Here is a 57,671-nt window from a genome sequence, read left to right as displayed (position 1 = left end):
TTCACCAGTATATTAATCCTGGACAAGCTATCGATCCCGAAGCTATTGCGGTGCACGGTATTACCGATGAGCGCGTCGCGCATGAGCCGCGGTTCCACCAAGTTGCCCAGCAATTTATTGAGTTTATTGACGGTGCTGAAATTGTCGCCCATAACGCAAACTTCGACGTGAGCTTTATGGACCATGAGTTTTCATTACTGCAACCCCAAGGTCCGAAAACGGCCAGTATTTGTGACATTCTCGATACCTTAGAAATTGCCAAGTTTTTACACCCAGGGCAGAAAAATAACCTCGATGCCCTGTGTAAACGCTACGGTATAGATAACTCCCGCCGTCAGTACCATGGCGCATTATTGGATGCCGAGATCCTCGCCGACGTCTACTTAACCATGACGGGTGGTCAAACTAAATTCAATTTATCAAACGAAGAAGTCGGGCAGGAAGCGGGCGGGATCCAAAGATTCGATCCTAATTCACTTAATCTTAAAGTGATCAGCGCTTCGGCCGATGAACTAGTCATGCATGAACAACGCCTTGATTTAGTCGCAAAATCAGGAAAATGCCTCTGGAGAGGATAGATAATCTGTTATGACCATATCGCTCCACACAACCCTGTTCAAGATTGGTTTACTGCTAAGCACTCTATTCGCCAGCGCCGTTATATGGGCGGTGGATAAGCCTGAGCCTGTTGCTAACGCGAATATTTCCACTAACGTGCAGACACCCACAGTAAAAGTGGTGTCATTAGATACCGCGTCGGAGCTTAAAAATCGCTTTAGGATCGACCATATGGTCAGCAGCATGACCCTATTGGTGGAGCGTGAATATGGGTCTGCACCCGTGGTGGTAGTGCTTCCCGATGGCAGTAAGTGGTACGCCAGTCGTCACCCCGAAACCGTAAAATGGGTTGACGGTATTACCGGTGACATGATTTACATTGAATCGCCACAACCAGGGCCTTGGCAGTTGGTCGGCAAGGTCGTACCTGGCTCTAAGATCAAGAAAGTCTCTAAGCTTGAAATCGAAGTTCAGCCGTTGCCACAACCGCTCTTCCAGGGAGAACAGGTCAAAATTGTTGCCAAGCTAATGGGAGATGCTGAGCGCGTCCGTATGCCAGGCTTAGATTATCTGGTTGAGTGGACGGCACATTTTGTGAGTAAGCATAGGGCGGGGGATGAAAACTTTGCCGCGGGCGATATCATTGCTGGTTCCTATAAGGACAGTGGCGAAAAGCTCGATGAAACGCCCGATGATGGGCTATTTACCAGTGACATTAATCTTAGACAGCCCTGGGGTGAATATGATTTTGTGGTTCAAGCGCGTAATAACGTGTTTGAGCGGCAAATCTCTTTTCCTTTTTCCTTATCTGCGCGTCCGATAAATGCAGAGGTTATTACCCCAGAAGATCCCTTGACGGGCCAATGGAAAATCATGCTGCATGTAGATAGTACAGTGTTGCAGCTAGCTGAAACCCATTTTTCATTTGAATTGGTCGGCCCTGCTGGGCTACAACTGCCTGTTGTGCTTAATGGACTAACAGAACCCGACACTGAGTTGATATTACCACCCGTTTCTGAGTTTGGCAGTTATCGCATTAAGGGTTTTGCAGCGACAACAACGCACACTGGTCGTGAAATTGTGCTCGATTTGCCTGAACTCTTTTTTAACCTCGTACAACCGCCTGAGCCCCCGCCCAGTCCTGAGGTGTTAGCGGCCATTGCCGCCCAAAAAGCCGCAGAAGAAGAGGCGCTGGCGAAACAAGATGCCATGTTCTGGATCATTAGCATCAATGCGGTGTTATTGATTTTAGGGGTGTTAGGTTTAATTGTATGGCGTAAGCGTCAGAGCCTTGCTCAAGCATTAGCCGCTGCGGAGCAACGTCTGTTGGATGAAGCCGCGGAAAATAAACCCGCAGCACTTTCCCACGATGAAATCGACCTGACTATGCCCGATGAAACCGATAATGATCGATAAAACAGAGCATGACCTTTGAGAGTTTAAGGGGCTTAATAGCAAGTTATTTGAATGAATATGAAGATATTTTATTCATCAGTCAGTGTTTTTAGATTAGGTTGGCGAAATTTTAACTAAACGATATAGGGGAGTGAAAAAAACGGTTGACGCTAACAAGGCTCGACCGTATTATTCTCCGCAACTTGAGTGGAGCGGTAGTTCAGTTGGTTAGAATACCGGCCTGTCACGCCGGGGGTCGCGGGTTCGAGTCCCGTCCGCTCCGCCAGTCAAGTTATTGAAAGTTAAAATTATAGTGCTCTAGTAGCGGTATAATAAAAGTTTGGAGCGGTAGTTCAGTTGGTTAGAATACCGGCCTGTCACGCCGGGGGTCGCGGGTTCGAGTCCCGTCCGCTCCGCCAACATTCATGAAGCCCATGCTATTAAATAGCATGGACTTTTTGATTTTTCACCAGTTCCTATCTCATTTCTTTCTTCGTGACCGTGACCAAAATGTGACCATTTGATGACCTCTGCTTAATTTTAACCTAGGGTCAATTTAACGTTTTGTCACATAATTGCTGTGTTCAGTCTTTTACTTCCTATGCTTTCTTAATACATCAATTCTTAATTAGGCTTGTCGTGAGTTCAAGACAATATTTAATCTTTACTCGATTGTTCTCCGCTGTGTTTCGAAAACATTACTGATGAACAATGTTGTATTTGCTCTGACATGCCTCATTCTGAGTGACGACCCAACAAAACGGTTTAATATTACGAGCCTAGACGACCAAATTCTTGTCATGATATAAAGTACCCACAAAGTCGATTTAAATTTATATTCTAAATCAAATTGTTAAATAAATTCGCCCCTATTTATATACAGTCAGCACGACTTATTGCGAAAGTCGTCAATAGCAAAATCGATGAGTGCTCTTACTTTTTTAGGTACAAGGTTATGCGATAAATAGACAGCGTAAAGGGGAGATGTTTTCATTGCATAATCGCTAAGCAGTGGCGTTAACATTTTGGATTCAATTTCTGCCTGCAAAACAAAACTTGGGCATAAGGCAATGCCTCGTCCATTAAGTGCCCACTCTTTTGCTATTCTTGCGCTGTTTACCAACAAGTTTCTGCTTGGTGCAAATGTGTATTCTTCAGCATCTTTGTAAAAAGACCAACGTCTTGCATCTCGTCTATTCGTATCGACAATGCAAGTATGCATTTTCAAGTCTGCTGGAGTTTCTGGCGCTTTGTTCTTTGAAAGGTAATCGGCACTAGCAACCAATAAGCTGGTTATTTCTCCAAGTTTACGTGCCTTCAACGTTACTATGTCAGGCTCTCCAACTCTAAATGCTAAATCAAAGCCTTCCTTAGCGAGATCGACATGTTCATCACTCAAACGCAGATCAATTGCAAGCTTAGGATGCAGTGTAGAAAAGCGACTTAAAATATCACTGATAAACATTTCCCCAAATGTCACAGGTGCAGCGATTCTCAAAACGCCTGTTAAGCCTTGAGAATCATCTGATATAGAGCCAAGAAGCTCATCCAGTTCATCGAGTATTGCGGGGGCCTTTGCTAGTAACTCTTGTCCACTGGGTGTAACCCCCACTTTTCGTGTCGTCCTTTGTAGTAGCAGTACACCTAACTTTTCTTCAAGTTGAGCAACATATTTAGACGTTAACCGATTTGAGATACCTAGCTGTTCGGCAGCGTCTGTAAAAGAACCTGTTTGTGCCGTTGCCACGAATGCTTTAAGCCCATCAATAAGATCCATAGATATCTCGATTAAGAACATTTTGTTGGTATTCAATCTACATAATCAACATTGTGTTGTCAAAGATAGAGGTAGATACTTTTTACATGGCAAATGCCAATTAAATTAATTTTTAAATAGTCGGAGAAAAGTCATGAATATCGCAATTATTGGTTCAGGAAATATTGGTTCTGGTTTAGCAAAAACATTTGGTGCAACTTCACATGGTGTCGTCGTTGCATCACGTGATATCGAAGGTGCACGTGGTCTTGCAGAAACATTAATTAAAGAGGGTATTCGCGTTCAAGCGAGTGATATTGCAACAGCAGTGAAGAATGCCGAGATTGTCATGTTAGCCATTCCATACGCTGCCGTAAACGAGTTGGCTTCAGCAGCTGATTTCGGCGGTAAAGTCGTTATTGACGTTACCAACCCTGTTAAAGCGGATTTTTCTGGGATCACAGTAGGTTTTGATTCTTCAGCCGCAGAAGAAATTCAAAAACTAATGCCAAAAGCAAAGGTAGTGAAGGCGTTTAATACTGTTTTTGCTCAAATTTATGACCAAGGTTTAGATTTCAACGGTCGAGCGGTGCCAGCTTTTGTAGCGGCTGATGATGAAGATGCAAAGGGGATAGTCATGAAAGTAGCAAAAGAAGCAGGCTTTGATGCAGTCGACGCTGGGGGGCTTATCAATGCGCGTTACTTAGAGCCTCTTGCATATTTAAATATTCATTTCGGTTACATGGCTGGACAAGGCACTCAGATTGCACCTGCCTGGTTAGCAAGATAATCATAGCCCTAATGGAGGATATAACCATGATTGAATTAAAGACAGCACCCTATGCAGCATTGTTGCTTCGAATCGCCACTGGTGTCTTATTCTTGGCTCATGGCTTAACAAAGGTTTTCGTGTTCACTATACCCGGGACCGTTGCTTACTTTGAAAGTCTTGGCTTTCCGGCAATTTTCGCCTATTTGACGATTTTTGCTGAGTTAGGGGGAGGATTGGCTCTTATTTTAGGTGTTGCAACTAGAGCTGTTTCACTTGTTCTGTTACCTGTATTGCTGGGCGCGGTGTGGGTACATAGCAGCAACGGTTGGATGTTTACTAATCAAGGTGGGGGATGGGAATACCCGCTATTTTGGGCAACAGCACAAGCATCACTCATACTATTGGGCAGCGGTGCGTATGCTCTAAAGCACCCCATGATAAGCAAATTGCTAGGAAAGTATGCATGACTAAGGTAGGTGCTGCGTAAGGTAGCACCTCTTTATATTTGATTAATCAAAGTAGGTACCTAATGAGCCTTACATCTTCTCTTCAAGCGCTAAAATCTCGCTTTAAATTATCTGAAAGAATGCCTACCTTATTTTTGGGGCATGGTAGTCCAATGAACGCAATTGAACATAATCAATACAGCCAGAGTTGGAAAGACTTAGGACGTTCGCTACCTAAACCTCAGGCAATATTAGTCATTTCAGCCCACTGGATGACAAATGGGACAACGCTTGTTGATGTGTCCGCGGTACCTAGGACAATTCATGACTTTTATGGATTTCCAGAACAACTTAATAACAAACAATATCCAGCTAATGGGCATCCTGGCTTAGCAAAAGAAGTTGCAGCAATGTTAGCAACTTTCAATGTTAACACCGATGAGAGTTGGGGCCTTGATCATGGAGCTTGGTCTGTTTTGGATTCACTTTTTTCCAGATGCGGACGTGCCCGTTTTTCAGCTATCGATAGATTTAACCAAAGATTTGCAATGGCACTTTGACATCGGCAAAGAGCTATCTCAATTACGTGACAGAGGAGTGCTCATTCTAGGTTCTGGCAATATTGTTCATAACTTACGAGCCTTAAGGTTTGATGGCAAAGTACATGATTGGGCAATTGAGTTTGATGATTTCGTAAAACAAAAACTGGACGTAAGAAACTTTAGTCCACTTATTGATACCCACTCAATGGATCGGCTCATGAACATATCAAACCCGACACTAGAGCATTACATTCCCGCCATCACTATTGCTGGTACATCAAATAGTAAAGATGAACTTTTCTATACGACTGAAGGTATAGATCTGGGTTCACTCTCTATGCGCTCATTCATTTTTCACAGCGCATAGAATATGTCGGGATTAATAACGTGAGTGGTAAATAAACTGAAGGATTTGAAATTATTGTTGCAATATCAGATCTCGGCTATCCAGTCTGCAAATGCGCGCACGGCGGGAGAAAGGAATCGCTGATGCGGATAAAGCAAATTTATAGGTACTGAAGGGGGTTGCCAGTCTTTAAGGACTTCGATTAGCCTTCCTTCCTGCAAGTGCTCTGACACAACCCTTTCAGCAAGTTGACCCAGTCCATAGCCCTCTAGACACATTTTGATATACAGCCCCGTTTCATTCACCGCTACTGCACCGCTGACTGGTACGGTGAGGGGCTCTGTGCCTCTAACAAAACGCATTTCGTTCGCATGCCTAGTTTGGTTTGAAAAATAGTGGATTGCCTTATGCTCGGACAGTTCTTCAGGCGATTGCGGAACACCGTTTTGCCTAAGATATTCAGGTGATGCACAGGTTACCCAGCGAAACCTGCCCAATGGTCGGGCAACCAGAGTGGAATTATTAAGTTCTCCCAATCTGATCACGCAGTCTACACCCTCTTGAACGAGATCGATCTGCCGATCGTTCACACCTATCATCAGGTAGATATCCGGGTATCGCTCATGAAATTCTTTTAATTTGGGCATGACAATGAAATGGGCAATCCCACTGGGCATATCAACCCGCAAACGACCTTGTGGTCGTCTAACAGCATCTGTCAAGCTGGATTCTGCATGCTCGATTAATGAGAGTATTTCCTGACACTGTGCAAGATACTGTAAACCTTCAGGGGTGAGGCTCACCCGCCGAGTGGTCCGGTTCAGCAGGCGCACCTGTAAGTATTTCTCCAGATTTTTAATGGTGCTAGTGACTGTTGATGAGGGCAGTGAAAGCGTTTGCGCCGCGCGCACGAAACTTTCCGCTTCAGCAACCCGCATAAAGATTTGCATAGCCTGAATACGATCCATTGTCCTTCTTCCTAGCCGATAAATCTGCTTAACATCATTATTCGTAGATTATGAATTATGAAAACACTTTAAGCATCTTTTTCGTGTTAATAGCGTGGTGTACTGTTTTTGCTGTCGATTAAGCAATAAACAATGATCCCGTTAGAGGCAGTAAATTTATGAGTAACATTCTTATTATCAATGGTGCCAAACGTTTTGAATTTGCCAAAGGAGAGTTAAACACGCTCTATGTCAACACAGCACGAGAGGTTTTAAGCAAGCTTGGGCATACAGTATCGGTTACAAACGCTGACAGTGATTTTGATCCTAATAGCGAGATAGCAAAAATCCTTAACAACGATGTATTGATTTATCAGATGCCAGGATGGTGGATGGGTGAACCATGGACAGTAAAAAAATGGATCGATGAGGTGTTCACCGCAGGTCATGGTGCACTGTACGAAAGTGATGGTCGTACACGCGCGGATGCGTCCAAAAAATATGGTTCAGGCGGCCTTCTTCAGGATAAAAAATACATGCTCTCTCTGACATGGAATGCACCCTTAGAAGCATTTAATGATCCGGAACAATTCTTTGAAGGTCAGGGCGTAGACGGGGTATACCTACATTTTCATAAAGCCAATCAGTTTTTGGGGATGGAAGCACTGAGCACCTTTATCACAAATGATGTGGTCAAAGCGCCGGATGTTGAAAATGAAATCAAGCGTTTCAGCGATCATCTTAAAGCTATCTTTTCTTAAGTCGTTATAAAAGAAACCCCTCTTTAGGGCTGTCTGCATAGCCTTTGAAAAACCCTATTCATCAGCGATTCTTACGCCTCGCAGGGTATCCACCCAGCGGGTGAGCAACAAGTGCGAGCTCATTTCATTATTCGAAAATTATGAATAGTAAAAACACTTTCAGTGTCTTTTTCACATTAATGCAGTGGCGTACCTTTATTGCTATTGATTAAGTACGAGGTATTGATATGACCGATTACGTAAGAAATATTGTAAAGAATCAGAATGAAAATCTCTCTGCCATCCTAATTCGTGGCGCAACGATTCTTAGCATGGATGAGAACGTCGGTAACATCGAACGCGGAGATATTCTTATCCGTGGCTCAACTATTACCGCCGTGGGTCAGAACCTGGATGCACAGGGGGCCCATGTTATTGATGCCTCCAACATGATTGCCATGCCCGGGATGGTGGATTCTCATCGCCACGCATGGGAAGGGCAACTGCGCCGCATCAACCCCAATGCGACCTGCTTAGACGACTACAGCAACGCCACCCACTTCTCGTTCGCCAAATACTATCGTCCTGCCGATATCTATATCGGTAACCTGTTGACTGCACTAGGAGCGATAGATGCGGGCATCACCACAGTTATCGATAATTCCCATAATAGCCGCACCGCAGCGCACTCGGACGCCGCCGTCGAGGCGCTGCTGGATGCGGGTATTCGCGCCATTCATGCCTCCGGCGCACCGGTATCCGGCGAATGGGACAAGGCCCACTGGCCGGGTAACTGGCAGCGCCTGCAGGAAAAGTATTTCAACAACAATCCTGACAGCCTTGTGTCTCTTGCGGTCATGGCCCAACTGGAGCCTGAGCTGTGGGCCGAGGCCCGCAGGTTGGGCCTGCCGATCGTCACCGAATTCTTTGGCTCTCTGATGGCATCTGAACTGGAGTCGCTGCATCGGCACGGCCTTCTCGGCCCGGACAATATTTTCAATCACTGCACGGCGCTGCCTGATGCAGGATGGAAGATCCTGCGGGAAGCGGGCGTGCGGGTAAACGTCTGCCCGCGCTCAGATGCGCACTACGGCATCGAAGACGGCATGTTTGCCATGCAGGCTGCGCACCGCCATGGCATCAACCCCGGCCTCAGCGTCGACAATGAAACCTCTTACAGCACTGACATGTTTATGGAAATGCGCGTGGCCTTTTACCTGCAGCGGGTGATGGGCATGCATCAGCAGCACAGCTGCGATTGTGCAGATTCCCTGACAACGCTTCCGGCGGCGCAGCTGCTCAAAGCGGCAACCGTCGATGGTGCTGCCTGCGCAGGGTTGCAGGACAAGATTGGCAGCCTGACACCTGGCAAACAGGCCGACCTGATCCTGATTAACGCCGGCGACATCAACCTCTACCCGTCCGGCAATGCCTTTGGCACTGTGGTGCATGCGACAGAGCGCAGCAACATCGATACCGTCATGATTGGCGGGCGCATCGTCAAGCAGGGCGGCAAGGTGCTGGGCGTGGACAGCACGCGTCTTCGCGCCGCCATCGATGAATCGCGAAAGCATCTGTTTGCCGCCGCCGGATATGGGCCTGACATGTTTGCTGACGCCTTCCTGCCGCTGGCGCAGGCACACTCACAGGAATGAAATCCATGAGCACGATATATTACCTGATCGCCTTTGCCGCAGGTCTCGGGATCACCCTGCAGACGACGCTGAACAGCCAGCTGGCACGAGGATTGGGCGGAGACTCGGTCACCGCCGCGCTGTTTTCCTTCGCGGCCGGGGCATTCAGCCTGGGGATTTACTCGCTGCTGCGCGGGGGATTATTCACCTCGCTTGCGGCTATTCCATCGCAACCGCTTTGGAGTCTGGCGGGCGGTCTGATCGGTGCCTGTGCGCTGTTCAGCTATGTCGTGCTCGCACCGAAGATCGGCTTTTCAGCCCTCCTCGGACTGGCGATTGTCGGGCAGTTACTCTCGTCACAAATGATCGACCATTTTGGTCTATTGGGTGCCATCAAGCGGCCAGTATCATTACTGAAGCTGGGTGGAACGTTTGTCATGCTGGCCGGACTCGTCATCATGCTGTTTGGTGACAAGTTATCTGAGCGCTTTCTGCACTGACAAAGCAGAATTCTGATCCCTTATCTTTACGGACGTCTGCCTTAGGGTGACGTCCTTAAGCATTTCTTAAAAGCGCAACGCGTACTTTCATCCCCCGGAGGATTAACATGTTTTCAATTGCAGCAGATGTCAGGAATACGCTGGGAGAGTGCCCCTTGTGGTGCGAAAAGACACGCAGGCTGTACTGGACGGACATTGAAGGCAGCGAACTGCTCGCCTTTGAGGAAGACAATGACGTCCTGATGCGCTGGTCTCTGCCTGAACGCCTCGGATCATTCGCACTCACCGAAAAGCTAGGGGTTCTGCTGATGGGGCTGGCATCCCGTCTCGGCTTCTATGATCTGAATACTCGCATTTTTACCGAAGTGGTGTCCTCTCCGGGAGCAGCCGGAACGCGAATAGGTGATGGCCGCTGCGATCGCTCAGGCAATTTTGTCTTTGGCACTATGGATGACGGCGACTCAGTACAAACCATCGGCCAATTTCACCGACTTAATGCCGAAACGTTGGAGGTTGAGACGCTGGCACTGCCCGAAGTGGCTATCCCTAATAGCATCTGTTTCAGCCCGGATGGCGGCACTATGTATTACTGCGACTCGATGCAAGGGCGTATTTGCTGCTGCGATTATCCTTCTTTGGGCAATCAACGCATTTTTGTCGCGCTTGAAGGAGAGGGTGCACCGGATGGATCTTGCATTGATGCCAAGGGCTACTTATGGAATGCTGAATGGGGTGGTAGTCGAATTGTGCGCTATAGTCCAACAGGAAAGACTGACTGCATTCTGTCTTCTGCTGCTACTCAGATGACCTGTCCAGTTATCGGGGGTTCTGGGTTAAATACTCTCTATTGTACTAGTGCACGCACAGGGCTTTCTGTGCCGACAGTCGATGACGGTGCACTGTTGAAAGCGACATCAGAAGTATTTGTTGGGTTAAAGGAAAGTCTTTTTGCATCAAAAACTTATTATAGTAGAGTATTAAAGACTTATACTAAGTAATAAAGCATCATACTAGAATGACGGTTAGCTAAAAGCTAACCGTCATTTCAATTTCTAAGATTCCCCGTTCCGTGTTTTTGCTCGTTAGCTTAAGCGAAAATTACCTCACTAGTTGCCCTACAAATTCTCATCTATTTACCCAATGTTTGGTCCTACCGTAAAGCGACTAACAATGTATGAATCCAAGCGTTAAAGTGATTGGATATGCTTATCTAGATGTTGAAGGTATCTAGCCATGTCTTTTTCAATCTGAGGATTCTTCTCTACGTCATTAGCGATGAAAGTAGGCAGGGCGCTTAAACCTAAAAATTGATTCGCTTTATGAAAATGTAGATAAACACCTTCTACACCAACACCATTAAAAAATTGCTCTGGTTCGTTAAATGCTTCTAGAGGCGCATTCCATGTGACAGACAACATGTATTTCTTACCTTGTAAAAGCCCCCCACTGCCATATTTTTTGGTCGTATCAGTACGTGAACGTCCATCACTTGCATAGAGAACACCGTGTCCAGCAGTAAATACTTCATCAATGTATTTTTTAATAGTCCAGGGTTCTCCCATCCACCAACCAGGCATCTGGAAAATGATTACATCGCTATTCGCAATTTTCTGTACTTCCTCGTCAATTGAATAGCCTTTATCGACTATGGTCATCGACACATCATGTCCTTGAGATGCCAGATGATCATATGCAAGAAATGCGAATTTATTATTTAATTCGCCTTTTGATAAAAGAAAGTTCTTTGCGCCATTAATGATTAATATATTACTCATATCGATACATCTTATTGATTATAAAATTAAAATTTATGTGGAGTTTCGGAATTCTCTGCCAGTACTTCAGCAACATGCCTTTAGATATGGCGTCATGCTTCATTCCCCAAACAAGTTCCACATTCCGATAGGAAAATATGCGATAACGTACGGTTAAGGCACTGTTATTCAATTGATTTACCAATTGTCCTTGCGATCCTCTCCGCTACATCATTGCTGCGGAAAGCCTGCACCGATCATGATCAGTGCTTGACTAAGTGTTGACTCAGTTACGGCTAAGCCAAGTAGGTGATACAGCCGCCCATTGGCTCCAAATAACGAGCATTTTCTGTGAGCCCACATCTATAGACTTGAAACCAATATGGGCAACACGCTCACACTATATTTTTGATGGGTTCCTTATCCCCAACATAGAAAACTGGAATACGCAAAGTTTGGACAATGAACTAAAGCCTGCGCGAGAACAGTACTCAATGCCTTTACGACATGCGCGTCAGAAACAGTTTGTTATCTTTTAGCCGCAGAACAACTTTGACCAATAGTTAATCCCCTTTCGCCAGGTGCTAGCGGATTACTAATGCAGATGACTATTTGGCTCTCCAGATAACCTACGGCCTCAAGGCAGAGAGCGGTCTAAGTAACTAGAAGCTAAGATGGTTGTCGAAGAATATTCAGCTACTTCTTTAGCGCAAACTGCTGTTGTTCCTGCATAAATTGTTCAAGTTTTTTGGCTTTGTTTGAGACTCGAGATACAACCCGAACACAATCCCCTCTGGTGGTAAGTTGCTTTACCAGAGCTGCGTCCATAACACCAGCACCGACAAGGCTGATATGTATTGGTAATGTATTGATATTAAACTGTATTTTGTTTGAAATACGACTGGCTTTCTTCAATCATCTATTACGCGGTCCATTCTATTGGTATTGAAAATGTAGATAAATAAGTTATCTTGAGACAAATTGTTTATAAATTCGAGACTATGGACGTTCTACAGGCAATGAAAACTTTTACCGCAGTCGTGGAAGCAGGAAGCTTTGTAGGGGCTATGGACTCTGTTGGACTGTCAAAACCAGCAGTATCACGTCATATAGCCGAGCTTGAACAGCATTTAGGTTCTCGCTTGATCCAGCGCACGACCCGCAGACTTTCTCTAACTCGAGAAGGCCAATCATATTATCAACGCTGTAAGGAAATTTTATCAGCTGTGAGCGAAGCTGAGGCAGAGGTAGGATCTAGCGCTATCGAGGTACAAGGTGAGCTTCGGATTGGCGCACCGCAGACCTTTGGAGCAATGCATCTCGCTGCGTTATGGGGGCGTTTTGCCTCTCTGCATCCTCAAGTGACACTCGACGTGGAATTGTCAGATCGGATTGTTGATGTTGTGGAAGAGAGCTTTGACCTCGTAGTTCGTATTGCTCGTCTCCCTGATTCAAGCTTGATTAGTCGTTTGTTAGCAAAGACTAAAATGGTGCTGTGTTCATCCTCAGAATACTTGAGCAAGCGAGGTACACCGAAGATCCCAGAAGACTTAATGAAGCACGATATTATCTCCTACAGCTATTGGTCATCCGGCAATACTTGGGGTTTTCTTGGGCCTAATGGTGAGGTAACAGTGCATGTTAATTCACGTATTCGCGCTAATAGTGGTGATACGTGTCGTGCCGCAGCGCTTGCGCATCAGGGAATTGTGCTACTTCCTGACTTCTTAATATACGAAGACCTGCGTTCTGGGAAATTAGTAGAGCTAATGCCCGAGTATCGCACAACAGAATTAGGAATCTTTGCCATATACCCGACGCGCAAGCAGCTCCCTCTGAAAGTACGAAAACTTGTTGATTTTCTTGTAGATGAATTTCAAACACCACCATGGAACTGAAGATTCTGGTAGCAATACCATCAGGAGGAGAACCAGATAGCTACACGGTTAAAATTATCTGGGCCCGAACGGAAGATAGGGGGCTTTTAGGCGTCGGGTAACACTTCTCGAGTATGGGCTGTAGAAAAGGAATTTTCTATTGTGGTGTTTCGGTTGATATCCCTTGGCTTTGCTATCAGTTTCCTCCTCGCAGTATATTGTCTGCGAGGCTAATTCAGATCTGACACTTTCAGGCAGAGCATGAAGATCGCGAAGCCCTCACAGGGATTACATCACATCGAAGGCTTGCCTTGCGGCAGGATGCAAGGCGAATTCATGATTGTGCTGGTACTGCAGTATTTAGTGAGCCATCAGAATTCCCTTTCTTGTGAGTGCCAACTCCTCTTACCCCCAAGCGATGGTCGATAATTGAACAGTATAAAGGTCGATTTTCGTGACCGTGACCACCAAGTAGTCGTTAATTGTTATTAATGAATAGCCTTATATTAATGCAATTAACTGCAATAAAATCAATAGACTATATTTTTTAAAAATAATAAACGGACTATAATTCATATCTGCACGGCTTGCCACGCTGGGGGGCGCGGGTTCGAGTCCCATCCCTTAACAGCCTAGTCCAGCATCTATATCTCTCGTTCATGGGCTATCGTTACCACCAACCGAAATACAAAAGCCTCATTAGTTAACTGTCATCCCTCTATAAGCGAGATTTCTGTTCTGGTAATAACGCCGATGCCTATGGTTTATTGTCATGCTATTGCCCTATATTGGGTTACTCACGGTAGAACTTGTTTTACAGTGCATCGACTTTTGCTGCTATTGTTATCGGCAGTTAACATGTTGAGTTAATGGATATCTGATCTTTTCACCTAAAGGATGTTATATGGTAGAACAAATCACTGGAATGTTAGCACTTATTGGGGTGTTATCTCTGTTCTGTCAATGGGTCGGTTGGAAGCTAAGACTACCTGCCATTTTACCTCTGCTGCTCTGTGGACTGACGCTTGGACCTGGGCTTGGGGTTCTCAATCCCGATGCGATATTTGGCAATTTACTCTTTCCCATTATTTCCCTCGGGGTTGCGGTGATTTTGTTTGAGGGCGCCTTGACCCTCAATTTTAAAGAAATCAAAGATCATGGTCGCATGGTGACCCACCTCGTGACCATTGGCACCCTAATCACTTGGGCCTGTATCAGTGTCGCCACCTTTTATTTACTCGAATTTAGTTTGGACATCTCCTTATTGTTTGGTGCATTAGTGGTTGTGACTGGCCCAACTGTGATAGTACCCATGCTGCGAAGTGTGCGGCCTAAGTCGCAACTTGCCAGTATTTTGCGCTGGGAGGGAATAGTGATTGATCCCATAGGCGCATTGCTCGCGGTATTAGTGTTTGAATATATTACGGTATCTGGTGACCCCACCACCCATGTGCTTTATGCTCTAGGCTCTATGCTATCACTTGGCCTAGGGCTGGGCGCGGTATCCGGTTATCTTATAGGTCAAGTATTGCGCCATAACCTTTTACCCCATTATTTGCGTAACACTGCGGTTTTAACTCTGATGCTCGGGATTTTTGTTGGCTCAAATCTCTTGCAGGAAGAGTCGGGATTGCTGACGGTAACTGTCATGGGCATTTGGCTCGCCAATATGCGAGGGGTGGATATTGCTGAAATTCTTGAATTTAAAGAGACACTAACCGTCCTTTTAATTTCTGCCCTGTTTATCTTATTGGCCGCTAGGCTCGACTCCAATGCCATGATGGATTTAGGCTGGGGAGGCGTTGGGGTGTTGGTTGTGACTATGTTAATCGCAAGACCACTGAGTATTTGGGTGTCTGGCATTGGGACATCACTGTCAAGGGCCGATAAGTGGTTTTTATGTTGGATTGCACCGCGGGGGATAGTTGCGGCGGCGGTGTCGTCATTATTCGCGATTAAGTTAGAAGCCAATAGTGTGCAGGGCGCCGATGCGATTGTGCCTCTAGTATTTCTAATTATCATCGGCACTGTGGTTATTCAAAGTTTAACCGCGGGTCGTTGGGCTAAATACCTTGGCGTGAAATCGGGTTCGGCCCAAGGTCTACTCATCTTTGGTGCATCAAAATTTTGCCGTGAACTGGCGAAAATTTTACGTGCTAAGGATGTTAAGGTGCTCCTTGCCGATAATAACTGGGACAATATTCGCCTCGCACGCATGGATAATATTCCGGTGTATTTTGGTAATCCAGCCTCGGAACACGCTGAAACTTATATGGATTTGACCGGGATTGGCCGGGTACTGATCATGTCGCCCTATAAGCAATTAAACCCCTTGGTGACCTTTTATTTTCAAGATGTTATAGGTTCAAAGAAGGTTTTTGGCCTTAACAATGCCGAGCAAGGCAGCGCGCGTCATCAATTGTCTGAGTCCTACAAACAGCGTTTATGCCTCTTTGGTGAGGCGGTTTCCTACGCCAAAATTGCCAGCCAAATGGCGAAAGGGGCACAACTTAAAGTCACTAGCTTAACCGAAAATTTTACCTTCGAGCATTTCCGTAAGCGTTATGGTGAAACGGCTATGCCATTGGTTTATTTAACAAAGGAAGGTAAGGTCGTCATAGTGTCAGCTAATGATACTGTGTTCCCCAATGGCATTGAGCTGATTAGCCTGTTGCCGATTGAAGCCTTAGAAGAAGCCAAAGTGCAGCAAGCAATTGCAGAGCGAGAAGCACAGGAAGCCCAAGAGAAAGCGGTAGCAGAAGCGGCTTTAGCGAAGGCAAAAGCGGAAGAGGATACTGAGCAATTAAGGCTTAAAAAAACAGATGCTAACACTATAATAAATGACGAAATAGACAAGGAGGTGGTAGATAGCGTGATAAAGAGTTAGCTTGAGCATGTAATAGGGTATCACTGCCATGTTTTATCTTGTTAATACGATAAACTCACTCTCATATTCGCAAGTTAAACTGGAGAATACCGATGTTGAAATATTCCACACTCATGTACTTGAGTCTTATGTTCGGACAGGTGCATGCTGCTGATCAATGGCTACTGACAACGGATCTCTGGGGTAATCCTGTATATGGCACACTGACTTTAGAGCGTAACGGTGACAATCTCAGTGGTGATATAGATGGTGACAAGCTGAGTGGACATCGTCAAGGCGAAAGCCTCACATTTGAAAGCATAGATGTGGATGGCGCAGTCTATAACTATAAGGGCAAGATGCAAGACAATACCATCGAAGGTATTGCCGATTTTCCCGATACCAATAATCCGAGTGTTCGGGTGAAACATGCCTTCTCGGCTCGGAAAATAGCCATGCGTCCAGAAGGACAACCGCGGCGTTATGAATTCGTGCCGTCGAACTATTCCAATCTATTTGATCCTCATCGTACACCCGTCCTTACGATTTGGCCCGGTGATACAGTACAAACAAAAACGATTGACTCGGGTGGGGTCGATGAGCACGGTGAGACTAAGGCTCTGTTTGGGAATCCGCAAACTGGCCCTTTCTTCATTGCCACCGCAGCACCAGGGGATACGCTTGTTATACGGATAAATCGCCTTAGGTTGAATCGAGATTATGCTGATAGTTTGGATGCGATTGTAGGACGAGCATTGGGGGCACGTTTTGCAACTCAAGTGGATGAACTTGGAAAGCCTGTGCGCTGGAAATTGGACAGAGAGCGCGGGATGGCGAGTTTGGAAACGCCTACTGAACATTTAAAAGACTACAGGGTTAAAGTCCGACCTATGCTAGGCGGGCTCGCTGTTGCACCTGGTTTTGGCTCTGCGCCCGTATCTACGGGTGATACCGGACGTTTTGGCGGAAACATGGACTTTAACGAAATTATTGAAGGCAATATTGTTTATTTACCCGTGCAACAACCCGGCGCTTTACTCTATCTTGGCGATGCGCATGCGCTACAAGGGGATGGTGAAACCTCGCAGTATGCACTGGAAACCTCTATGGATGTTGAATTCACGGTTGATGTGATCAAGGCTAAATCGGTAGCGATGCCGCGTGTTGAGTCACCGGATCAGATCATGGTCCTAGGTCAGGCGGGATCATTAGATGAGGCATTACGTTCGGCGACGACGGGGCTTATTCAGTGGTTGCAACAAGATTATGGGTTGACGCTGCCAGAATGTGCAATTCTCCTAGGCAGTGCTGCCCATTATTCTATTCCGAATCTCGCGGGGCGCAGTGTTGGTGTTGCCTTGAAGCTGGATAAATCACTTCTTACTATGCCTCGTTTGCAGTAAGTATCGATACGATATGCAGTGTATTTAATCTTGTACGTTTTCAAGCGCAACGGCACATGCCATTACCTTGTTATTTTAGCTCCGCCATACTTGCAGGCATTTGTCGGGTAAAGGATAAGCTAGGTTAATGCTGGAGAGCTTCAGTCATGTGGTGGTAAAGCTTTCTCTGATTGAACTCGTCTCATCTTGAACAGCTGATCTGAAGCCGATAGATTTATTATAAAAAGGAGGCTAATTAGCCTCCTTTTTGGATTTTATCTTGCCGAACAGATTAAGCTGCGCGTTCCTGTGAAGCGGTAGAAACCACTTCTGGACGCAGTTCGGCTGGGTCAAAGTCATCCACATTGATTGACTTCATACGGCCAATTTCTGCTCTTTCAAGTAAGTGCACTTCGGCATCACTCAATACCCCTAGTGCTTTACCCTCAGCGGCGACTTTATCTAACCACATAAATGGCAGACGTTTACCACTGGCTTTGCATACCTTATCGAATAAAGGCTCTGAGGCGAGGATATCTTTAAGAGTTTGCTCTTGAATACCCACAGCATTGTGCTCAGAGTTGGTCCAGAACTGGCCCTTGCCTAAACGGTCACGGCTTTCACAAGGCGTTTGCATGATCTTCGCGACTTTATGATCTAACACATCACTTGGGCGTTTCAGTGGACGACCGAATGGGAACATCACAGCGCGTAATACACCGCCAAGGCCCATAGGGAAGTTATCCAACAAATCGTCTAAAGAAGCTTGTAGCTTGTACAATGCATCTTCAACCGCCCATTGTACTAATGGCAGATCGTCAGTTTGACGGCCTTCATCTTGGTAACGTTTTAAGGTTGCAGAAGCGAGGTACAACTGGCTCAACAGGTCACCTAAACGCGCTGAAATACGTTCTTTACGTTTAAGGTTTCCCCCCAAAGTTGCCATGGCTAAGTCAGATAGCAGGGCAAGGTTGGCACTGAAACGGTTCATATGTTGATAATAACGCTTGGTTTTATCTGAGTAAGGCGCGTTAGAGAAACGGCTTGATGTCAGACCCAACCAGAAGCTACGAACGAAGTTACTGGTGGCAAAACCAATGTGACCGAAGATCGCCGCATCGAAGTTCGCTAAACCTTGGCCTGACTCAGTATCAAACGCTGACTCCATTTCGGCTAACACGTAAGGATGGCAACGGATCGCGCCTTGACCATAGATGATCATCGAACGAGTCAGGATATTTGCGCCTTCTACGGTAATCGCGATTGGCGCAGCTTGGTAGCCACGGCCTAAGTAGTTGTTAGGGCCTAAACACACACCTTTACCACCGTGAATATCCATGGCATCGATAACGCATTTCTGCATCCGATCGGTCAGGTGATATTTCACGATAGCCGAGATAACCGAGGGTTTTTCACCTAAGTCGATACCTGTGGTAGTTAATGACGTCACCGCATCCATCAGGTAGGCGTTACCACCGATGCGTGCCATTGGTTCTTCAATCCCTTCTAACTTACCAATTGGTAGTTTGAATTGGCGACGAATACGCGCATAGGCACCCGTTGCTAGAGCGGCGGTTTTCACTCCACCGGCAGAGTTCGATGGCAGCGTGATACCACGGCCAACAGACAAACATTCCACCAGCATACGCCAACCTTGGCCGGCCATTTTCGGGCCACCGATGATAAAGCTTAAGGGCACGAATACGTCTTTACCGCGGGTAGGACCGTTTTGGAACATGCAGTTCAGCGGGAAGTGACGACGACCCGTTTCAACGCCTTCGACGTCAGTTGGGATCAGCGCGCAGGTAATGCCGAGTTCTTCTTTATCGCCAAGTAGACGTTCTGGATCGCGCAGTTTAAAGGCTAAGCCCAATACTGTCGCAACCGGAGCGAGGGTGATATAACGTTTGTTCCAGGTTAACTTCATCCCCAGAACTTCTTCACCTTCCCATTGGCCTTTACACACGATACCAAAGTCAGGGATAGAACCCGCGTCACTACCAGCCTCTGGGCTAGTTAAAGCGAAACACGGAACTTCTAACCCTTTGGCTAAGCGGGGTAAATAATGGTTTTGTTGCTCTGGCGTGCCGTAATGTTGCAGCAACTCACCAGGGCCTAAAGAGTTAGGGACACCTACAGTCGAAGCTAATTCGCTGCTTAAACCAGCCAGTTTTTGCAACACGCGGGATTGGGCGTAGGCTGAATATTCTAAACCGCCGTATTTTTTCTTGATGATCATGGCGAAGAAGCCGTGATCTTTCAGGTATTGCCATACTTCAGCAGGTAAATCAGCCAGTTGGTGTGATACTTGGTGTTGGTTCACCATACGGCACACTTCTTCGACTGGGCCATCGAGGAAGGCTTGCTCGTCTGCACTTAAACGCGCAACGGGGTAGTTATGGAGTTTTTTCCAGTTAGGATTACCCGCAAACAGATCCGCTTCCCACCAAGTGGTGCCGGCTTCAATCGCTTCTTTTTCGGTAGAAGACATTTCCGGCATGATGCCACGGTATATCTTCATCAGTGGGCGACTGATAACATTTTGTCTAAATGCACTGATGTTCAGTGGCAGCGCGATCACGAGGAAAATGATCCAAGAGATAGGGCCGACAACATCGAGTGTCCATCCTGCTGTCATCACAACAGCGGCTGCAATAGTGGCAGTGAGCAAGGATACCCGAAGGTAAGCTAGGGCTCCTAGCACTAAGATCATGGCGATGATCCAAAGTAGGGTAGTCACTGTAATTCTCCTTAAGTATGACCGAGTGCCAATCACAGGTCATAGCGAGTTTTATTGATAGCGATCACAATTATAGTTTGTGGTCAGACCTGTGTCGCATAAAAGTTAAACCTAAGGCAATTTTAATACAAGCATTTTTCAAACAATTGTTTAAATTTTTTGTCGATTTTGATCATTCCACAAATGTCATCAACTAGTTACAATGCAAAACCGTAGAGAGTTGAGAGAAGATAGGCGAAATATATGTGTGAATTACTGGCGATGAGTGCCAATGTGCCGACCGATATTGTGTTTAGTTTTACGGGATTAGCGCAACGTGGTGGCGTCACTGGGCCCCATGTTGACGGTTGGGGGATCACTTTTTATGAGGGTAAAGGTAGCCGTACTTTTAAGGATGCTTGCCCAAGCAGTGAATCCCATATTGCCAAGCTTATCAAATCTTATCCGATTAAAAGTGAAGTGGTAATCAGCCATATTCGCCAAGCCAATCGCGGTTGTGTATCGCTAGAAAACACTCACCCTTTTACCCGGGAATTATGGGGATGTTATTGGACCTATGCCCACAATGGTCAATTAACGGATTACCAAGCCAAGTTTTCGGTTTCCCGTTATCAACCCGTAGGCGATACCGACAGTGAACTCGCTTTCTGTTGGATTTTAGAGCAGGTTGCCCAAAAGTTTGGCGATGCTAAACCCGAGGATATGCTGGCGGTATTTCGATTTGTCGCAACGCTGGCCGAGCAAATCCGCGCCTTAGGGGTGTTTAACATGATCTTAAGCGATGGTGAGCACTTGATGAGCTATTGCAGTAACAATTTATGTTATATCACTCGCCGTGCGCCTTTTGGCAAAGCAAAACTTATCGACACGGATGTAGTGATTGATTTTGATAAGGAAACAACCCTCCACGATGTAGTGACTGTGATCGCCACTCGGCCATTAACCGAGAACGAAAACTGGCATGTCATGCAGCCGGGTCATTGGACATTATTCCGCTTGGGTGAGCTGTTAATCGATTGCTGATCCTACCTCGGTTTTGACCGTGACGTTTGGCCCTTGTGTTCCATGTGCTAAGCAATCGAGTGATGGCAGAGCCGCATATAAAAATGCAGCATTCTGCCATACACAGATCTAGTAGTTAGCCTTAGGAGTGTCGCTCATTCGTTGAAGCTAGGGTTAATTCTCATCCGTGCCGAGCAGTTTTGCTGTTTTGTTTGATTCGTGCGTGGCTGCCGAAGCGGGTTCGGCAGTGACTTCCTCATAGAAATGATATTTAAGCAGTTTAATATCGAGTTGCTTACTGCCTTTTTCAAAATGTGTTAGGCGCACGGGTAGGTAGGCTAGATCAGGAGCCATCCAAAAGAAGGTTTGGCGCTTTTTATTATCCCTAACCACTTCAATTTTGACCGTATCGTAACTGCCGCTTTCAATGGTCATACGTTCCTTGCCGATAACATGAAACTTATATTCATCGACCTCATTGTCTTTCACCATCTTGTAATCGAGTACATCCTTACCCTCACTAATATCGAGCCTAAACTGCAGTTGCACCATTAATGGATCGAATATCTCACCTTCGAATGGGAACTTGCCTTTCTCGTCTTTATAGCGGGTGTGGATAAATCCCTGCGCCTTGGCAAATGCCGTTTGTTCGGTGAAATTGGGACCAACTCCCTGACGTTGATGCAGATAGCGCAGCGGTAGGAGTTGCTTGCCATCTTGGCTGAATTCGCTAAATACATGGCGTACGTCGGTGAGCAATAACAGGCTAAGATCGCTATCGAAGCGATATTTGAATACGCCATCTTCCATTTTCGGCAGATTATATTTGGCTTTACCTAATTCAATGTCACCATAATTTACCTGATATTCAGCAACTTGTGGCGTTAATGGTGTGGGGGTTGCCATGGCAAACAGGCTGTGGCTGAGCGCGGATAAACTCAATAATAACGTGGAAATAGTGCGCAAATAATGCTCCTTGTATCGCAGGCTTTCACCTTGTTTCGCGGCGCGACAGGGCGCCGAACTGAAGAGAGATGTGTTGAATCGCATATTACTTACACCGTTTTCATTCGCTAACGATTATACCTATAGCTAGGTTATAGCTGAGGTCATCAAGAGTGTAAATAGTCTATATATCAGTAAATTATCTAAAATGGCATGGCCATTACTAGGGTTGCCATATCGGGCCTCCACTCAAATTCAGACAATTTTACTTTGCCGCGGTTCACTACTACTCCTTCGATTCGCAATAATTCCATCTGTTCCTGAAACGCGGCTGAATTTTTTTCAAAGGAAATTTGTCCCTGACTGTTAAGTACTCTATGCCATGGAAGTGACAAATGTTCTGGGGCTGATTTGAGTGCCTTAGAGACATATCTGGCTCTGCCTGGCAGTCCGGCTAAATCGGCAACTTTCCCATAACTGCTAATGCGCCCCTGTGGGATCATGGCGACAATATGCCAGATTTTAGCCATAGGTGATAAGGGCACTGCCTGTGCTGTTTGAGCTTCTAAGGCGGCTTCGTCTTGTTTTAAATAGGAATAGAGTGGCGATTTATCCTTTGGAAACGATGGCATAAATAAGTGCTCTTGTGAGTATGTCTATTCGTTGGTCTTTAGGCTTGCCAGTTTAGCGTTAAACGACAAAGCTGTGAAAGCCCGTTCATGGATGAAACTATTGCTATCTACATACTCGATTGTGATCGTAATTATTAAACTATTTATGGCGAAAATATTGTGTAAAGGCTGAAATAGTCCATAATAGCGCCAATTTTTTTGACTCGATGAGAGAAGATAACCAGCATGGCCGTACTCGATATTTTGACAATCCCCGATGAGCGCCTTAAACGTAAGGCGCAACCTGTAAAAGATATTGATGCCGTTCAGGGATTTATCGATGACTTAATCGAAACCATGTATCACACGGACGATGGTATAGGTTTAGCGGCAACACAAGTCGGCAGTACGGATGCGGTGATTGTGATCGATTTATCCGAAACCCGTGACCAACCCCTTGTGCTGATTAATCCAGAGATTGTTGAAAAGTCTGGCGAATACGTGGGTGAAGAAGGCTGTCTTTCTATCCCAGGTTATCGCGCTAAAGTGACGCGTTTTGAGAAGGTCAAAGTCACCGCCTTAGACAGACAGGGCAAAGCGATTGAAATCGAAACCGATGAGTTTTTAGCCATTGTGTTGCAACATGAAATCGACCATTTACACGGTAAAGTGTTTATAGAACATTTATCGACGTTAAAGCAGCAGATCGCGTTGAAAAAAGTGCGTAAATACGCCTAAGCTGGCGAATTTGTTCCACTGATTGTCGTTGTCATCAAAGCCAAAGCCGCATTCCGATGCGGCTTTGTTGTTTCTAGGCGCCTAAAAAGGCCAAACAAAAGGCTGTTATGTGAGGTTAACGGCTTGTTTTTACAGCAGTGACTCGCTAAGGTAGCGGCAATATGCACGGGCAAAGTGGCCTCTGCGCAGTAAGGATATGGTAGGGAAACGGATGAAAACAAAGTTAATGGTTCTTTTGGGCGCGCTGACGTCTATTAGCATCTTGCTTGGCGGTTGCAGTGCCTTTTTTAATGGTAACACCACCGAAAAAAACGTGGTTTCCAGCAGTCTGGTTGAATATCTCTATCCCGACGATAAGCAGCATGAGCCGCAGCAGCCCAGCATTCCCGTGCTGCGCCTCCCCATCACAGTCGGCATCGCATTTTTGCCTTCATCCCATTGGCAAAACGAAGCCCTCGATAGCAGCTCGCAAATCGCCTTGCTCGATAAGGTTAAACAATCTTTTGTTAAATATGACTTTATTGACCGTATCGAATTAATCCCCAGCACTTATCTTAAAAATGGCAAAGGGTTTAGTACCTTGCAGCAGGTCGCCCGCTTACACGATGTCGATGTGATGGCGCTAGTGTCTTACGATCAACTGTTACAGAGCAGCGAGAATAAGGCTTCACTGCTTTATTGGACCATAGTCGGCATGTATATGGTGCCTGGCAATGAAAACGCGATCCAAACCTTTGTCGATACTGCCGTATTTGATATGCGCAGCCAAAAGATGCTGTTTAGGGCGCCCGGCATCAACCAACTTACCGACACCTCAACCGCGGTGAGCGTCACCAACGTGCTACGTGAAAAGTCCGCCGAAGGCTTTGAGCTGGCGGTAAACGATATGATCACTAACTTAGATGCCGAATTAGCTCGCTTTAAAACCCGCGTAAAAGAAGAACATATTGCGACCATAGAACATAAGCAAGGTTATAGCGGCGGTGGCAGTTTATCCCTATTAATACTATCGCTACTGGGTATATTTGCGTTTCGCCGCATCACTATCTGCCGAGAATAGTTGAGTTGATTGGTTTGGGCCTATTTACTGAGATAGGGAAGGCGAGATAGGGAAGGTTAGTTAGGACGATATTCATGCCGTTAAGAGCGCTGTTGTAATGATGGCAATCTTGAATAACCATTGAATTGTTCATCTGGCTATGTGACTTGTACACCTTTTGAGTTACAAGCTCGGGTGAACATGTAGCTTGTAACGTGTCAATTGACTCAATTTTAGGAATGCTACAAAGTAATCACTGTGGTGGTGTTGTACTTTAGCTTATAGAAATACTAAAAATATATTTGATTTTATAATTCAAGTAGATTTGTTAACAGGGAGTCTTAATGAAAAATAATATCAAGGAGGATGTAATTTTAAATGCAAGACAAAAAGTAGATGAAGCATTCTTTTTCTTAAGTTTAATGGATCGGGTAGAGGTTTCTCGTGAATCGATTTCCAAAGAGCATAAACCTACCAAAGAGTTTACTTTCTTTTTGAGCGCTTATCTAAACGCCTGTTATAGTTCTAGTGAGCATCTTAAGCAAAACAATATATTAGTCAAAAGGGTGAAGGAATTTAGGAAGCAACATCCAGAATTTTATAAATCAGGTCCAACTGGTGCTTATCGCACTACAGCAGTGCATTATAAACCAGTCGAACCGTCTTATGATGGTCACTGTGCTCAACCCACAGGTAAAGTTGTTCTTCGCTTCAGACCGTCAGATAAAATCTCAGAAGGAAAGAGGGTTAGTCCTATCAAAATGAAATTTTCTAAAGGTTACTTTTACTTTACTGGTGATGCTCAACAGGTTCCGATATGGGATCTTTGTAAAATTCATCTTGAAAAATTGGAAGTTTTCATCGATGCCTGTGAGAGTGATATCGTATAAGTAATGCCCCAAACGAGTTGAATACCGAATACAGAGGAATACAGAGACACCCAGCCCTGTAGGATCCCCTCATAATTCATAGCCCCAACAACCATGAGTTAATGAGAGTTCGGCTAGTTTCTTCGCAGCACAAAGCAAATCATCTGCTGATATGGAGACGAATACAGAGACACCCAGCCTTAATGGCGCAGTTGTTAACCTCCCAAGGAATACAGAGACACCCAGTCTTAATAGCGCAGTTGTTAACCTCCGACTATGCTTGGGTTAAGCATTAAACAAGGAGGTTTGTATGCCGCGCCCTCGCAGAACTCAGAACTGTAATCCTGCTTAACCAAACCAATCACTGCCCATTTGTTTTATTGGGTGAGTTAGCATGTCTTAAATACACCATTTTTTTAATGAGTTAGCTCATTTTCATGCCTCAGCTTTAGCCCTTTAACTTTTGATGACACTAGTTTAAGCAATTTCAGCTCGTACAAGTTGTAGACAAACCCAACGTGCATTATGTTGTTGATCTAAAATGGGTGGCTAGATTTATCTTGTCCAAGTTGCTGAAGCTGTCAAAGACGGGATAGAATCTGCCGAGAACATCATTGACGCGTATCAAGAAAATGGCGTCTCTGTCGCAACGGGTACGGTGGTAGCCAAAGAGGTTGGTGAACTTGTTGTAAAAACAATAGCTAAAAAGATTAGGTTGCCGGGTGCGGTTAAGGATGTTAAAGCCAAGACAAATAAGGAAGTGTTAACACGTAAGTCTAAAGGAGGGGATGGTGGCTCATCCGAGCAGATTATTGAAAGAGATGCGTCTGGAAGCGTAATATCAAGAACACATAAGGTTACTACTGATGGTGAAATTGTGCATCAACACCAAAATAGTATAGGTAAAAATGGTGGTGTTCGTCAGTTTCCAGACGAGTGGACAGGGACTAAAACTATAAATGCGCCATACGAAAATATTCCTCCTAAGTTTAAAGCAGATAAAGTCGCTAACGGGAGAACATTCTAATGAATACACATCTGCGTTTTAGTAATCAAGCATCTTTCATTTGGGAGGTGCTTCTAGTGTTCTTTTCTAGCAAGCAAATCAATAAAGTAGTTGAGATAGTTTCTTCTATGTATGATCAAAAGTTCACTTTCTCTTATGATTTAGAAAGCTTTCTCGTAAAACTTTGGGAAGAACCAAGTGTGTCAGTTGTATATGATATTGCTAAAAGAGCTTTAAGACAGCAGCTATTTAGTACAGAACAACATTACTACGTAGTTGCTATGCTTTTGAACAATCAAATCATTGACATAAATGAAGCGATGAGTTTGTTAGAATTAAATTCAGTTGACCAATATGAGGAACTTGATCGAAAAGTAAAGCGTGTGGTCGATGTGCTATGGTTAGTTAAAGAAGATAAAAAAGATAGTGTAATGTCTCCTGACGATGATGACATACTAAAAACTGCTTTAGATGATCTGAAAGATATGTATAAACAGATAAAGGGGTCGGATAAAGGGGTCGGATAAAGGGGTCGGGATAAAGGGGTCGGGATAAAGGGGTCGGAGTGAATTAAAAACTCATTAAAAAGAGACGAGATAAAGGGGTCGAGATAAAGGTGATAAAGGGGTCGGAGTGAATTAAATCGAAAAGACAGGACAGCCAAATCTTTTTGATGTTTCCAGATAGATAAAGGGGTCGGAGTGAATTAAAAAACTCATTCATTTTTACCCGACCAACGAAAGACAGGGCAGTCATAACACTTTTCCAATCAGCCCCATTTTCCTGGGGCTTTTTCTTGCCTGAAACTGGGCAGTTCGACCAGCGGACTGGGCAGGCTTTACCGGTAGAAGTGATCAGTCTCTGCCAGCAGGGCGGGCAGTTTGTTGCAGCGCCGTCAACTGGCGGCGCTGGTGCAATTGATCGCTTCTGCTGTCTATGAGAGATCTCTTCTACTGTTTTGAGTTGCTCAGTCTGCTGCGAGTGTTGGCCACATCAGTTTTAGAAGAGCATTCACTTTAATTCATGGAAAAAAGAAGGATGGCTTGTTCATCGGTTTATTACTAACTTTCAATAATTGCCTTACAAATATTAATCCGAAACCAATGAATTAGAGTAAAAAATCTAGCAAGGTTTTGTCCCAAAACGTGCTTCGTAAGGCTTTTAAACCTACAGATTACGCAAATGCCAAACAGGTGAGCCATGGTGATTTGCGAGACGACCGTCCGCCCCATGGACGGGGCGGTCGAGCATCCAGGGAGGGACTTGCTGCGTGTCGGTGAGTGAACACCATGGCAAGCCTGCGTTAGTGGATATCAGCCAACGAATATGCGGGGTCAGTGTAAACTAATCTGGCTACATAACTTTGCTAATGCTATTACTCACCTTTAGTACATTAAACCTAGCGTACTTTTGTCCCAAAACTGTTCCGTATTTCTTTAAAACCAACAGGCGACATCGATGCTAAATAGGTGAGCCATGGTGATTAGCGAGACGACCGCCCGCCCCATGGCCGCTTTTTGAGCTGCCTCTCGAACCTCTGCGGCATTACGGCCCCTTTTTGATGAACGCTAAAGTGCAAATAAATCAAGCGGTACTAGACTACCATAATGCTGTCTTCCGGACGTGCTGATGATTTAAGTTGACATCCAATATATTGATATGCAATTTAATATCCGTCATTAACGAAGATGATGGAAGTTAGACGTTCAGTTTGTTTTGCCCACTTAAATGACAAACAACTAATAAATGGAGGTATAGAATGACGAAGGTTTTAGTACTGTATTATTCAAGTTATGGCCATATAGAAACTATGGCCAGTGCCGTCGCAGAAGGTGCCGCTTCAGTTGATAATGTTGAAGTTACGATTAAGCGGGTACCCGAATTGGTACCTGAAGATATTGCTGAAAAAGCTGGCATTAAATTAAACCAAAAAGCACCTATCGCAACCCCCGCAGAGCTAGCAGACTACGATGCAATCATTTTTGGTACACCAACACGATTCGGCAATATGGCCGCGCAGATGCGTAATTTTTTAGATCAGACTGGGGGATTATGGGCCGCGGGTAAACTAGTGGGTAAAGTGGGGAGTGTATTTGTTTCTACTGGCACTGGTGGCGGTAATGAAACAACGACCCAATCTTTCCATACCACGTTATTTCATCACGGTATGGTAGTGGTTGGCTTACCTTATGCGGCTCCTGAGCTTGCAGATATCTCAGAGGTTAAGGGGGGATCGCCGTTAGGGGCTGCTTGTATCGCAGGGCCTGATGGAAGTCGGCAACCATCTGAAAAAGAACTGTCATTGGCAAAATTCCAAGGTAAGCATGTGGCAACTATTGCCTCGAAATTAGCAAAATAATGGTTTCGTGGGTGGTGTTATACACCACCCACTTCAATAAGAAACATAGCGTTTCGACTTATGTATTTTGTTCATCGCGTTGCAATAAACTACCGTTTCTCCACCTGATATCAGGTATTTAACAAAGCACTGCTGGCGGATAAATTTGCCGCAGAATGCAAGTTCAAGGGGCAAAAATCATATCCGAACGAAATAGGGCAGTGCGATGAGGGCGATGCCTATGGCGATAAGTAAAGCTAGATTGCTAACAAAATAGGGGTAAATCATCAGGGTGAGGCCAACGGCCAAAGGGATGGGGGCGGCTTGACGCTTGCCATAGGTGAAAAAGCCAAGGCCAAAGAGGCTAAAGACGAGACTCCATAACAATAAAGCTGGATTATCAAACACTTTTTATTCCTCAGCTATTTCTCTGCACAAATCATCCAATCCCGTTTGCCTATTCTCCATGGCATACAAGATCAGTAGCGTTATAGAGTCTAAGTCTAAATGCTCCTTGCCGTAATTAAGCTTTATTCATCTTATTCGCTGGGATGGTGCAGCGCATTTAATCAGCGCTATAACTGATACAACTCTAAAGGTAAGCCATCGGGATCGCTAAAGAAGGTGAATTTTTTACCTGTATATTCGTCGATGCGGACGGGTTCGACGGCGATGTGATGGGCATTAAGATGGTCGATAGCCGTTTCAATCGATGCGACGCGAAAGGCGAGATGCCTAAGGCCACAGGCTTCGGGATAACTAGGGCGCTTTGGGGGATTGTCGAAGGAAAACAACTCGATTTGACTCTTATCGGGCAGTTGTAAATCGAGTTTGTAGGACTGGCGCGCCTCACGGTAATGCTCTGCAAGCACGGTAAGGCCAAGAATAGTCACATAAAAATGTTTGGACTTTTGATAGTCACTGCAAATAATCGCTGCATGGTGAATGCCGAGTAACATGGCTTTCCTCTGTGGTTTTGAAATGGTTTTTCAATGAGTTGAATAGGTTTGAGAGTATAACCTTTAGAAAAAGATAGCGTCACAGTTTAGTGTGACGCTATAGGCCCGATTTTAGCTCGTTTAATCTTCTAGCTCGAATATGGCCGAAGACAGCGGTGCGAGTTTTATTTTTACCAGACCTTCTCCTTCTTTAACGGCTAACTGCGCGGCATGATCTTCAAGTAAATCCTTAAGTGGATAGGTGGCATCCGTTAACTGCCATTGGGCAATAAGTTGCTTTGGTAGTTTAAGGGATAAAAGCTTTACATGGGTTTGGCTAAAGTTACTGACAATAATCAGTTTTTGCCCGGTTTGATTTGCCGTTTGTGCATTAAAGCGTACAAAGGCAAAGGTGCTGTCATCATAGCCCGTTGCAGGTTCAGTAAGGCCACGATTTATGGCATCCAGTGAATAATATTCCCCTAAAAGTGCAGGCGCCGTGCGGCCCGTGCTTAAGTTCAGCAGTTTTTGATAGTACGCCCGCAGGGATTTTTCTTGCGCCGTTGATTGGCCGCCATCAAACTTACCCTTATTCATCCAGCGTTGGTGAGCGGGCACACCGACATAATCAAAAATACTGCTACGGGAGGCCTGTCCAAAACCTGGGGTTTCGATGGCGGCTTCACCGACTTCCTGGGCGAAATACACTAAGGTTGGTGATGTGCCAATCGTGGCTGACACCACCATAGCGGGTAGGGCGTAATGGGGATTTACAGCCTGAGTATTTGCTGATGTATTGGCGTTGAGTGAACCTAAAAATGCTGCATTAGCAATACGTTGCTCATCATGGTTTTCTAAAAAATGCAGCATATGGGATTCAATATCTTGCACTTTGGCTTGATCCGCCGCGATATTCGCGGTGCTTTCTTTACCTGCCATGACGGCTTTAAGTGTGTCGTAGAGGTCGACCTTATCGTAAAGATAATCCATTTTACCCAACTGAATATAATCTCGGTACAGCTTAGGGTTATAGACTTCGGCCAGAATAAAGGCTTCGGGATCCGTGTGTTTTATCTGGCTGTTGAGATAGCTCCAAAACTCGACTGGCACCATTTCGGCCATATCGTAGCGAAATCCATCGACACCCATAGCCAACCAATACTGGGCAATTTGATTGAACTTAATCCAAGAGTTAGGTAATTCACTCGTTCGTTGCTGCCAAAAAGCATAGTGCTGCTCGGCGCCGAGTGTGGCGTAACTTGGCGGCAGGCTCGGAAAATCCTGTGTGCCATCGGGACGCACACCATAATTGATTTTTACTGTCTCATACCAATCATTGATATCGGGTTTAGCGAGACGTGAGCCATTACCCGTCCATTTGGCGGGGAATTCCTTAAATTGCCCATCACTCAGTGGATGCGACTCGCCCCCTAAAGGTTTTAGACTGTCTGGTAAGTCGGGGACTTGAAAACCACGCGGTTGATCCCTATCAATTACATAGTAAAAGTTATTATGTTTTGCATATTCAAGGGTTTGATTATCATCTTCACCAAAGTCGCGCACGCCTTGCGGCTTAGTGATGGAATGATAATTACGCGCCACATGGTTGGGCACTATATCGATAATCACCTTTAAGCCCTGTTGATGGGTACGCTTAATCAGCGCTTGAAACTCCTGTAAACGTTTAGCGGGATCGACCGCTAAGTCGGGATTAACGTTGTAATAATCCTTTACCGCGTAGGGCGAGCCGGCGCGGCCTTTGACGACGTCGGGATCGTCTGCGCTAACACCGATTGCACTGTAATCCCCAATCAGCGCATGGTGGGGCACCCCAGTGTACCACACATGGGTAACACCTAACGCTTTGATACTATTGAGTGCAATATCATCAATATCATTAAATTTGCCGACACCGTTCTCTTCAAGTGTGCCCCATGATTTATTGGTTTGATTTTTATTGCCATAGAGACGGGTAAAAATCTGATACACCACAGGTTTAAATGTATGGTTTTCTCGCTCGACCCTATCATTGGCCGTTGTTGCCGTATTGCTAGGGGGCTGGTTGAACTTTGACGACATTGTCTGAGCGGTATCAAGCGCTGCTGTGCTACTGGCCGCAAAGCCCACGAAGGCCAGCAGGGTTAAACCTTGTTGCCAACGATAAGTGCGGCGTTTTGTGATCTGGGATAATGGAAAATTCAATGTGGGTTCCTTCGGTACGGATTGGCGGCCAAACAATTGTTTGGCTGCCAAGTTAATCATTAACAGTTCACTCTTAAGTCTTCATTATTCGTCATTAATCTCGAGCAGCATTACCCCTGGATGGAGTAGTGTAAGCGTTTGATTAAGTTTGATCTTATCCCCAGTTAATATCGACATTGCCGAGGCACTGTTACCGAGTATGCTTTTAAACCGCGTTAAATCGAGCTGCTGCGGCTGGTCATTTTTGTTGTAGATCACCATTACTTTATCCGCATCCGCTTGGTTACAGGCATGCTGTTGGGTTGGAGTTGTGCTATTCGCAATACACCTAAATTGCACATACACACCCTCCAGCGGTACAAAATGCAGTAAGTCGCCAGTTTGTAGTGCAGGGGAATGTTTGCGGTAGTTGAGTAGGGTACGGACAAATTCCTGTGCCTGTAGCTGCGCGTGGTTTAACCCTTTGCCCGTAAAACCGTTAACGGCACTGCCAGTAAAACCACCTGGGAAGTTGCTACGAACCACACCATCATGACGGCCTTCGGTCGGGCTAGTCATCAACACCTCTGTGCCGTAAAACAACTGCGGAATACGTTTGGCTGTCAGCACATAGGTGAGTGCCATCTTGTATAAGTCGATATTTTCTTTCACTAAACTGAAGATTCGATTGGTGTCATGGTTACTTTCAAATAGCACTAGCTTACTGGGGGAAGGATAAACCACATCGTTAGCTAACATCTCGTAAAGCTTGATAAACCCTGTGTCCCAGCTTTCTGGTTCATTGAGGCTGGCAATCAATTTTTCATACAGCGGGAAGTCCATCAAACTGGGTAAATCTGAGGTATAACCATCGGGATTGATTTTTCCCTTCTGCCAGTAGGAAACCGTAATGGGATTTGCGGTCCATTCCTCGCCGACAATATTAAAATTCGGGTACTCATCCATCACAGCCTTAGACCATTTAGTCAGAAAGTCTTTGTCGGCGTAGGAATAAGTATCTTCGCGGATCCCCGATAACCCTGCGTACTCCACCCACCAAATACTGTTTTGGATAAGGTAGGTTGCCAGTTGGGGATGACTTTGATTCAGATCCGGCATAGTCTCGGCAAACCAGCCGTCGGCAAAGTCGCTCTTATCCTGCATTACTGCATAGGGATCTTGCACTGTTGTGCGTCTATGGCTGGTATAGCGGGGTGTATTCTCATCGATTTTCGGCCCGTTGGCCTGGGTTATTGCTGGATAGTTTAACCAATCTTTACTGGGTAAATCCTTTAGCCACCAATGGTTTGAGCCAATATGGTTAACTACAACATCCTTAATCACGCCAATGCCAAGCTTATTGGCTTTCGCGACGAGGGCTTGATAATCCTCGTTGCTACCAAAGCGGGGATCGACGCGGTATAAATCGGTAATCGAGTAACCATGGTAGGAGTATTGGGCCTGGTTGTTTTCAAGCAGAGGGTTGATCCACAGCTGAGTGACGCCTAATTTGGCTAAGTAATCTAAGTGCTGGCGAATGCCTTCGATATCCCCACCATGGCGGCCATCGGCATTATCGGGCGCGGTGTGCTCCAGCATATCCGCTTGATTGTCGTTACTGGGATTGCCGTTGGCAAATCTATCTGGAGTGATAAGGTAAATCACATCCTTATTGCTAAAGCCTTGGCGCTCACGGCTGTCAGGTGCTCGAGCTTGCAGGGTATAGGGCAGGCGATAGAGAGGCGTTTGGTTTTTTGAATCGGATTGTGTGTTGGAAATCACCAACTCAAAGGTTTGTGGCTCTGCTTGACTCAGATCTAAATTGATAAAGAGATAGTGAGGATTATCAGTGTGTTCAAGGCCCTTTAGCCTAATACCTTTCCCTTGGATATCCACCTTAAGCTGCTGGGGTAAACTTGGTAAATCGCGGCTATAGAGCATCAACTGTAACTCAGGATTTTGCATTCCCGCCCACCAAAAAGCGGGTTCAACAGTGAGTGAAGATGGCTGCCGAGGTTTTTTCATTTCTGGCTCGGGATTGATATTGACTTCGGCCTGTACTTGCCCAGTTTGTAGGCAAATACCGAGGATCATCATCAGATAAGTTGTCAGCCTTGAGCGCGTTGACATCATAGTCACTCCTTGTTGTTTACTTCATTCAATATTGTTAAGCCAACCTTAGATTGTATTTATCCTAAGGAGGCAAGATATTGGTTATGTGTCGGCATGTTATCGACGGCATTGTCGATAATCGTGCGCATATTCTGTAAAAAAACGGTTAGATCGGGCGCTGGAATAGTATTAGCTAAGGGGTTGAAATCCTGTGGCATGATACCTTGCCCTAGCATGACCTGTACCCATGCTGTCTCAGTAAAGAGTTCTTCTTGATGCCTAAACACTGCACCAGTTTCACGGAATAGATCAATTTTTTGCTGCAAACTTTCGGGAATATCCATGGTTTGACACTGTTGCCACAGACGCATTTCTTCAGCGTGTTCTCGTTGATTAAGGTGGTAATGCAGGATGATAAAATCGCGGATTTGCTCAAATTCATTTTGTGATTGATGATTAAATTCATCAATGGCATTGGACGTGATCCCATGGTGGGGGAAGAGTTTGCTTAAGCGGATAATAGCCGATTGGACTAAATGTAAGCTGGTGGACTCTAAGGGTTCTAAAAAGCCACTCGAAAGACCAATTGCGACACAGTTTTTATGCCATTGTTTGAGGCGTCTTCCCGGTGTAAAACTGATTTTTATCGGTTCGGCTAAAGGTTTGCCATCTAAGTTATTCAAGAGAAATTGCTGCGCTTCATCATCGCTAATAAAACGGCTGCAATAGACTAATCCATTACCTGTACGGTGTTGTAATGGAATGCGCCATTGCCAACCCATTGAATGCGCAATGGCTCGGGTATAAGGCGTCGATTCAGGGACTTTCTCACAGGGCACTGCATATGCACTGTCACAGGGCAGCCAATGTTGATAACTTTCGAAGCCGACATTGAGTGCTTTTTCAATCAAAAGAGCCGCAAAGCCAGAACAATCAATAAAAAAATCAGCGGCAATCACTTGCCCTGTTTGTAATTTAACTGCGTCTATTTTGCCGCAGGGGGCAAGATCTACTGAGGTAATTTTGCCTTCTATACGTTTAACATTTTTGCCGTTCACTATAACTGCGCAGCAGTTGTGCGTATAACGCAGCATCGAAATGATAGGCATGGGTTAAGCCTGCTAGGGGGGCGTTGGGCAGTTGTCCAATCACTTGGAATTTTTGCTTTTTTGCAGCCTGGAAATTAAGGGAGTAATGCCAAAATGAGTTGGTTTCAGTCGGAGATGTGCTTAACCAATAGTGATGAAAAGGCGTAAATCCAAGATCTTTACCTACATTGCCAAAGGCATGCATATAACAATCTCCTTGTTTCCCCCAATTTTCAAACTGAATACCGAGTTTAAAGGTGGCTTGAGTCGCTTTAATAAAATCGCTCTCGTTAATCCCCAGTACGCTATTGAAAATCTGTAGCGGCGGGATAGTGGCTTCGCCTACGCCAATGGTACCAATTTCCTTCGATTCAATAAGGGTAATGTTAAGGGTTGATTTAAATAATCTTGCCAACATGGCCGCCGTCATCCAGCCTGAAGTGCCTCCACCGACAATGACAATATTCTTTATATAGCTCATGGCTTAGCCCTTAATTCATCTTTGATGTGTTTCTTCTTGATGCGCTTAGGTATAGGTGCTGAAAAATCGATATGATATATAAAAAAGCCTCTGTAACTGCTTACAGAGGCTTTTATTCATGCAGGATTAGAACTTATAGTTGGCGCCTAACATAAAGTTACGGCCATAGTTTTGATAATCTCGAACTAAGCGTTGATCATCGCTAGTGTAAGAGGTGAAAGGTTCGTTGGTTAAATTGTTCACTTGGAACAGAATCGATAAACCATACAGAGACTCAATACCGCTTTCGCTAAAGTCATAACCGATTTGTGCATCGACCACAGTTTCAGCTTTGATGTTCACGTTTTCGCGTTGCAGACTGATCTTAGTTACTTCACCTAGGAAGTCGCTGCGGTAGCGTGAGCTAATGCGCGCTTCAAAGCCTGAGTTTTCATAGTAGATCGTCGCGTTTAAGGTTTTTTCCGACAGACCTGGCAAGGTTGTTGGGTTGCTGGTCGGAGTTTCCTTCACTTCACTGTCGTTGTATGAGCCGCTAATAACAGTACCAAAGCCACTTAGCACATCGACAAACATACCAAAGTCTACAGATACAGAGGCTTCAACACCTTGGACATAACCACCTTCACCGTTTTGAGGTTGGGTGACATCGCCAATTGGGTTATCAGTAGGCCCTTGTGGGAACAGGGTGCTGAAATCAAAGTCTGTATGTTGATCGTAAACGTAGTTTTCAAGATCTTTGTAGAATACCGCTACCGAGAAATAACCTTGGTCGCTGAAATAGTTTTCATAGCTTAAGTCATATTGACGGGCTAACCATGGGCGTAACTCAGGATTACCTGCTTTACCTGTCCAATTGACTCCGTCGCTTGGATTCTGGCTGTAACTGTAGTTCAGGTTGGCATTCATTTTGTCCATGCGTGAACGGGTCAAGGTGCGCGCTGCGGCTAAACGAACCACTTGGCTATCGGCGACTTCGAAACTTAAGTTCAAGCTTGGCAGCCATTCAACATAGGAATCACCCGCAGTGCGTGGAGTTAACACCACTAAGCCATTTTCAACCGTTGCCACTGTACCGTCAGAGGATTGATCGGTATGAACCGCTTGTAAGCCTGCGTTACCAGTAACAGGAATGCCGAAAACTTCTGACTCAAGGTTAGCCATCACATAAGCTGTGGAGACCTCCTCTTGCACAGCCCAAGAGTTAGTGGCGCGGGAAAGATCCACATCAGCGACGTCAGTTTCTGTATAGTTACCGTCATTGTAGAAAGCTAACGAGTCATAGCTTAATACATCGCCCATGCCGAAGAAGGCGAGGGATGTTGAATCTAATAGGTATTGGTCTGGCACTGTCATTGTATAGTCAGCAGAACCATCGTAGCCTTTGAGCGTGAGATAATAACCTTTATCTAACTTAGATTTATCACGATCCGTGCGGTTTACACCAAACTCGATACTACGCACTGCGCCGCCATCGAGGACATATTCAGCACTTAAACGGAATGATTTTAGCTCGTCTTCAATTTCTGGCTTATTAATAAAACCATCTTGGGTATTGGCACCAAGCGGGCTACCCCAACCTAATGGATCACCTAGTTTTATAAGGTTTTTATCGGCATAATCCAGATTATGATCAAATACATAACCACCATTGCCATTGTAGGCAAACCCTAAATCATCAACGGCCCCCACGCCAGTACCCCGGCCAGTTCCCGAATAACTTTCCATACCTATGTCGGTACGGTTAGTTTTTGACATGGAGATATCTGCTTCAATATTCCAGCTATCATTGATATTAAATTTGTTATTCCAGCCCACCGAAAGTGAATCCGCTTCACGCTTATTCACATCGTTACGCACAACGACTTCAGCACCCTTAATGATCCCTTCAGTGACTAGACCATTGTCGGTTGTTGTCGCTACCACTCCACCATTAGTTCCCCAAGCCGCTGGAATTTCAATGCCACGCAAGCGTTGATCATCGGTAAACTTCGAGTAATAAACATCGAGCGTCGAGTGGAATGTGTCATTGGGTGCATATTCAAATACGGCTAATACACCATCACGCTCTAGTTCGCTTGAGCGCACAAAAGGCTTAGCACCACCTAATACACTGTCACCATTATCATTTGTAGGATATCCCCATGCTTGCCAACGTTCTTCTTGATTGGGTGACATCATGCGGGCATAACCTATAGCAACACCGATAGTGTCATCGGCAAACTGATCAATATAGGAAATACTTCCGCGGTAACCTTTATCATCTGAACCGCTGTTTAAGGCGCCTAAGTCGTTCATTTCACCGCGCAGGGCAACGGCAATGGTTTGTTCTCCGTGGGCAAGTGGGCTGATAGTTTGCATATCAACTGTGCCGCCGATCGCTTGTGCCATAACAGATGCATCAGGTGTTTTATAAACCACAACACGATTTAATAGCTCAGAGGGATACTGGTCAAACTCCACACTGCGGTTATCGTTAACGGACGCCTGTTCACGGCCATTTAATGTCGCGGTAGTAAAATCAGGCCCCATGCCTCGAATAGAAATGACGTTTGCACGACCATCTAGGCGCTGTGCCGAGACCCCAGGTAAACGGGCTAAGGATTCTGCAATGCTTACATCCGGTAATTTGCCTATGTCTTCGGCTGAAATGGCTTCAACAATAGAAGAAGATGACATTTTCAGAGATTGGGATTCTTGCAAGCTACGGCGAATGCCAGTAACTTGAATTACTTCAATATTTTCGTCTTTGGCCGTTGCTTCGGCAGCCACAGCATCTGCGGCGTAGGAGTGCATGCTAGCACCTGCAGCGACGAGCGCTAAGGTCAGCAAACTGGGTTTAAATCGCATCATATCTTTCTTCCCCTTGAAGTCGCTTTTATCGCTTTTATAGAGCGTTTTATCGTTATCACCGCGTTATTTATGCGGCCTTTTTTTGGTATCTCGGCGCTTAATTGACTGCATAAGTGCTGCGTTTATGACCAAATTGTTATGCAACGGTGAAGATACTACTCCCGAGTTTCTCGGTGTCACAATATTGTGCATACGTATTCAATCCGCCTCCGGCTCAAGAATCACCCGCTTTAGGGCAATAAATGAGGTGAAGGAATAGAGAAGTATTAATGATAACTCATTGTTTATTAATGGCTAGTTTGGAATTGATTTTATGGGGTTGTCGATGTTCTGCATTGCATACGTATGCAGGTGTATTGAACCTTATTTCCCTCTTCACGTATGCTCGGTATCACAAATAAAGTCGCAGCGCCTTTACTCTACAGTAACAATACCGTAACTGTTGATATGAGTCTTTCTGGGTTAGCTCGCTGAAGAATAATGATAAAGGGGCAACAATGAGTGAGTTAACTTGGTGGCGTGGAGCCGTGATCTATCAAATTTATCCACGTAGCCTTTTGGATACCAATGGCGACGGTGTCGGCGATTTGCGCGGTATTATTACTAAGTTAGATTACATTGCTAGCCTAAATGTCGATGCCATTTGGATTTCGCCTTTCTTTAAATCGCCGATGGCGGACTTTGGTTACGATATCAGCGATTACCGCGAAGTGGATCCGCTCTTTGGTTCGATGCAGGATTTCGATGAACTGATTGAAAAAGCGCATCAACGTGGGATTAAGGTCATTATCGATCAAGTGTTGAGCCACACCTCAGATCAGCATGCCTGGTTCCTCGAGAGTCGAGAAAACCGTAGCAACCCCAAGGCAGACTGGTATGTATGGGCCGATCCTAAGGAAGACGGTACTGCCCCTAATAACTGGTTAGCCATTTTCGGTGGCTGTGCCTGGGAGTGGGAGCCGCGTAGACAACAATACTATTTACATAACTTCCTGCGTAGCCAACCTGACGTTAATTTCCATAACCCACAGGTGCGCCAAGCTGTACTGGATAATGTCGAGTTCTGGCTGAAAAAGGGCGTCGATGGTTTCCGTCTAGATGCGATTACCTTCTGTTATCACGATGAGCAGCTTAGGGATAATCCGGCCAAACCTAAGGATAAACGGCAGGGCCGAGGCTTTAGCGAAGATAACCCCTACGCCTATCAATATCATTATTACAATAATGACCGTCCACAAACTATTGAGTTTATTGAAGATCTACGTAAGTTGATCAACCGCTATCCGGGGGCTGTCACCCTAGGTGAAGTGTCAGCCGAAGATTCGCTCGCTGTAATGGCCGCCTACACTAAGGGCGAAGATCGTTTGCATATGGCCTACAGTTTTGAGCTGTTAACCGAGGATTATAGCGCTGCCTATATTCGCCAAACGGTCGAAGCACTCGAGGCCAGTATAGGCGATGGCTGGCCTTGCTGGGCAATAGGCAACCATGATGTGCAGCGGGTGGCGAGCCGTTGGGGGCGGGGTATACAGGACTCGGATAGTGTCAAAATGCTCAATGCGATGCTCAGTTCCCTGCGTGGTAGTGTGTGTAGCTACCAAGGTGAAGAGCTGGGATTAACCGAAGCACCCATAGAATACCATGAGCTGCAGGACCCCTTCGGCAAAACCTTCTGGCCGATGTTTAAGGGGCGAGATGGTTGCCGCACACCTATGCCTTGGCAACAACATGGAGATTTTGGTGGCTTTAGCCATGTATCGCCTTGGTTACCCGTTGCCCCTGCGCATCGAGCATTCGCCGTAGATGTGCAAGAAGCCAATCCTGATTCCATGCTCAATGGGTATCGTCGCTTCCTTGCGTGGCGTAAATCCCACCCTGTGCTTATCGAGGGTGATATTCAGTTTATTGATGCACCTGAGCCGTTATTGATCTTCGTGCGCACCTTAGGGCAACAACGCATGCTGGTCTGCTTTAACCTGATGGATACTGATACCTTGTTCAGCCTAGCGGGACTCGAGGTACAACAAGAGCTATCGGGTCACGGTTTGAAAACCGCACAATTAGTCGGTGACTTGTTGAAGTTTTCGGCATTTGCCAGTTATTACGCTATTTTAAAGTGAAAATGCTTCATCTTCATTCGGATTGGATGGTATAGATACGAGATCTTTACCTCCTATCGTGGTACGACAAACGCCCAAAGGGCAGGGGAAGAAGTGCCGATTTACCCCCATAGATAATAAAAACATTATAGAGAGTACAATTATGGCGTCATCAATTAACACTAGTAGCCCCACGAGCAGCGTGAGCGATGCAGGAAACGGCAACTATCGTTTCGCGCTCGTGTCATTGACTTCACTGTTTTTTATGTGGGGTTTTATCACCTGTTTGAACGATATTTTGATCCCACACCTTAAAGCGGTATTTTCATTAAATTATACTCAGGCCATGTTGATCCAGTTTTGCTTCTTCGGCGCTTATTTCCTCGTGTCTATCCCTGCGGGTAATCTAGTGAAAAAGCTGGGTTATCAGAAGGGAATTGTCACTGGATTAGTGATTGCGAGTATAGGTTGTGCGCTGTTTTATCCCGCGGCAACACTGGCGACTTACGGTTTATTTCTTGCGGCCTTATTTGTACTGGCATCTGGGATCACCATACTACAAGTGGCGGCGAACCCTTATGTCAATGCCCTAGGGAGCAGTGAGACCGCTTCGAGTCGTTTGAATTTGACCCAAGCGTTTAACTCTTTGGGGACTACGGTTGCACCATTCTTTGGTTCAATATTGATTTTATCCGTAGCGGCATCGGTGTCGGCGGATTTAGCCCAAGCGAATGCTGAAGCGGAAGTCGTGAAATTACCTTACTTGCTACTCTCCGCGACGTTAGCGGTTTTAGCCATTGTTTTTGCTAAGTTAAATTTACCGACTATTCGTGAACATATCGAAGGTGCGCAGGGGGAAACTCAGACTCACTTAGGTAAGACAAGCGCGCTGCAGAGTATGCACCTTGTGCTGGGTGCCGTAGGTATATTCGTTTATGTCGGGGCAGAAGTGTCGATAGGCAGTTTCCTCGTAAACTTCTTAGGTGAGTCGCATATTGCCGCTATGCCAGAGGAACAAGCGGCCCACTATATTGCCTATTATTGGGGCGGAGCTATGGTGGGACGTTTTATCGGCTCGGCGGTAATGCAAAAAATTCCAGCGGGTACTGTGCTCGCTTTTAATGCCTTAATGGCGGCGTTGTTGGTCGTTATCGCCATGACAACGAGTGGCAGCATGGCAATGTGGGCGATTTTGGGAGTGGGATTATTTAACTCTATTATGTTCCCAACAATCTTCAGTCTCGCACTGCGGGATTTAGGACCCCATACGTCACAGGGCAGCGGTATTTTATGTTTGGCCATTGTTGGCGGCGCGGTTGTGCCATTACTTCAAGGTGTGCTGGCCGACAATTTGGGTATTCAAATGGCCTTTATTTTGCCGGTGATCTGCTACGGTTTTATTTTATTCTACGGTGCCAAAGGCTCAAAAATGTAGTGAGTGAAATGGCATGTACTAAAAAGCGATCCTAGGAATCGCTTTTTTTATGGCTTTATCCTTAACGAGGCTCCTGTATGCTTGCGTATTGGAGCTCGACCTCCTATGATCCCCCGGTTTTATCATTCACGGTGACCTTTAAATGTTGAATTCTCCGCTTTCTGCCAGCTCGAACGAATTAGTGATCAGTATCTTAACTATGGTGTTGAGCCAAGGAAAACCCCTAGATCGGGCTTATTCTCAACATTTTTCTGGGTTGCAACTCGTGCCCGCCGAACAAGCTCGAATCGCGCTGGTGACTGGAGATATTCTGCGCCGTTTGAATCTTTACTGTTTCCTCGCGGAAATTAGCCCAGATGAAATGGAACGATTTGGCTCTAAATTATTGAACGTTTGGCATTTATTCCACAATCTTGATTTACCTAAAATGCAATATTCACTGCCAGTGGACAGTGCCCGCCTTGCCGAGCGTATTGAACAAGCTAAAGGCAATCCCGTACTGTGGGACGGTTGCCCAGAGTGGCTCGATACTATGGGTCGTGAACAATTAGGTGATGGGTGGCCAAGGGAACGTGCGGCTTTAAGCACAGCGCCAAAACGTTTTTTGCGCGTTAACGGCCTAAAAGTCACCCGTGAAGAATTAGCCCAAAAACTTGCCGCAGAATATGTGAGTACGCTGGTGGTACCTCAAGTGGATTCTGCGCTCGAGGTGACCTCAGACTCGGCATTGTTTCGTACCAATAGTTTTAAAGACGGTTTGTTTGAGCAGCAAGATGCGGGCTCACAACGTGTCGCGGCTGCGTTGGACGCTAAACCAGGCATGAGGGTGATCGATGCCTGCGCTGGCGCCGGCGGAAAAACCTTACACATAGCCGCACAAATGCAGGGCAAAGGGCGTTTGCTGGCCATGGATGTGGAACAATGGAAACTCGACAAACTTAAAGAACGCGCCCGCCGCAATGGCGCCCACAATGTGGAGACTCGCCTCATTGCCAGTAGTAAGACCATTAAACGGTTAAAATTGACCGCTGACCGGGTACTGCTCGATGTGCCATGTTCTGGATTAGGAGTGTTGAAACGTAATCCCGATGCGAAATGGCGTGATACTGCCGAGCGTTTACCCGTGCTGATGGAACTGCAAAAACATATTCTCAGCAGCTACAGCCGGATGGTTAAAGTGGGTGGAATGGTGGTTTATGCGACCTGTTCAATCTTCCCCTGTGAAAATCGGGGTCAAATAGACGCATTCTTGGCTGAGAATCCAAACTTTCGCTTGATTGAAGATGAAACGATTAGCCCAGCAGATACTGGGTTTGATGGTTTTTATCTGGCAAAACTGGAACGCATTCAAGAGTAATAGCCTTTGCCCTAAAGCCGTGACTCCCTGAGTTAAAGGGTTGCTTTGGGGCGTCTTAGTGCCTAAAATTCACCCTTAGCTTATAAAGGTTGTTGACCTTAGTAACAGTTTATCTGATCGCTAAACAATTAAGGGATATATGGACGAAGGCGCTAATGTCACAGGGAAGCTCTACGGGATTTCACTCACTCTTGACCAGGATGTGAGCCTCGAATGTTATAGCGGCATTCTCTCTATGTTGCTTAATGGTGCTCCCCTCGGTGAAATTCTCCACGCGCTTGTGCTTAACATTGAAGCACAGCGTATTGGTACACGCGCATCTGTTCTGTTACTCAGCGATGATGGTAAACGTTTGCTCTTTGGTGCCGCGCCCCATTTACCAGATAACTATAATCAAGCCATTCATGGGGTTGAGATCGGCCCTGAGGTGGGGTCCTGCGGCACGGCTGCCTATACGGGTGAAAGGGTGATTGTTGAAGATATCGCCAATCACCCCTTTTGGGAAAAGTATAAAGCGATCCCACTAAGTGCGGGCCTTAAGTCCTGTTGGTCTGAGCCTATCAAAGATAATCATGGCAAAGTGTTGGGAACATTTGCCATGTACTACGATGAAATAAAATCCCCGACATCGCAGGATTTAATCTTAATTGTCGAGGCTGCAAGATTAGCTAGCCTTGCCATAGAACGTAGCCGTTCTATGGAGTTTCAGCGATTAGCCGTGAAAATATTTGATCGCCTCCCTTTAGCCTTAGTGATCACCAACGCGTCCAATAGTGTGTTATATGCCAACCGAGCATTTAGCCAAATAGTCCAACCTCAAACATCTGTTTCTCCTGAGTTTCATCCGGCTTTATTTCTCTCACCTTCGGAGCCCCATGAAGTAGACATGCTTTTTCAGCATCTTGCCGAAGGAAAAATGTGGCAGGGTGAGTTAATTGGTCTGCGGGGCAATGGTGAAACCTTTCACCTCGATCTTACTGTTACCGTATTTCGTGAACCCCACAGTACTCAGAATGGCTTTGCTTGGCTATTTTCGGATATTAGCGAGCGTAAGAAAGCGGCACAGCTGATTAAATACCAAGCCAATAATGACTCCCTCACAGGGCTTGCCAACCGGAATGCTTTATTCCGGCAAATCCAAGAGCTTATTACCGCCGACAGTTTAACTCCGGGTTTTAGCTTTATGTTGATGGACTTAGATAATTTTAAGCAAGTTAACGATACCTATGGGCACGATAAAGGCGACATGCTATTGGTCCAAGTTGTCGAGCAAATTAAGGCCTGCTTGAATGACAGCATAGTGTTTTCTCGCCTTGGGGGGGATGAGTTTGCGTTGTTATTACCAGGTGTTGTGACCCAAAAAGAGCTTTCACAGCTTGCAGAAACCATTAATAAGCATGTCTATCGCCGATATGAATTATCTAAAGACAAAGGCGTTTATAGTTCTGTGAGTATCGGGATCGCACGTTTCCCGGAAGATGCGCTCGACTTAGAGCAATTGTTAAACTGCGCCGATCAGGCCATGTATATTTCTAAGGCAAATGGACGTAATCGTTATCATTTTTTTACCGAGCAAATGCAGCAAAATGCGGAGCGAATCGCCAATTTACACACTTTGCTTAAGCAAGCCTTAGATCAAAATGTATTTGAGCTTTATTTCCAACCTATTGTTAATGCAAGCACGGGCTTAATTGTGCGTGCTGAAGTTTTGTTGCGTTGGCAACATGAGGGCCAATTTATCCCCCCCGATGAGTTTATCCCCATCGCCGAGAATAGCGGTTTAATCGTGGATATTGGCCGTAACGTCCGCCGGAGTGTGATGGAAACCATTTTAGAGATGCAGTCCCATGGCTGGGCCATCAGTTTAGCGATCAACGTCTCTACCTTTGAGTTTTGGTCCCATGAGTTGCAGGATGAGTTTTGTGATTCCTTCACCGATATCATTGACGATTTGGGCCGAGTGGATTTCCCCTATGAGTTAATTACGCTGGAAATCACTGAATCGCTGTTGATGAAGCAGCATGTGCATTTAATCAAAGTTCTGAATGAGTTACGTGGCCGAGGCGTGAAAATTGCCTTAGATGACTTTGGTACTGGCTATTCCTCTTTATCCTATTTAGCCAACTTCCCGATTGACCAGATCAAAATCGATAAAAGTTTTATCGATAGGCTAGAGGAAGGTGAACGCCATGAGGCGTTAGTGGAGGCAATAGTGCGCTTGAGCCATGCGCTCAATCTCAGTGTAACGGCGGAAGGGGTGGAGAATGAATCGCAGCTTAGATTTGTAGTGGCGAATCATATTCAAGAGATCCAAGGTTACCTTTTTTATAAGCCTATGACGAAGGCAGCTTTTTTTGAATTGCTGGCGAAGCAAGCCTAGAAAGTGTTTTCCCTTAAGCCTTAGTTTGCCATACCAAACATAAAGAGCGCCGAAGGGCGCTCTTTATGCTTTGAAGCCGTCACTTAGCATTTTAGGTTTCAGGCGTAAGCTGATTGTTGATCACCACACTTAAATAGTCAGTGAAATCGTGCCCGTGATTTTGCAGCATTTTAGGGAACATTGAAATTGGAGTTAAACCTGGGAAGGTATTGATTTCATTTAGCAAAATTTCATTGTCAGCGGTTAAGAAAAAATCGATGCGCGATAGGTGGCGCAGCTTCATGCCTGTAAAGGCTTTAATGGCATAGGCACGAATTTGGTCGCTGATCTCGGTAGGCACATTTTGCGCGACGACGTCGGTACGGGCCTTACTGTTCTTGGCGTATTTTTCATCGAAGGTGTAAAACGTATTGCTGTCGCAGATGATTTCACCCGGCAGCGTTGCCACAATTTCACCCTTATATTCGTATACTGCAACCTCTAACTCCCTGGCTTTAATGGTTTTTTCAACCACAACATAGGGGGCGTAACTAAAGGCATCCTTGAGGACAGCGGCAACCTTGTGGCTATCGTCGACTTTGTAACAACCAACTGATGACCCCTGGGAAGCGGCCTTAATGAAGATGGAACCCCACTGGGCTAACGCTGCTTGGGTTTGGGCAATGGCATCCTCATCGTATTGATGGAGGAAAATATAGGGCGTGTTGGGGATCCCTAAGGCCGAGAACCACATTTTGGCGGTAATTTTGTTGAAGCAATTACTGCTGGCTTCGGATTCACAGCCAAAATAGGGCAATTGGATCAGATTAAAATAGGATTGAATATCGCCAGTTTCCCCAGGATAGCCGTGAATACAGGGGATAACATAATCCACTGACCAAGGGGCTTTGGTTTCATCACGAAAGCGGATCTCACGGTTATTCGTGAGTTCACAATCGTCACCCGCCGCGGTGCGGTACTGGCCACATTTATCCAGCTCAACGCGTAGGACGGAAAACTGATCGGATTTTGCCAATGAGGTTTCAAAATAATTAGCCGACATTAGGGAAATATTGTGTTCCGCACTTCCACCGCCGCACAGCAAAAGTAGATTGATCTTAGACATTGGGATTCCTCAAGTGAGCAAAATCGGAGCGGGTAGCGAAGGCTTATCCTGCATCCTGTAACATAGCCGTTGCCATCTTAGTTTTCTTATCCCCATCAACGCAAGGACTGCGACATTGGACAGTGATCGAATGGTGAATTTTAACGCATCATTTTCTTCGGGGGCTTTGGCTTAGCGGCTAAAATGCAGCAATCGATTATTGGCCGGCATGGAAAAATCCTGTTTGAGTGAAAAACCTTGTGCATCTGCTAGGTTACAGATCCATTCAATATCACGGATCCCACTTGCGGGGTCACGTTGCCTCAAAAAAGCATCAAACTGGCGGTTGCTGTCACTGGTAAATTGGCCTTGATAGTTAAAGGGGCCATAAATACATAGGGTGTTAAGCTGCGGCAGATAGGCACCTAGGCCGCTAAAAAATGCTTCCACCATCTCTTTACTCATAATATGCAAGGTATTTGCAGTGAATACCGCATCGATGTCGGGTGTGAGCCCATGGACTGGCCATGGCTGAGTGACATCAAGACTGAGCGGTAAGCGTATATTCGTCGCAGGGTTTGGCAGCATGGCTTCCTGCTCACATCTGGCTTTGATTGTCGCAAGATACTCGGGCTGATCACTGGTTTGCCAAATCAGATGGGGCAGGTTCGCCGCAAAATAGACGGCATGTTGTGCCGTGCCACTGCCAATTTCGAGTACATGTTGGTTTTGCGAAAAGGCCTGTGTCAATAGGGCCAGAATCGGTGCTTTGTTGTTTTCGCAGGCTTGGGAAAAGGGCAGTGCTAACATAATGTATTTAGTAACCTATTGGTTTTATTTTATTAAAATTTAACTATCGTGTGTTGTCACTTGAATTGGCGGCCTATATTCACTCCAACTCGCAGGGCTAAGCACTGGGCAAAGAATCGTGTCGATATAGTCCATAGCCTAACCTAAGCTCGGGGAAAGCGTAAGCCTTGATATCCCTGCTTGACGTCATTTTCAACTTAGTTATACTCAAAATGTTGAACGCATGTAAAAAATATAAAACAATGTGGTACCGACTATCTTCGGATACTTGTCACTGATGCCCCTATCAATATTCAATCCGCTATCGTCAAAGGAATGTTATGCCCGCAGAACGTTGTGCCTCCTATTACAATGCCACCATCAATCAAGAGTCGGCTTATCCTGCGCTTGAAGGCAACATTCGAGTCGATGTGGCGATTGTTGGTGGCGGCTTTACCGGTGTGGCAACGGCGTTGGAATTATCTGAGAAGGGCTACAAGGTGGCCCTTATTGAGGCCAATAAGATCGCGTGGGGCGCGACCGGACGCAATGGCGGGCAGGTGACGGGCAGTTTGTCCGGCGATGTTGCGATGACAAAACAACTGCGCCGCCAGATTGGCAATGAAGCTGAAGATTATGTGTGGAATATGCGTTGGCGTGGCCACGATATAATTAAAAATCGGGTGGCCAAGTACGGCATAGCGTGTGATTTAAAGTTTGGCCATATCCAAACCGCTTACCAGATGCAGCACATGCAGGAGCTTAAGGCGATGCATGCTGAGGCGCAGCGTCGCGGCATGGGGGAGTTTATGACCTTGGTCTCCGCCGATGAAATGCCCGCCTATTTAGGCTCGCCCTTGTATCACGGCGGCTTAGTTAATCGACGCAACATGCATTTACACTCAGTGAATTTATGTCTTGGTGAAGGGCGCGCCGCAGCAGGTCTTGGGGCGTTAATCTTTGAAAACTCACCCGTGCTCGATATTGAGGACGGTGATGTGGCGACTGTTGTCACCGCTAAGGGCAAAGTGCGCGCCAATAACGTGCTGATCGCGGGGAATGCTTACCATAAACTCGCGCGTCCAAAACTGCGAGGCATGCTATTTCCTGCGTCCTTAGGTAATTGTGCCACCGCGATTCTGTCCGATGAGATCGCTTCGCAAATCAATCCGCAGGATTTGGCCGTGTACGATTGTCGCTTTGTACTGGATTACTATCGCCTAACCGCGGATAAACGGTTGATGTTCGGCGGCGGGACTAATTACAGCGGCCGCGATCCTAAAAATGTGGCGGCGGAACTGCGGCCCGCGATTGAGCGTACCTTTCCGCAATTAAAGGGCATCGATATCGAATTTGCCTGGGCGGGAATGGCGGGGATAGTCATTAACCGTATCCCGCAGCTTGGCAAAGTGTCACCTAATGTATTCTATTGCCAAGGATATTCTGGGCATGGAGTGGCGACATCGCACATTATGGGCGAGATCATGGCTAATGCGATAGATGGGCAATTGCGTGAATTTGATTTGTTTGCCGCCATGCGCCATATCCGCATTCCATTAAATGAGTGGTTTGGTAATCAAGCGCTGGCGTTAGGCATGTTGTATTACACCTTGCGGGAAAACTGGCGCTAGTTTGCGTCGTTTTATCTGCTACCACTCAATCTGCTCAAACATCATTTAAGCCTGTTCGATGAGTTTTTCGGCGAGGTAATCGACCAATACGCGGATCTTGGCTGACAGATGGCGATTTTGTGGATAGAGCGCCCAAATGCCTTCTTTGGCTTCACGGTGACCGTCAAGGAAGGAGAGTAAACGTCCGGCTTGAATATCTTCTTCAATATAATAATCGGGTAGTTGCACTATCCCTATGCCCTTTAGCGCCGCATCCCTTAATGCGTAGCCGCTGTTACAGTTGAGGTTGCCGCGCACTTTGATATTGCGCTCGCGGCCATTTTCCACAAAGCGCCAGTAATTATGATTACCGATCAAACAATTGTGCTGGCTAAGTTCAGATAAGGTATGGGGCTGGCCGTATTTCTCCACATAAGTCGCTGAGGCGGCGACATAGTGGGTTCGGCTGCTGAGCGGTTTAGCCATCAGACTCGAATCGGCGAGTTTTCCGAGGCGAATGGCCAGATCATACCCGCCTTCTATCAAGTCTAAGGTGCGATTGGTGAGGTCGACACTAAACTCGACACTGGGATATTGCACCATAAAATCATTGAGTAACGGCATGATAAATTTCTCGCCATAGGCCACCGGCGCTGTGAGCTTGACTAAGCCTTGGGGTGAGTCCTTTAAATTTGAGATAGCGCGCTCGGCTTCTTCTAACCCAGTTTGTAATTGGCGGCAATGGCGATAATAAATCGTGCCTTCTTCGGTTAACGACACTTTGCGGGTAGTGCGGTAAAACAGCTTAGTGCCGAGGCGATTCTCTAAGGCGCTGACTTGGCGGCTAACGTGGGCGGTGGAGATATTCAGTCGCTGCGCCGCTAAGGTAAAACTTTCGGCCTCGGTCACTGCGACAAATTCAGAAATGCCATCCCAGAGGTACATTATTGTTGCTCGGTAAAAATGAATTGCTTGAATACTAGATTGTCTCTCGTTGAGAAACAAATACAATCTTCCTATTCATTAGCATTAGTGCAGTGGCATCAGTGCAGTGGCATCAGTGCAATGGGCATCAGCGTATGCGTAGGCCCTTATGCAGAGCTCTTTATGCTGAGTCCGTATGTTTGAGCCAAGATGCTTTAGCTTAAGTGGAATCGATTACAACAATATCTTTCTCCTATTACCTATCAAGGGACGGAAACAATGCCGAACGAAAAACCACAGTTTATTAAATCAAAGGCCGCTGTTGCTTGGGGACCAGGACAACCACTTAAGATTGAAGAAGTGGATGTGATGTTACCTAAAGCGGGCGAAGTCTTAGTACGCATTGTGGCCACGGGTGTGTGTCATACGGATGCGTTTACCCTGAGCGGTGATGATCCTGAAGGGGTATTCCCCTCGATTCTAGGCCACGAAGGCGGTGGTATCGTTGAACAAGTGGGCGAGGGCGTGACCAGCGTGCAAGTGGGCGATCATGTGATCCCTCTTTATACCCCAGAGTGCGGCGAGTGCAAGTTCTGCCTATCGGGCAAGACTAACCTGTGCCAAAAAATTCGGGCGACCCAAGGTAAAGGCTTAATGCCCGATGGCACTACGCGTTTTTACCTCGATGGCAAGCCGATTTTCCATTATATGGGCTGCTCGACCTTCTCTGAATATACAGTGCTGCCTGAAATCTCATTGGCGAAAGTCAATAAGAGCGCGCCATTAGAAGAGATTTGTCTGTTAGGTTGTGGCGTGACCACTGGCATGGGCGCTGTGATGAACACGGCCAAAGTGGAGGAAGGTGCGACCGTGGCGATTTTCGGCCTCGGCGGTATCGGTTTATCGGCGATCATTGGTGCAACTATGGCAAAAGCCAGCCGCATTATCGCCATCGATATCAACGAGTCTAAGTTCGAATTAGCCAAAAAACTCGGCGCGACCGATTGTATCAACCCTAAATTACTCGATAAGCCCATCCAAGAGGTGATCGTTGAGATGACCGACGGCGGCGTGGATTACTCCTTCGAGTGTATCGGCAACGTCAATGTGATGCGCAGCGCCCTAGAGTGTTGCCATAAGGGGTGGGGCGAGTCGGTGATCATCGGTGTCGCCGGTGCTGGGCAAGAGATTTCAACCCGTCCATTCCAACTGGTGACGGGCCGAGTATGGCGCGGTTCTGCCTTTGGCGGCGTGAAAGGGCGCTCAGAACTGCCACACATTGTTGAGCGTTACATGGCGGGTGAGTTTAAGCTCGATGATTTTATCACCCATACTATGGGACTTGAGCAAATCAATGAAGCGTTCGAGCTGATGCACCAAGGTAAGAGCATCCGCAGCGTGATCCATTTTGATAAATAAGCGGTTTCGCACTGTCTATTGATGCTTCACTTTGATGTGGCAACACAGCAGGCCGGTGTAAATCTGTCCGCTGTGTTGCCAACTGAGCAGATGACTAACGCTAAGACAAATGCCATGACTAACGCTAAGACAAGCGCTATGACCAAGCGCTAACAGATTGAGCTTAAAAGGACTTGTATGACCATAGAAAATATCAGTTGTAACAAGAGTTTCGGCGGTTGGCATAAGCAATATCGCCATCAATCTCAGTCGTTAAACTGCGAGATGCGCTTCGCGATTTATCTGCCGCCAGAAGCGGTGAGTAAAGCTGTGCCTGTGCTGTATTGGCTCTCAGGCCTAACCTGCACCGATGAAAACTTTATGCAGAAGGCGGGTGCACAGCGTATGGCTGCCGCGCTCGGCATGGCGATTGTCGCCCCCGATACCAGCCCTCGCGGTGACGATGTGCCCGATGCGGCGGACAAAGCCTACGATTTAGGCTTAGGCGCGGGTTTTTACCTCAATGCGACCAAAGCGCCCTGGAATCGCCATTACAAAATGTACGATTACATAGTCCATGAGCTACCTGCCTTGATTGAAGCTCATTTCCCTGTGAGCAGTCAGCGCGCCATATCCGGCCATTCCATGGGCGGCCATGGTGCTTTGGTGATTGGCCTGAGTAATCCGCACAGATACAGCTCTATTTCGGCCTTTAGTCCGATTTCGAATCCGAGTAATGCGCCTTGGGGCATTAAAGCCTTTAGCGAGTATTTAGGTGAAAACCGTGAGCATTGGCGCCAGTACGATGCCTGCGAATTGCTCAAGCTCGCCATTGCCGAAGTGCCAGTCATGATTGACCAAGGTGAAGCTGATAGCTTTTTAGACAGTCAATTAATGCCACAATCGCTGGTGGATATTGCTCAGGCTAAGGGGTATCCCTTAGATGTGCGGATGCAGCCGGGGTACGATCATAGCTACTACTTTATCGCGAGCTTTATTGAAGAGCACCTTAAGTTCCATAGTTTGTACTTTAAGCCCTGAATCGTCGATTCAGCAGTCACACCGATGAGCTAAAACAAAAATGCCGCAACTCAGTGAGTTGCGGCATTTTTTATGGTGCGAATTAAGCGATTAGCGAAAGTGAACTAACACTTAACACTCAACGATGTTGACCGCTAAACCACCTTTGGCGGTTTCTTTGTATTTGCTGCGCATATCTTTACCGGTATCCATCATGGTTTTGATCACTTTATCCAGTGAAACCTTATGGTTACCATCACCGCGTAGGGCCATACGCGAGGCGTTGATCGCTTTGATCGCGCCCATGGCATTACGTTCAATACAAGGCACTTGCACTAGGCCGCCAACAGGATCGCAGGTTAAACCTAAGTTATGTTCCATGCCGATTTCAGCCGCGTTTTCAACGTGCTCAACGGTGCCGCCCATGATTTCAGTCAGTGCACCCGCGGCCATAGAACAGGCTACGCCCACTTCACCTTGGCAGCCCACTTCGGCGCCCGAAATTGAGGCATTTTTCTTGTACAAAATACCAATCGCGGCGGCGGTTAATAGATAACGGGCGCAAACATCGATATCCACTTCTTGTACAAAGGTGTCGTAATAGCATAAAACCGCAGGAATAATCCCCGCTGCACCGTTAGTTGGCGCAGTCACTACGCGATCGCCTGCCGCATTTTGCTCGTTGACCGACAGGGCGAATAAATCGACCCAATCCATCGCCGTTAATGGGTCTACGTTGTTACGGCCTTCGGCTTTCAAACGACGGTACAGGGCAGGGGCGCGACGACGCAGTTTTAAGCCGCCGGGTAAAATGCCTTCCTTCTGATAACCGCGTTCGATACAGGTTTTCATGGTTTGCCAAATGTTCCACAGTTTAGCTTTGACTTCCTCTTCAGTCGCTAAACTCAGTTCGTTCGCCATCATCAAAGAAGAAATGCTCAGACCTTGTTCGCTGCATAATTCCAATAAGTGGGCTGCACTAACAAAATCAAAGGGTGCTGCTTCAATTTGTGATGCAGGGGATGCATTGCGTTGGCTAATTTCATCTTCATCTAAGATAAATCCGCCGCCAACTGAGTAGTAAGTGCGCTCATAAATGCATTCATCCTTGCTATAGGCGTATAGGGTCATCGCATTGGCGTGGGCTGGCAAGGTTTTACGTCTGTGGTAGGTAATGCCGTCTTCACGGGTAAACTTGACGACTTTACCTGTGCTGAGTGTCAGGGTTTCACTCTTAGAGACATGCTCAAGGATGCCATCTATGCTGTCGGTCTCTACGGTTTCAGGATCTTCACCCATCAGGCCTAAAATGACCGCTTTACCTGTACCGTGGCCTTTACCTGTTTGGCCGAGGGAGCCAAAAAGTTCGGCTCTTAGTTCATCTACTTGGGAAAGGAGATCTGCATCTGTGAGGTGTTGCATAAAAATTTTGCCCGCTTTCATCGGGCCGACAGTATGTGAACTCGAAGGGCCTATGCCGATCTTGAACATATCAAATACGCTAATCATGATTGAAGTCCTGTTGTGTCTTACTTTTTATTCTAGTCAGAGCCCACGGGATTGCTCGCAGTCCGGTATAAAGCAGACTAGCCTTGTTGACGTAAACTCTGGCAAACTGCAGACAGCTTTCCGGCGGGATCCGCTTGAGTGATACTCTTGCTATCAGTATCACATAGAACAGTGTGACAATTCACATTAGTTTTTTTGATTTGAAAATCTTCGGATAAGTAGAGCTTAACTCGCCGTATCAGTTTGCCCTGCCAGAGGGTAAAATTGTCAATTTTAAAAGGACTGTAATAGTGAATAGTTCGCTTTTTTGGTGTTTTGTGTGACACAGCCAGACTTTAGCTATTGTGGTTATTTTTTGAGTATTAATGAATATTTTTAGGGAGAAGTATGAGTTATTTAATGTTGGATTTGCTCTCGGTGGATGTCAGTGAAGCTGAAGCTGAAATGCTTCGCCATCCACAGGTGGGTGGTTTAATTCTATTTTCCCGCAATTTTTCGAGCCGCGCGCAGCTGATTTCCTTAGTGCAACAGATCCGTCAAATTCGTCCCGAGATGCTGATCGCCGTTGACCATGAAGGTGGCCGGGTGCAGCGCTTTCGAGATGGTTTTACGCTTATTCCTGCGATGGGGGATATTTTGCCTGCCGCGAAAGACGATATGGCACTGGCAAAACGTTGGGCCTGCGAGCTGGGTTTTTTAATGGCAATTGAGTTATTGGCCTGCGATATCGACTTAAGTTTCGCGCCCGTATTGGACTTAAACGGCGTGAGCCAAGTGATAGGTAAACGCAGTTTTAGCCCTGAGCCCGATGAGGTGATTACACTTGCCGAAAGCTTTATTGCTGGCATGGCTGAGGCTGGAATGGGTGCTGTGGGTAAACATTTCCCCGGACACGGCAGTGTGGTGGCGGACTCACATATTGCGCAACCCATAGATGAGCGCGAAGCCGAAGCTATCTTCAATAAAGATATTTTGCCTTTTAAGGCGTTGATAGCGAAAGGGCAATTATCGGGGATCATGCCTGCCCATGTCATTTATCCTAAGGTTGATCCTAATCCTGCGGGTTTTTCATCTTATTGGCTGCAACGGGTGTTACGTCAGGAGCTGGGTTTTAAAGGGGTGATTTTCTCCGATGATTTAGGCATGAAAGGCGCAGCATTTGCTGGGGATTACCTTGGCCGTGCACAGGCAGCATTGGATGCGGGCTGTGACATGATTTTAGTTTGTAATGATAATCCGGGTGTGATGTCACTGTTAGAGGGCTTTGTTTGGCCAGCGGTAGCACCCCAATATCCCGCCAGTTTGCTCAAGCCTAATGTAGCTCAAACCGCGTTGGCGCTGGAGAATGGTGCCCGCTGGGAAAATGCCAAACAGTTGGCGGAACAAATTTGTTTAGCACAACAGGCAAAAGTTTGATGCAACGCAAGGTTCTGGCACAAACTTTTGCTAGGGTAATGGGTGTCACTCGTTAACAACCCGTGTTATCTCACACTGTTAAAAGGCCTTGATATGATTTTCTATCTTCACGGATTTGATGCGACTAGCCCTGGTAATCATGAGAAAATGCGTCAGTTGCAGTTTATTGACCCCGATGTGCGTTTGTTAAGTTACAGCACGCTACACCCTAGACACGATATGCAGCATCTGCTCAAGGAAGTGGCGAAGCAGATGCAAAATACCGACGACCCAGCGCCTTTGATGGTTGGCGTCGGACTCGGAGGATATTGGGCTGAGCGAATTGGGTTTTTAAATGGCCTTAAATCTGTGCTGATTAATCCCAACTTGCACCCCGAAGATAATATGCAGGGCAAGATTGATCGCCCTGAAGAGTATGCCGATATTGCTAATAAGTGTGTATCGCAATTTCGGCTAAAAAACACCCATAGAGCCATGTGTATATTTTCTACCAATGATGAGGTGTTTGATAACCAACAACTCGCTAGCGAATTAAAGCCCTATTATTCGATTGATTGGGATGAGGTTCAGCCCCATAAATTTCCCCAACTCGCTGCACATCTGCCCAAAATAAAAGCCTTTAAGTTGGGAGCTTAGTGCTTCCTTATATTCGCTAATACAGGCTTGTCATGGCCTTGCGGATCGACACTGAGAATAGAAACCTAGGTTTCTGAGCTTATGAACGACAGCTATGGTCGTTCTCATGCATCCCTGCATTGCACGACATTCAGGCGTCCTGCCTATCAGATGGCGAACTGGCAGTTAAACAGGATGTTGTTCAAGTCCGTCCTTGGGGCGGACAGTCGTCTCGCAAATTACCATGGTTCGCTTTTCGAGTGCTTGCGTAACTTTCAGATTTTATAGCCTAAATCTAATCTCAACGATTATAGGCACCACTCTATTGGACAAAAACGTGCTATGTTTTGCGCGGAATTCTCTTCATTCCGGATAAGCATAAATAATACCGAGAGTTGAATCGTGAGCAGTGATGAACTTAAGGATGTAACGCTTGGCTAGAGGCTTTACCTTTACACCATTTCCCACTGTTGTGCTGCTTTTTAAACTCGCACATGCTATCCCATCGACCACTTATGCCACTGTATTGACGACGAAATTCTTTGGCAGAAGTGAGCCACGCATCGGGCGTAATGCCTAACTCATTGAGCAGTTTTGGCCGTTGGTTATCGATATAACCTTTTTTATCAAGGCGAATCGCTCGGCCTGTCCAATCAATCAGTTCGAGATAATCGGCAAAATGAAACGGAATGCCAGATTGCTGACTTAGATGTGTTGCACCATCAAATTTGGCGAGGGATGGGGGTGTTGTTTGCGGTCGTTTATTTGTGGATTGAGCCAGTGTGTTAAGTGAGGGAAAAGTGTCATCTTGCGGGTCTAGCGAGTTAATCCGCTCTTGAATCGATGTAAAATCAGAGGATTGCAAAGAGTCAGCAATGCCCGCTCTGATAGGATTTAAATCCACGTACATCATGCACGCCAGCAAGGCTTGTTCATCTAACAATGCTTGCGACTTAAACCTTCCTTCCCAGAAGGCCCCTTTACACTCATCTTCACGATTGGCCTTACGGGCAATTTCTTCATTTAAACAGCGCATAAACCAGCTGATACTACTTAATCGTTCATGCCACTCGGCAAGTAAGCTATCGAGTAACATGACTTCAGCGTCGATTAAAGCATCACCATTCATATACTTAGTGGCGACAGCATGGCCCTTAGTGATTTGACACCAGCGGCTGATAATGTCTTTTTGTGTTAACGATTTAGCCTTCTCGAGATCAATTTTAAGCACTAAATGATAGTGGTTGCTCATCACCGCATAAGCGCAAATATCAATGCAAAAAATCGCAGATAATACCTTTATTTTATCAACAATCCAGCCACGTCTATGCTCGTAACTGCGACCTGTGAGTTTATCTTCACCACACAAAAAAGCCCTTCTAACACAGCGATTTATTACATGATAGAAAGGCGTCGCATTGGCATCAATTAACTGTCTTCTGGCCGAAGTCATCACAAACTCCACACAGACAAAATCAAGATAATGTAAAGCCTAGTCAAAGAAGCTAAAAAACACAAAGAGATGTGGCTGTCCTTTCTATTCCTGAGGTCATAAGACACTCCAAAACGACAAAACCAAGAT

General features: G+C 46.0%; 46 protein-coding genes, 2 tRNA genes and 1 pseudogene (1 of these 49 running past the window's edge). 31 read left to right on the top strand and 18 right to left on the bottom strand.

Going from position 1 to position 57,671, the window contains the following annotated elements; genetic code table 11:
* From dnaQ to SOHN41_RS09960, 4 genes are all read left to right on the top strand, one after another.
* Positions 1–578, top strand: the 3' portion of a protein-coding gene (gene dnaQ, locus SOHN41_RS09975; RefSeq protein ID WP_007648412.1) for a DNA polymerase III subunit epsilon. Its footprint begins 151 nt before the window's first position; the window shows 578 of its 729 coding nt (coding positions 152–729); the start codon falls outside the window, past its left edge; it ends in the stop codon at positions 576–578.
* A gap of 10 nt (positions 579–588) precedes the next feature.
* Positions 589–1,974 (top strand): TIGR03503 family protein, encoded by a 1,386-nt coding sequence (locus tag SOHN41_RS09970; RefSeq protein WP_007648410.1) that lies wholly within the window; start codon positions 589–591, stop codon positions 1,972–1,974.
* A 188-nt stretch (positions 1,975–2,162) separates the two neighbouring features.
* Positions 2,163–2,239: transfer RNA gene (locus SOHN41_RS09965), tRNA-Asp, on the top strand.
* 56 nt (positions 2,240–2,295) lie between these two features.
* A tRNA-Asp gene (locus SOHN41_RS09960) sits at positions 2,296–2,372 on the top strand.
* Positions 2,373–2,836: 464 nt separating this feature from the next.
* Here the strand turns inward: SOHN41_RS09960 and SOHN41_RS09955 are convergent.
* Positions 2,837–3,730 (bottom strand): LysR family transcriptional regulator, encoded by an 894-nt coding sequence (locus tag SOHN41_RS09955; RefSeq protein ID WP_037458739.1) that lies wholly within the window; start codon positions 3,728–3,730, stop codon positions 2,837–2,839.
* A gap of 133 nt (positions 3,731–3,863) precedes the next feature.
* Here SOHN41_RS09955 and SOHN41_RS09950 point away from each other — a divergent pair, with 133 nt between their 5' ends.
* The 4 genes from SOHN41_RS09950 (at position 3,864) to SOHN41_RS20510 (ending at position 5,836) form a co-directional block, all read left to right on the top strand.
* Entirely contained in the window at positions 3,864–4,499 is a 636-nt protein-coding gene (locus SOHN41_RS09950; protein ID WP_007648406.1) for an NADPH-dependent F420 reductase, read from the top strand.
* 26 nt (positions 4,500–4,525) lie between these two features.
* Positions 4,526–4,948 (top strand): DoxX family protein, encoded by a 423-nt coding sequence (locus SOHN41_RS09945; protein ID WP_007648404.1) that lies wholly within the window; start codon positions 4,526–4,528, stop codon positions 4,946–4,948.
* A gap of 62 nt (positions 4,949–5,010) precedes the next feature.
* A complete protein-coding gene (locus SOHN41_RS20515) occupies positions 5,011–5,487 on the top strand; it encodes a dioxygenase (RefSeq protein WP_272941536.1) in 477 nt (158 codons plus the stop codon).
* The gene (locus SOHN41_RS20510) at positions 5,387–5,836 is read left to right on the top strand and encodes a dioxygenase (RefSeq protein WP_272941535.1); all 450 of its coding nucleotides are present in this window, start codon (positions 5,387–5,389) and stop codon (positions 5,834–5,836) included. The genes SOHN41_RS20515 and SOHN41_RS20510 overlap by 101 nt, the downstream gene beginning before the upstream one ends.
* Before the next feature lie 65 nt (positions 5,837–5,901).
* Here SOHN41_RS20510 and SOHN41_RS09935 read toward each other — a convergent pair whose 3' ends face one another.
* Entirely contained in the window at positions 5,902–6,783 is an 882-nt protein-coding gene (locus SOHN41_RS09935) for a LysR family transcriptional regulator (RefSeq protein ID WP_007648400.1), read from the bottom strand.
* Between the two features lie 158 nt (positions 6,784–6,941).
* On the opposite strand from SOHN41_RS09935, the gene SOHN41_RS09930 reads away from it, so the two are divergent.
* The 4 genes from SOHN41_RS09930 to SOHN41_RS09915 all read left to right on the top strand — a co-directional run bounded on the left by SOHN41_RS09930 (position 6,942) and on the right by SOHN41_RS09915 (position 10,634).
* Positions 6,942–7,523: an NAD(P)H-dependent oxidoreductase gene (locus SOHN41_RS09930; protein ID WP_007648399.1), complete on the top strand. Its 582-nt coding sequence runs from the start codon at positions 6,942–6,944 to the stop codon at positions 7,521–7,523.
* Positions 7,524–7,750: 227 nt separating this feature from the next.
* Entirely contained in the window at positions 7,751–9,157 is a 1,407-nt protein-coding gene (locus tag SOHN41_RS09925) for an amidohydrolase family protein (RefSeq protein WP_037458710.1), read from the top strand.
* Between the two features lie 5 nt (positions 9,158–9,162).
* The gene (locus SOHN41_RS09920; protein WP_007648397.1) at positions 9,163–9,636 is read left to right on the top strand and encodes a DMT family transporter; all 474 of its coding nucleotides are present in this window, start codon (positions 9,163–9,165) and stop codon (positions 9,634–9,636) included.
* Positions 9,637–9,743: 107 nt separating this feature from the next.
* The gene (locus SOHN41_RS09915; RefSeq protein ID WP_007648396.1) at positions 9,744–10,634 is read left to right on the top strand and encodes an SMP-30/gluconolactonase/LRE family protein; all 891 of its coding nucleotides are present in this window, start codon (positions 9,744–9,746) and stop codon (positions 10,632–10,634) included.
* 189 nt (positions 10,635–10,823) lie between these two features.
* On the opposite strand, the gene SOHN41_RS09910 is transcribed toward SOHN41_RS09915, so the two are convergent.
* Both SOHN41_RS09910 and SOHN41_RS09905 read right to left on the bottom strand, forming a co-directional pair.
* Positions 10,824–11,411 carry an NAD(P)H-dependent oxidoreductase gene (locus tag SOHN41_RS09910; protein ID WP_037458707.1) on the bottom strand — a complete coding sequence of 196 codons (588 nt, stop codon included), beginning with the start codon at positions 11,409–11,411 and terminating at the stop codon, positions 10,824–10,826.
* Positions 11,412–12,086: 675 nt separating this feature from the next.
* Positions 12,087–12,305: a hypothetical protein gene (locus SOHN41_RS09905; RefSeq protein WP_037458705.1), complete on the bottom strand. Its 219-nt coding sequence runs from the start codon at positions 12,303–12,305 to the stop codon at positions 12,087–12,089.
* A 104-nt stretch (positions 12,306–12,409) separates the two neighbouring features.
* Here SOHN41_RS09905 and SOHN41_RS09900 point away from each other — a divergent pair, with 104 nt between their 5' ends.
* The 3 genes from SOHN41_RS09900 to SOHN41_RS09890 all read left to right on the top strand — a co-directional run bounded on the left by SOHN41_RS09900 (position 12,410) and on the right by SOHN41_RS09890 (position 17,536).
* Positions 12,410–13,288, top strand: coding sequence for a LysR family transcriptional regulator (locus SOHN41_RS09900; RefSeq protein ID WP_007648392.1), 879 nt, complete (start codon positions 12,410–12,412; stop codon positions 13,286–13,288).
* Between the two features lie 883 nt (positions 13,289–14,171).
* The gene (locus SOHN41_RS09895) at positions 14,172–16,154 is read left to right on the top strand and encodes a cation:proton antiporter (RefSeq protein ID WP_007648388.1); all 1,983 of its coding nucleotides are present in this window, start codon (positions 14,172–14,174) and stop codon (positions 16,152–16,154) included.
* Positions 16,155–16,246: 92 nt separating this feature from the next.
* Complete coding sequence (locus tag SOHN41_RS09890; RefSeq protein ID WP_037458702.1) at positions 16,247–17,536, top strand: acetamidase/formamidase family protein; 1,290 nt, start codon at positions 16,247–16,249, stop codon at positions 17,534–17,536.
* Between the two features lie 271 nt (positions 17,537–17,807).
* On the opposite strand, the gene fadE is transcribed toward SOHN41_RS09890, so the two are convergent.
* Entirely contained in the window at positions 17,808–20,255 is a 2,448-nt protein-coding gene (fadE, locus tag SOHN41_RS09885) for an acyl-CoA dehydrogenase FadE (RefSeq protein ID WP_007648384.1), read from the bottom strand.
* A gap of 243 nt (positions 20,256–20,498) precedes the next feature.
* On the opposite strand from fadE, the gene SOHN41_RS09875 reads away from it, so the two are divergent.
* A complete protein-coding gene (locus SOHN41_RS09875) occupies positions 20,499–21,278 on the top strand; it encodes a class II glutamine amidotransferase (RefSeq protein ID WP_007648379.1) in 780 nt (259 codons plus the stop codon).
* A gap of 153 nt (positions 21,279–21,431) precedes the next feature.
* Here SOHN41_RS09875 and SOHN41_RS09870 read toward each other — a convergent pair whose 3' ends face one another.
* Both SOHN41_RS09870 and SOHN41_RS09865 read right to left on the bottom strand, forming a co-directional pair.
* The gene (locus tag SOHN41_RS09870) at positions 21,432–22,223 is read right to left on the bottom strand and encodes a DUF3108 domain-containing protein (protein WP_007648377.1); all 792 of its coding nucleotides are present in this window, start codon (positions 22,221–22,223) and stop codon (positions 21,432–21,434) included.
* 182 nt (positions 22,224–22,405) lie between these two features.
* A complete protein-coding gene (locus tag SOHN41_RS09865) occupies positions 22,406–22,834 on the bottom strand; it encodes an MGMT family protein (RefSeq protein ID WP_007648375.1) in 429 nt (142 codons plus the stop codon).
* 225 nt (positions 22,835–23,059) lie between these two features.
* Here SOHN41_RS09865 and def point away from each other — a divergent pair, with 225 nt between their 5' ends.
* From def to wrbA, 6 genes are all read left to right on the top strand, one after another.
* Entirely contained in the window at positions 23,060–23,551 is a 492-nt protein-coding gene (gene def, locus SOHN41_RS09860) for a peptide deformylase (protein ID WP_007648373.1), read from the top strand.
* A gap of 211 nt (positions 23,552–23,762) precedes the next feature.
* Positions 23,763–24,611 carry a rhombotarget lipoprotein gene (gene rhlP / locus SOHN41_RS09855; protein ID WP_007648371.1) on the top strand — a complete coding sequence of 283 codons (849 nt, stop codon included), beginning with the start codon at positions 23,763–23,765 and terminating at the stop codon, positions 24,609–24,611.
* Between the two features lie 323 nt (positions 24,612–24,934).
* Entirely contained in the window at positions 24,935–25,480 is a 546-nt protein-coding gene (locus tag SOHN41_RS09850; protein ID WP_037458697.1) for a hypothetical protein, read from the top strand.
* A 637-nt stretch (positions 25,481–26,117) separates the two neighbouring features.
* A complete protein-coding gene (locus tag SOHN41_RS09845) occupies positions 26,118–26,486 on the top strand; it encodes a hypothetical protein (protein ID WP_037458695.1) in 369 nt (122 codons plus the stop codon).
* Positions 26,486–26,992, top strand: a complete 507-nt coding sequence (locus tag SOHN41_RS09840) for a hypothetical protein (protein ID WP_037458693.1) — start codon at positions 26,486–26,488, stop codon at positions 26,990–26,992. Before SOHN41_RS09845 ends, SOHN41_RS09840 begins: the two co-directional genes overlap by 1 nt.
* 1,232 nt (positions 26,993–28,224) lie before the next feature.
* Entirely contained in the window at positions 28,225–28,824 is a 600-nt protein-coding gene (gene wrbA / locus SOHN41_RS09835) for an NAD(P)H:quinone oxidoreductase (RefSeq protein WP_007648361.1), read from the top strand.
* Between the two features lie 177 nt (positions 28,825–29,001).
* Here wrbA and SOHN41_RS09830 read toward each other — a convergent pair whose 3' ends face one another.
* From SOHN41_RS09830 to SOHN41_RS09805, 6 genes and pseudogenes are all read right to left on the bottom strand, one after another.
* The gene (locus SOHN41_RS09830) at positions 29,002–29,211 is read right to left on the bottom strand and encodes a hypothetical protein (protein ID WP_007648360.1); all 210 of its coding nucleotides are present in this window, start codon (positions 29,209–29,211) and stop codon (positions 29,002–29,004) included.
* A 167-nt stretch (positions 29,212–29,378) separates the two neighbouring features.
* Positions 29,379–29,762, bottom strand: a complete 384-nt coding sequence (locus SOHN41_RS09825) for a VOC family protein (protein ID WP_007648358.1) — start codon at positions 29,760–29,762, stop codon at positions 29,379–29,381.
* A 120-nt stretch (positions 29,763–29,882) separates the two neighbouring features.
* Positions 29,883–32,003, bottom strand: coding sequence for an alpha-amylase family protein (locus SOHN41_RS09820; RefSeq protein WP_007648356.1), 2,121 nt, complete (start codon positions 32,001–32,003; stop codon positions 29,883–29,885).
* Positions 32,004–32,027: 24 nt separating this feature from the next.
* Positions 32,028–34,055 (bottom strand): glycoside hydrolase family 13 protein, encoded by a 2,028-nt coding sequence (locus SOHN41_RS09815; protein ID WP_007648354.1) that lies wholly within the window; start codon positions 34,053–34,055, stop codon positions 32,028–32,030.
* Positions 34,056–34,111: 56 nt separating this feature from the next.
* Positions 34,112–35,603, bottom strand: a pseudogene (locus tag SOHN41_RS09810) (tryptophan halogenase family protein).
* A 126-nt stretch (positions 35,604–35,729) separates the two neighbouring features.
* Positions 35,730–38,453, bottom strand: coding sequence for a TonB-dependent receptor (locus tag SOHN41_RS09805; protein WP_007648348.1), 2,724 nt, complete (start codon positions 38,451–38,453; stop codon positions 35,730–35,732).
* Positions 38,454–38,950: 497 nt separating this feature from the next.
* Between SOHN41_RS09805 and SOHN41_RS09800 the strand changes: the two genes are divergently transcribed.
* From SOHN41_RS09800 to SOHN41_RS09785, 4 genes are all read left to right on the top strand, one after another.
* Positions 38,951–40,573: an alpha-glucosidase gene (locus SOHN41_RS09800; protein WP_007648346.1), complete on the top strand. Its 1,623-nt coding sequence runs from the start codon at positions 38,951–38,953 to the stop codon at positions 40,571–40,573.
* A gap of 142 nt (positions 40,574–40,715) precedes the next feature.
* Positions 40,716–41,987, top strand: coding sequence for a sugar MFS transporter (locus SOHN41_RS09795; protein ID WP_037458691.1), 1,272 nt, complete (start codon positions 40,716–40,718; stop codon positions 41,985–41,987).
* Between the two features lie 142 nt (positions 41,988–42,129).
* A complete protein-coding gene (locus SOHN41_RS09790; protein ID WP_007648342.1) occupies positions 42,130–43,344 on the top strand; it encodes an RsmB/NOP family class I SAM-dependent RNA methyltransferase in 1,215 nt (404 codons plus the stop codon).
* Between the two features lie 139 nt (positions 43,345–43,483).
* Entirely contained in the window at positions 43,484–45,724 is a 2,241-nt protein-coding gene (locus SOHN41_RS09785) for a sensor domain-containing phosphodiesterase (protein ID WP_007648340.1), read from the top strand.
* 91 nt (positions 45,725–45,815) lie between these two features.
* Here SOHN41_RS09785 and SOHN41_RS09780 read toward each other — a convergent pair whose 3' ends face one another.
* Together SOHN41_RS09780 and SOHN41_RS09775 are read right to left on the bottom strand one after the other, a co-directional pair.
* Entirely contained in the window at positions 45,816–46,829 is a 1,014-nt protein-coding gene (locus SOHN41_RS09780) for a D-alanine--D-alanine ligase (protein WP_007648338.1), read from the bottom strand.
* Positions 46,830–47,000: 171 nt separating this feature from the next.
* The gene (locus SOHN41_RS09775; protein ID WP_007648336.1) at positions 47,001–47,618 is read right to left on the bottom strand and encodes a DUF938 domain-containing protein; all 618 of its coding nucleotides are present in this window, start codon (positions 47,616–47,618) and stop codon (positions 47,001–47,003) included.
* A gap of 320 nt (positions 47,619–47,938) precedes the next feature.
* On the opposite strand from SOHN41_RS09775, the gene SOHN41_RS09770 reads away from it, so the two are divergent.
* Positions 47,939–49,228 carry an NAD(P)/FAD-dependent oxidoreductase gene (locus SOHN41_RS09770; protein ID WP_007648334.1) on the top strand — a complete coding sequence of 430 codons (1,290 nt, stop codon included), beginning with the start codon at positions 47,939–47,941 and terminating at the stop codon, positions 49,226–49,228.
* Positions 49,229–49,273: 45 nt separating this feature from the next.
* On the opposite strand, the gene SOHN41_RS09765 is transcribed toward SOHN41_RS09770, so the two are convergent.
* Positions 49,274–50,152, bottom strand: a complete 879-nt coding sequence (locus SOHN41_RS09765; protein ID WP_007648332.1) for a LysR family transcriptional regulator — start codon at positions 50,150–50,152, stop codon at positions 49,274–49,276.
* Positions 50,153–50,410: 258 nt separating this feature from the next.
* Between SOHN41_RS09765 and SOHN41_RS09760 the strand changes: the two genes are divergently transcribed.
* Together SOHN41_RS09760 and fghA are read left to right on the top strand one after the other, a co-directional pair.
* Entirely contained in the window at positions 50,411–51,550 is a 1,140-nt protein-coding gene (locus SOHN41_RS09760; RefSeq protein WP_007648331.1) for an S-(hydroxymethyl)glutathione dehydrogenase/class III alcohol dehydrogenase, read from the top strand.
* 177 nt (positions 51,551–51,727) lie between these two features.
* Complete coding sequence (gene fghA, locus SOHN41_RS09755) at positions 51,728–52,570, top strand: S-formylglutathione hydrolase (protein ID WP_007648327.1); 843 nt, start codon at positions 51,728–51,730, stop codon at positions 52,568–52,570.
* A gap of 111 nt (positions 52,571–52,681) precedes the next feature.
* Here the strand turns inward: fghA and SOHN41_RS09750 are convergent, their stop codons facing one another.
* Positions 52,682–54,058 carry an L-serine ammonia-lyase gene (locus SOHN41_RS09750; protein WP_007648326.1) on the bottom strand — a complete coding sequence of 459 codons (1,377 nt, stop codon included), beginning with the start codon at positions 54,056–54,058 and terminating at the stop codon, positions 52,682–52,684.
* 387 nt (positions 54,059–54,445) lie between these two features.
* On the opposite strand from SOHN41_RS09750, the gene nagZ reads away from it, so the two are divergent.
* Both nagZ and ycfP read left to right on the top strand, forming a co-directional pair.
* Positions 54,446–55,474, top strand: a complete 1,029-nt coding sequence (gene nagZ / locus SOHN41_RS09745; protein ID WP_007648325.1) for a beta-N-acetylhexosaminidase — start codon at positions 54,446–54,448, stop codon at positions 55,472–55,474.
* A gap of 93 nt (positions 55,475–55,567) precedes the next feature.
* Positions 55,568–56,110 (top strand): alpha/beta hydrolase YcfP, encoded by a 543-nt coding sequence (gene ycfP / locus SOHN41_RS09740; protein ID WP_007648324.1) that lies wholly within the window; start codon positions 55,568–55,570, stop codon positions 56,108–56,110.
* 397 nt (positions 56,111–56,507) lie between these two features.
* On the opposite strand, the gene SOHN41_RS09735 is transcribed toward ycfP, so the two are convergent.
* Positions 56,508–57,542, bottom strand: coding sequence for a transposase (locus tag SOHN41_RS09735; RefSeq protein ID WP_007648323.1), 1,035 nt, complete (start codon positions 57,540–57,542; stop codon positions 56,508–56,510).
* Positions 57,543–57,671 lie beyond the last annotated feature (129 nt).

Origin of the sequence: Shewanella sp. HN-41 (assembly GCF_000217915.1) — a bacterium.
GTDB lineage: Bacteria > Pseudomonadota > Gammaproteobacteria > Enterobacterales > Shewanellaceae > Shewanella.
The sequence above is the reverse complement of the archived record's forward strand: the minus strand, read 5'-3'. Positions and strand labels throughout refer to the sequence as shown.

Excerpts from the sequence above, each read along its gene's own strand:
- SOHN41_RS09735 (WP_007648323.1), bottom strand. The coding sequence starts at position 57,542 with ATGACTTCGGCCAGAAGACAGTTAATTGATGCCAATGCGACGCCTTTC.
- SOHN41_RS09930 (WP_007648399.1), top strand. The coding sequence starts at position 6,942 with ATGAGTAACATTCTTATTATCAATGGTGCCAAACGTTTTGAATTTGCC.
- nagZ (WP_007648325.1), top strand. The coding sequence starts at position 54,446 with ATGAGTTATTTAATGTTGGATTTGCTCTCGGTGGATGTCAGTGAAGCT.
- SOHN41_RS09935 (WP_007648400.1), bottom strand. The coding sequence starts at position 6,783 with ATGGATCGTATTCAGGCTATGCAAATCTTTATGCGGGTTGCTGAAGCG.
- SOHN41_RS09910 (WP_037458707.1), bottom strand. The coding sequence starts at position 11,411 with ATGAGTAATATATTAATCATTAATGGCGCAAAGAACTTTCTTTTATCA.
- SOHN41_RS09775 (WP_007648336.1), bottom strand. The coding sequence starts at position 47,618 with ATGTTAGCACTGCCCTTTTCCCAAGCCTGCGAAAACAACAAAGCACCG.
- SOHN41_RS09770 (WP_007648334.1), top strand. The coding sequence starts at position 47,939 with ATGCCCGCAGAACGTTGTGCCTCCTATTACAATGCCACCATCAATCAA.
- SOHN41_RS09790 (WP_007648342.1), top strand. The coding sequence starts at position 42,130 with ATGTTGAATTCTCCGCTTTCTGCCAGCTCGAACGAATTAGTGATCAGT.
- SOHN41_RS09895 (WP_007648388.1), top strand. The coding sequence starts at position 14,172 with ATGGTAGAACAAATCACTGGAATGTTAGCACTTATTGGGGTGTTATCT.
- SOHN41_RS09805 (WP_007648348.1), bottom strand. The coding sequence starts at position 38,453 with ATGATGCGATTTAAACCCAGTTTGCTGACCTTAGCGCTCGTCGCTGCA.
- SOHN41_RS09815 (WP_007648354.1), bottom strand. The coding sequence starts at position 34,055 with ATGATGTCAACGCGCTCAAGGCTGACAACTTATCTGATGATGATCCTC.
- SOHN41_RS09970 (WP_007648410.1), top strand. The coding sequence starts at position 589 with ATGACCATATCGCTCCACACAACCCTGTTCAAGATTGGTTTACTGCTA.
- SOHN41_RS09820 (WP_007648356.1), bottom strand. The coding sequence starts at position 32,003 with ATGATTAACTTGGCAGCCAAACAATTGTTTGGCCGCCAATCCGTACCG.
- SOHN41_RS09925 (WP_037458710.1), top strand. The coding sequence starts at position 7,751 with ATGACCGATTACGTAAGAAATATTGTAAAGAATCAGAATGAAAATCTC.
- SOHN41_RS09900 (WP_007648392.1), top strand. The coding sequence starts at position 12,410 with ATGAAAACTTTTACCGCAGTCGTGGAAGCAGGAAGCTTTGTAGGGGCT.
- SOHN41_RS09795 (WP_037458691.1), top strand. The coding sequence starts at position 40,716 with ATGGCGTCATCAATTAACACTAGTAGCCCCACGAGCAGCGTGAGCGAT.
- SOHN41_RS09865 (WP_007648375.1), bottom strand. The coding sequence starts at position 22,834 with ATGCCATCGTTTCCAAAGGATAAATCGCCACTCTATTCCTATTTAAAA.
- def (WP_007648373.1), top strand. The coding sequence starts at position 23,060 with ATGGCCGTACTCGATATTTTGACAATCCCCGATGAGCGCCTTAAACGT.
- SOHN41_RS09760 (WP_007648331.1), top strand. The coding sequence starts at position 50,411 with ATGCCGAACGAAAAACCACAGTTTATTAAATCAAAGGCCGCTGTTGCT.
- rhlP (WP_007648371.1), top strand. The coding sequence starts at position 23,763 with ATGAAAACAAAGTTAATGGTTCTTTTGGGCGCGCTGACGTCTATTAGC.
- SOHN41_RS09765 (WP_007648332.1), bottom strand. The coding sequence starts at position 50,152 with ATGTACCTCTGGGATGGCATTTCTGAATTTGTCGCAGTGACCGAGGCC.
- SOHN41_RS09945 (WP_007648404.1), top strand. The coding sequence starts at position 4,526 with ATGATTGAATTAAAGACAGCACCCTATGCAGCATTGTTGCTTCGAATC.
- wrbA (WP_007648361.1), top strand. The coding sequence starts at position 28,225 with ATGACGAAGGTTTTAGTACTGTATTATTCAAGTTATGGCCATATAGAA.
- fghA (WP_007648327.1), top strand. The coding sequence starts at position 51,728 with ATGACCATAGAAAATATCAGTTGTAACAAGAGTTTCGGCGGTTGGCAT.
- SOHN41_RS09915 (WP_007648396.1), top strand. The coding sequence starts at position 9,744 with ATGTTTTCAATTGCAGCAGATGTCAGGAATACGCTGGGAGAGTGCCCC.
- SOHN41_RS09955 (WP_037458739.1), bottom strand. The coding sequence starts at position 3,730 with ATGGATCTTATTGATGGGCTTAAAGCATTCGTGGCAACGGCACAAACA.
- SOHN41_RS09785 (WP_007648340.1), top strand. The coding sequence starts at position 43,484 with ATGGACGAAGGCGCTAATGTCACAGGGAAGCTCTACGGGATTTCACTC.
- ycfP (WP_007648324.1), top strand. The coding sequence starts at position 55,568 with ATGATTTTCTATCTTCACGGATTTGATGCGACTAGCCCTGGTAATCAT.
- SOHN41_RS20515 (WP_272941536.1), top strand. The coding sequence starts at position 5,011 with ATGAGCCTTACATCTTCTCTTCAAGCGCTAAAATCTCGCTTTAAATTA.
- SOHN41_RS09800 (WP_007648346.1), top strand. The coding sequence starts at position 38,951 with ATGAGTGAGTTAACTTGGTGGCGTGGAGCCGTGATCTATCAAATTTAT.
- SOHN41_RS09780 (WP_007648338.1), bottom strand. The coding sequence starts at position 46,829 with ATGTCTAAGATCAATCTACTTTTGCTGTGCGGCGGTGGAAGTGCGGAA.
- SOHN41_RS20510 (WP_272941535.1), top strand. The coding sequence starts at position 5,387 with ATGGAGCTTGGTCTGTTTTGGATTCACTTTTTTCCAGATGCGGACGTG.
- SOHN41_RS09850 (WP_037458697.1), top strand. The coding sequence starts at position 24,935 with ATGAAAAATAATATCAAGGAGGATGTAATTTTAAATGCAAGACAAAAA.
- SOHN41_RS09750 (WP_007648326.1), bottom strand. The coding sequence starts at position 54,058 with ATGATTAGCGTATTTGATATGTTCAAGATCGGCATAGGCCCTTCGAGT.
- SOHN41_RS09950 (WP_007648406.1), top strand. The coding sequence starts at position 3,864 with ATGAATATCGCAATTATTGGTTCAGGAAATATTGGTTCTGGTTTAGCA.
- SOHN41_RS09825 (WP_007648358.1), bottom strand. The coding sequence starts at position 29,762 with ATGTTACTCGGCATTCACCATGCAGCGATTATTTGCAGTGACTATCAA.
- SOHN41_RS09920 (WP_007648397.1), top strand. The coding sequence starts at position 9,163 with ATGAGCACGATATATTACCTGATCGCCTTTGCCGCAGGTCTCGGGATC.
- SOHN41_RS09875 (WP_007648379.1), top strand. The coding sequence starts at position 20,499 with ATGTGTGAATTACTGGCGATGAGTGCCAATGTGCCGACCGATATTGTG.
- SOHN41_RS09840 (WP_037458693.1), top strand. The coding sequence starts at position 26,486 with ATGAATACACATCTGCGTTTTAGTAATCAAGCATCTTTCATTTGGGAG.
- SOHN41_RS09890 (WP_037458702.1), top strand. The coding sequence starts at position 16,247 with ATGTTGAAATATTCCACACTCATGTACTTGAGTCTTATGTTCGGACAG.